The sequence below is a fragment of the Limnobacter sp. genome, from assembly GCF_964228395.1.
GTDB lineage: Bacteria > Pseudomonadota > Gammaproteobacteria > Burkholderiales > Burkholderiaceae_B > Limnobacter.
This window is the reverse complement of record NZ_CAXQZX010000150.1, coordinates 1-56460: the sequence shown is the minus strand read 5'-3', so window position 1 is coordinate 56460 and position 56460 is coordinate 1. Positions and strand designations below refer to the sequence as shown.

Here is a 56460-nt window from a genome sequence, read left to right as displayed (position 1 = left end):
TCTTCTTTTGCCGCCAGCGCCGCTTGAAGAGGCTTTATGTTTTGAATGTAAGCCGCTTGGCTGGCTGCCCTCGCTTGCTCAATCATGGCCTCACCATAAGCATTTGCAACATCGCTAAGTTTGGCGGTGCGTTCACTCGCAAGGTGTGCTTTCAGAAGATTGGTTCCTGGCACAGCCTCCAATATCACGCTTTTGCTTAAGACCTTGGTTGCGTGGTCAAATGGTTCCTGCGGTAAAATCCATGATTCAGCCTGCTTGTCCAGAAGCGCATTAAACGCAACAGTCTCTTGCTCAAGGTGTTTCCTGAGCATTTTAAGTTGCTTGTCAAAAAGCAACTCATCGAGCTCAGGGGCCTCCACCTCGAAGATCATGGTCACTACATGCGGCTGAATTTGGGTCTGTTTAGAAAACCATAACCCCAACAAATAGAGACTAAGCCCCAAGGCAAGCAATAAAGGCAGAAAAAACCGCGGCTTGCCGTGTTGCTCTAAATCATTACTCATGATTTAGTGAACGAATCCGGCTTTGGTCTGCACTTGGACCGATGAAATTGTCTTTTCTCCGAGCGTCTCACCTAAACTATTCAGGCGGGTCATTCGGATGTTTTCACCTTTAAATTGAATACGAATTTTGTCGCCTTGGTGCCCAACCACTGTCATAACGCCCTCGCTCGGGGTGAATGCGTTGGGCGCAAAGGCAAGGTCTTTTCCAACAATTTCGTACATCGATTGCCGCGGTTTATTGTTTTCATCCACGCCATTGGCCAGTGACAAAGCAATGAATGAGGTGCCTGGGAAGCGGGCTACGCCATCGCCTTGCAGGACTTTTTTCACTCGCAATCCGTCCATAACCACACCTGTTTTTAAACATTGTTGATCCCAGGCCATCGTGGTTGAAACGCCAGTGCCGATGCAATAGCCCAATGCACCATCAAGGTAGTCTATTACAGCGGTGTTACCTTTCAAATTTAGGTTTTGTTTTAGGTTTGCTACGGATCCTGCATATCGCATTTTGCCGATCATGCGTGCCACCTGTCCCTGGCTGCTCAGTTCAAATTGGCGATCCTCGGCCTTTTGAATGGCTGTGAATACGCTGGATAACACGCTGGGATCTGTTCGGAAATTCATTTCTTCACAAGCAGATTCTGAAATCGTGAAGCTGTCAGCTACCCCTACTTGGTTGATGGGGTTGCTATCCACAACGCTTGCACGCAATCGGCCGCCAAGCGAGCAAATCCGCAAGTCATACGATATGGTTTGAGTGGCATCTTTTGTATTGAACTCCTTCTGAACGTTGCCGTAGCCTTTTGGGGTAAGACCTGCACGCAACACTTCCGGGAAAAATTGTGTGGTGTTCAAATTAACTGGTGCCTTTCCGGATTGGCTTGAGAACTCGGTTTGGCCGAAACCCAGTGTGAACGAAAGCACAGCCTTTTGACCCAACTCAAGCCATTGAGCCTCGTCCATTGGGACTCCTGTTAGCCTGGGAAAGTTTGCGCATAGGTTGGGGTCGGCCGCACTTGCATCTTGACAAATATTTCCACCCTTAAACTGCAAAACATCTTTGGCGGCAAAATTACCACCCCGCTTTACCGGTGCCGGTAGCGCAGATGCGCTAGGGGTTTCAACAGCCAAAGGCACTGCAGGGGCTTCGGATTGCTGTGCATCAGTTTGAGTAAGGTGCTGGTGAGTAAGCGCTGCACTAACAAACAAAGCAAAGGCGGAAAATGGGGTCATTCGGCAAATTCTCCTGTCTGGCAATAAAGAAATATTGAATTCGAAAGAGTATGCCAGAAAGCCAACAATGCACTTGTTACTGTGCTCTTGTTGGCATGGCCTAGTAGCCGTGGTTTTAGGTGAGGTTGGTCACTGTCTGTAGCAGGGTGTCCTGCGCCTGAATGCTCTTGGAGTTGGCTTGGTAGATGCGTTGTGTGGCAATCATTTGCACCAGTTCGGCTGTAAGGTCTACGTTGGCTTCTTCCACTGCACCCGCCTGAATCAAACCAAAACCGGCGTCCCCAGCATTGGATGCAAACTCGGGACCTGCTTGCAGAGTGGCGACCCAATTGTTGTTGCCAACAGGCTGCAGTCCCTCTGGGTTGCGGAAGCGGAACAGGCCAATTTTGGCGATGTCTCGGGTCTGACCATTCGCATAGTTCAAGGACATCACGCCGCCTTGATCAATTGTGAAATTGACGTAATCGGCTGCATCGTATCCATCTTGGGCCAGGTTCTGTAGCTGAAATTCTGTGCCGAACTGTGTACTGCTTCGCATGTCAATTCGCACAGTGTTATTGGGGCTGTTGAAATCCGGGGTTAGTGCGGTTCCATTCTGGAAGGTACCCAGGTCTATTTCGAATACAGCAGCGTCTGGGTTGTTTAGTTGGCCGTTGGGGTTAAAGCCCAAGGCAGCGCCAGCGTAGGGAGCAGGGTAGGCTGCCGCCCCTTCAGTGCGGATATTCACCAGTTCGCCGTTCACGGTGGCGTGAACCCTCCATTGATTGGGAGCGGGGTCCGCGACAGGCGCGGTGGTCGGCCCAACCTTTTGCCAGAATACCTGCAACGTTAAAGGTTCGCCGAGTTGGTTGTTGATCACAATGGCAGAGCTTTGAGTGTAAGAGTTTGGGTCGTTGGGGTTGAATGTTGCGGCTACAGCGGAAGGCTGTGTGCGAGAATCGAGGTTAAAGCGGAACTCCGTGTTTTGGGTGGCTCTAGGTTGAATGGGCTCGGTAGAAATGGTGATTGGAGAGGCGACATCCAGTACGTTACCTGTTTCGGGGTCTAGAGGAAATGCCAGCAAGTCTTTGCCATCGGCGGTAACAACGGTGTTGTCTCGATCTAGCTGGAATTGACCGTTACGAGTTAGAAATTCTCGGCCGTCTTGACCTTTAACCTTAAAAAAGCCGTTGCCGGAGATAGCAAGGTCCAAAGGGTTTTGTGTGGCTACCACGTTGCCTTGTCTGAATTCCTGCTTGATCGCTAACAGGTTTACACCACCGCCCACCTGCAGACCCGCATCAGCACGTGACAGGGCGCTTGCGTAAACATCGCCAAATTGTGCTTTGCTGGTTTTGAACCCCACTGTGTTGGCATTGGCAACGTTGTTGGCTGTCACCTCCAGGCTTTTTTGCGACGTATTCAGACCGCTCAGGCCCTGTTGAAATACACCCATGATCCTTACCTCACCTTTTGATGTTTCAAAGATGGCGCTGTGACCGCGCCGACATGCCCTATTTAAAAGCACCCGCCAAATAAGAACTTTGAACAACATGGGCGGAAAATCACCCCATTATTCGAAAGATGACGGCGGCAAGGATTGCTAAGGTGTGAGCATTCAGGTTGATCTCAGGTGTTTGAATTGAGCCCCATTGAGTGTATCGCCCACACAGACGAGCTGTACATCCGAAGCTATCCTTTGCGTTCGGCTGGGGGCCACTACGGACTGAAGCTGATTGATTTTCCAGTCACTGTTGCTTTGGGTGACTTTCGTTTTTACATGCGCTACCGCCGAGGATGGGATTTAAGCTGGAAGCTTTTTTGCAGCGACGATCAGTCTTTGGCCTTGCGGAGGGCTCTTGTGGCGGAATACAAGATGAGTGCTGAGGTCAACGCGCTTGAGCGTGTGGTGGCGGACATTTTTGATCAAGTTGATCGGGTGTGCACTTTGGCTGTTGAGCGCTTGCCTGTTCAGCCCACCCGCAGAGAGGTGTTGCAAAGCCTAATTCAAAATGCAGGGCTCACTCCACTTTTATGCACCACACCCGATGATCAGGCTGCCTCCGTTTGCTTCTACTATCTTGGAGGCGAAACGCTGCTGGCAGTGTTGGGTACGCGAGGCCCACAAGCAGAGGTTTTTGCTGTTGCCGAGCTTCAAGCGAATCAATGGAAGTCCCTGTGTGAGGCCATTCGAGCCTGTGCGGTGCATGGTGTAGCAGCAGTCGATGCTTTGGTATTGGAGCAAGTGGCATTCTGGATGCACGAGCAAGAATCGTTACCTGACCTGGAGGAGATGGCATGACTCCGCTGGCCATGTTTGATACGCTTGGCGCAGAGTTGCCCGCTCCTGTTGGGGGGGCTGACGTTCCACCGAGCACGGCTGAACAAGAGCGTGTTGATCAGGTGTTGGTCTTGGCGGGTGTGTCCATCGACGAATTGAAAGACATGACCTGGCCTGAACGTTCTGCGCGAGCGTTTGAATTGTTGCTTGGTCAGCGGGTTGAGGGTGCGAGTCGAGTTGATTCAGACTCATTCGCAGCTCCGTTTGTGCCACCACTCCCAGTCAGGCAGGTGCTCTTTCATGCGGCGCCGACTGCTGTGGATTTGTCTAACGTTTCAGGTCAAGCCAGCGTTGAGCGTTTGCCATTTCCTGCAGCAGAAGATTTGTACGTGGCTGGGGGTAAGCTACTTAAGACGGTTGATTCGCCATTACCCAATTCATTAGAAATTTTGGTCACAGAGCAACCTTCTGCCCTCGCTGAGCAATTGATGGCGGGCGCGGACGCGCAATTGGGGCTTGGCTTGCCAACCTCAGAGTTTTCGCCTGCGGATTGGCAAACGCTCCAGATCGAGGATCCTCCCACGATTGTAGAGTACGAAGTAGGGGCCTCCTCTGTAAGCGTTGAGACGATAACAACCCCAGTTGCTTTGCTGAGATCCGTCGAGTTGAGCATGCGCGAGAAGGTCCTACTTCAACCCAGTGCGCTTGAAATCGACAATGTGACCGCACCACGTACCCGTGATCGGGGTGCTTTGGTAACACCGGCGCTGCCCGAGCCGATATCCTCGATGGCCAAGCCGACAATTGTAGTGCCGCGGGCGATTGCTGAGTTGCCCAGCGTGGAGCCTGTTGTTGAACCAGCGGCCACGGATGACTTTACTGAAAGCAAAGCCGTAACGCCGATGCTTCCGCGGCATCAAGGGCTCTTGGCAAATGGACCTTTGCCAACACCAGTCAACTTGCCGTCTGGCGAATCCAACAACACCAAAATAAAGCCCCCGCATACTCTTGTAGACCATGGCGGCATCAACACGATCCCGGTTTTATCAAAAGCGAAGCTTGAGCGCTTGGAGCCTGTTGTTGCGGTAGCCCAAAGCCACCAGACTGAAGATTTGGAAAAAACTGCCTCATACTCAATCTCGGCCCCCGAGCGCGAGAACCCAAATCCCAAGATTCCGCTGCAATCATCTCGTGGCGGTCTTTCGGTCGCAGAGTTGATGGAGCCTCCCTCGGAGCCTGTTGACCCAGGTGAACGTGCGTTGGATTGGCTGACTCAAAGCCGTCAATTTAACGACAGACTGCTTGACTCAGGCGCGTCCAAAGCGTTTGGCTCTGGTCAGGCTGAGCTGCCAGCCATGTCTTCAGTCACCCAGCCTACAACCATGCCTGTCGGCCTGTCTACAACGACCATGATTGAGCCAGTGATTCGGGGGGCTGTGGCGTCGGCGGCATTACCTGCTGTGTTACCTAATCGAGTCAATGACCTGCAACTAGCCGTGAACAGTGCCTTGAAAACCATGGTAATGCGTCTTCCGGGCCGGGTAGAAGTCAATTTGGTGCTGAAAGACGGTCAGAAGATTGAGCTGATGGTGCAAGCCCAACAGCAGCGACTGGACATTGAACTGCGTGGGGCGTTGCCGCAAGGTAGTACACAGGCAGCCTGGCTTGATGGCCTGGACGGGTTGATTAAAACTGTCGACGGATTGGGGTATCAGCTGCAAAGCCTTAAGCTCAACGGTGAGGCCATTCACTCCGTTTCCTCGAGTCAGTCGAGTGGCTTGGACTTGGCTGGTCAGCAGCAGCGTGACCGAGGTCAGGATCCCGCCAGTCATCAAGCAGAACTATCCAGTGTTGCCAGAGAAGCAGCTACAAAAGAGCCAATAGCTGACCCCATTGCCCATGCGCTTGCTTTGCAAAGTGGAAATGAGGGACCGATCCCAAACAAAGGCGGGGTTAGTCTCTATGTTTGATCACCGCAAGATCATATTGTGAATGAGCCATTTGCTGGTTTGTGGCTGATATTGCATTTCCAAAATCACATTTTCGGTGCTGATGCGGCCATCAATCACCTGTGAAAAAACAGCCTTTGCATTATTGGGACCATCGTTGGAATCAGACACATACACATATCTGAATTCCTTTATTGATTCAGTTTGAATTTTAAGGGCAATTGCGTCGGCCATGAGTTTCACGGCCATTGCGTGCTCGGGTGTCGGCATGGCCAGTGAGATTGCATCTTGTACGCGATTCTCCGCCATTGCATTCATAAAGTTTTGCGCAATTTGTTGCCGCTCGGAGTACTCCAGTTCTTTGCTGCAGGCGCCTAGAAAAAATGAACTGAGCAACAGGGTAAAAAAAAGAACTTGCGATTTGAAATTCAAACAGGTCATGGCAGGCCCTCTGCTTAATTTAAATTTGGGATCGTGTAAATAGCCGTACGAAAATTGGACGCTTTAATTCAAAGTTCTCTGCGCGTGCCTAGGCGATACTTTGCCTAATTCACAGTGTGTTTGTACAGGGAAAATTAAGATGATTGAAACTTCCCGATTGCCCGGCGTTGAGAGTCTTGCCCTAAGCGCAAGTCGCCAGAGCCCTTTGGATGTTCAGGGGGGAAAGTCGATTCCGAGTTTTACCGAGGTGTTAGGTCAAGCGCTTGACTCCGTGAACAAGGCCCAGGAACAGTCCCGCAGCCTGGCCGTGGGACTTCAAATGAACAACCCCAAAGTGTCGGTGGAAGATGTCGCGATTGCCTCCAACGAGGCTTCTTTGAAGTTTCAGACGGTGTTGCAAACCCGCAATAAATTGTTGCAGGCCTATAGCGAAATTATGAGCATGCCAGTGTGATTGGGAGGGTTTCATGCTCGCTGAGTTCTTAACGCAAGACGAAGTTGACTCGCTGTTACGAGCGATCACGGGCGAGGACTCGTACTTTAGCGCAGAAGACAATGAAGACCTTCAGGTTAAGCCGTACAACTTGGCCAAGCAAGAGCGGATCGTACGTGGGCGCATGCCCACACTGGAGATCATCAATGAACGATTTGCGCGGCTCTTGCGGATTGGCTTGTTTGACTTCATGCGCCGAATGCCCGAAGTTACAGTCGGCTCAGTGAAGGTGATCAAGTACAACGAGTTCATTCGTAACTTGGCCGTACCCACCAACCTGAATCTTATTTCTATCAAGCCCCTGCGTGGAAATGGTCTCGTGATTCTTGACCCCACCATGATCTTTGCCATGGTCGATACAATGTTCGGTGGGGATGGTCGATTGCAAACCGAGATTGAGGGCCGAGAGTTTTCTGCCACTGAACAAAGGATCATTGCACGGGTGCTCGAGGTGGTGTTCGCGGAATACGCAAAAGCTTGGGCTCCTGTTTACCCATTGGTACCAGAATATGTGCGTTCGGAAATGCACACGCAGTTTGCCAATATTGCCAATCCTGCTGAAATCGTGGTGTCCAGCAAGTTTGAGATTGAACTTGGGGACGCCTCAGGCTCGATTCATATTTGTTTGCCTTATTCCTCACTCGAGCCCATTCGTGACGCCATGAGCTCGGCTGTGCAAAGCAATCAAGGTGAGACAGATCGTCGCTGGTCCAAGTTGCTCAAACAGCAGATGCAACTGGCAGAAGTGGAGCTGCAGGTTACATTGGCCAATGCACACCTCACTGTGGCGGATGTCTTAACGCTTCAAAAGGGCGATTTCATTCCTCTCCAAATGGCTCCAACCGTGCAGGCCAACGTAGACAATGTTCCAGTATTTGATTGCAGCTATGGAATCAGCGGCGGGCAATATGCGGTGAAGGTTGAGCGTTTGATTAAGCCCGGCGACAGTTTGCTTGGGGCCAACAAGCATCAGGGAAAAAATTTTAAGTCCCTCAGTGAGGTGTACTCATTGGTGAGTGAGCACGGTGCAGAAACTCTGGAGGGGCTTGGCAAGCTGGATACGCAACATAAACGATCGAAAGGGTTTAGCGAAGCATGAACACTGAAATAAAGAAAGGCGGACAGCAAGCTCCCGGGGCGGATGTGGTGCATGAAGATGCCCTGGGCGAAGTGGAGGCTCACCACTTCGAACAGTTGTCAGGTGACGATGAAGACGGTACGGGCAACGATATTGATATTATCTTGGATATCCCGGTGACCTTAAGTGTTGAACTTGGCCGTACGAAGATTCCTATCAAGCACATCTTACAATTGGCGCAAGGCTCGGTGGTCGAACTCGATGGCTTGGCTGGCGAGCCCATGAATGTATTGGTCAATGGGTGCTTGATTGCGCAAGGGGAGGTGGTGGTTGTCAATGACCGCTTCGGTATCCGGTTGACCGACATCGTTACCCCGTCCGAACGATTGCGAAAACTCAACGGCTAAGCTCAATATGCAATTAGCGGCTTGGCGTCTATTCACTGCAGTGTGCGTGGCTTCAGCGGCTGGACCGTTGTTTGCGATCGAACTCAAAGAGTTGGAGGTGCGCTCCGAGGTGGGCATGCCCTTTATTGCGCATGTTCAGTTCGAATTGCAAGCCGCGGAAATGACCTCGCCGGAGTTGGCACATGTCACTGTGCGTTCAACTTCGCCTGCTGACTTTAAGGGTATCCTGCGTACTCGGCTTTTCTTACAACCCAACAGCACAAGTGGGTTTATTCGGATTACCGCAATCGAGCCTGCCTCGCGGGGAATGACCATTGTTTTAGAAGCACGTGATCCGAGGCAAAACCACATCCGCGAGTACGTGATCGATAACAATCAAGTCCGCGTTCGAGACCTGCAACGCCCAGAATTGCCCCCACCCAAGCCTCAGCAGGCTTTTCAAGCCCCGGTACCTGAGCCACGCGAGGAGGCAAGGACGCTTGAGCCTGCACCTCCTGATGGCATTGAACTTCGACTTTTGGATCAAACCCAAAGCGCTGAAGTGGTCTCGCCTCGGGCCTTGGCCAGTGATCTTGAGCTATTGAGTCGCACGCAAGCTGAGTTGTCGGACGACCCAGACGCCAAGGTGTTGGCTGGCGAGGCATTGCTCACCCTAGGGCAATTGTTACAAAACGCCCGAGGCTTGTGGGATTACAAGGCAAGCCGTGAGGTGGTAACGGCCGCCATGGAAAATGAGTTCAAAGAAAATGTAGATAGCTATGTATTAACCATTCGAGCAGATCAGAATACAGATATCAAAACGCCCCAGGCTGAGATTGCGACCCTAGGTAAGCCAGGCGACAAAGCGAAGCCAACGACGCTGCCCCTCGAAGCCACCCTCTCTCAAAACGAGGCGCTTAGCCCGTTAGCTTCTCAGGCAGACACCTCTGGGCCAGTGGAGCATGGGGTTCCCATAGCGCAGCCTCCTGTTAGGGAGGAGCCCGGGGTTGGAATCTTTGCTTGGTTTGTTTTGCTGAGCATTTCATTGGCTTGTGGGTGTTTGGCCTGGTACCTGACTTGGGTGCGAGGACGGAGCCAGCAGGCCGAAGTACCATCATCCTCTGCACCGCAAATGCCCTTGGCCCTCGAGCCTCTAGAAGTGCGGATGGAGACCGCTGCTGCGCAACCTTTTGGTTTAAGTGAGTTGCAAGAGGAAGGGAGTCCCTCCGAATCGCATACCCAACAGCCTGAGCCGGAGGAGAGATTTCCACAAGACGATCAACAAGCACCGGCTCAAGAGCCGGCTTCCGATTGGGTACAGACCTTGGATGAACCAGATTTTGAGGCTGAAGTTGCTGCAGCCCAGGCCATGCTGGCAAGTCCAGGGCCAGAAGACGATATCCAGCTGGAGGAACCGCAGTTACCTGTCGAGCCCCCTTTTAAAAACGAGAACGATGCGCGCATTGAGTTGGCCAACGCGTATTTAGAAATTGAAGACTATGATGCTGCGCTAAAAGTACTCGCAAGCATCGAAGGGGATTTGACCGATGGGCAACGTGAACAACTTGCCCAGATAAGGGAGTTGATTGTGCAAGGAGAGGCGAGTCAATGAGGGTCTTTAGTATTGCAGCTTTGATGTTTTGCTTGCTGCTTCCGCTTGACTTTGCTTGGGCGCAGGCTATGCCCAGTGTGATTGCTAGTCCGGGTCGTAACGGATCGACGGTGTATTCATTGCCAATCCAAACCATGTTGGTGATGACCTTTCTTACCGTGCTGCCCGGGGTGTTGTTGATGATGACGGGCTTCACTCGGATTGTCATCGTGCTGTCATTATTGCGCATGGCTTTAGGCACGCAAAACTCACCCCCCAACCAAGTGGTCATTGGCCTAAGTCTATTTTTAACGTTTTTTGTGATGACACCTGTCTTTAAGCAAGTGTACGAAACCGCATACCTACCTTACGAGGAGTCGCGTTTGGAGTTTCGTGATGCTGTGGAGGTTGCCTCACAGCCCGTACGTAATTTTATGCTTCGGCAAACCCGGGCCGAAGACCTGGCTTTGTTTGCGAGTTATTCTGACACCAAATTCGAAAAACCCGTCGATGCCCCTATGTCAGTTTTGATTCCTGCGTTTGTCACAAGCGAACTCAAAACGGCATTCCAGATAGGCTTTATGGTATTCCTGCCTTTCCTGATCATTGATTTGATTGTATCCAGTGTATTGATGTCGATGGGGATGATGATGTTATCCCCAATGCTGATTTCGCTCCCATTTAAATTGATGCTGTTTGTTTTAATTGATGGCTGGAATTTGTTGATGGGTTCGTTACTGCAAAGTTTCGCCTAACCAATCATGTCAGAAGAAAATGATCTAGAAAGGGAACTACCTGCCACCCAGCGGAAAATCGAGAAGGCGCGCGAAGAGGGCAATATTCCGCGATCGAAGGACCTCTCAGGTGCCGTGGTGGTGCTAGTGGGGCTGGGCTGTTTGTTTGTATTTTCCGATTTCTTCGTTGAGCAAAACAAGGATCTCATGAAGCAGGCGCTCACCCTGAGCACTCAGGACGCCAAAGATCCCGCTCGAATGGGTGCTGCGTTTGTGGATCTTTTGCTGAAGTCCCTTTTGGTGCTTTCCCCATTATTGATTGCTGTGTTGGTGGCAGCGGTTTTGGGGACAATCGCGGTGGGTGGGGCCATTTTTGTGGGCAAAAACCTGCAGCCAAAATTCTCCAAACTCAATCCCGTCAAGGGTCTGAAAAACATGTTCAGTGGCAATGCCATGTTTGAGTTTGCCAAGGCCATGTTGAAGGTACTTGTGATCGGAGCCTTGGCCACGGTACTAATATGGGGGCATGTGGATGATTTTCCTCGAATGATGACCATCCCCTTGCCCAACGCAATTGAGTTGGCTGCTGCTTTTGCACTGCGCGATGCGTTAATTCTTACCCTTGTTTTTGCTGTGGCGGTATCGGTGGATGCGCCCTACCAAGTGTTTCGCTATTTGAAGCAGTTGCGAATGAATATCGAGGAAATTCGGCGCGAGCAAAAAGAAACCGACGGCGATCCGCATGTAAAGGCTCGTGTGCGCCAAATTCAACGGGAAATGTCTCGTAAGCGAATGATGGCTGCTGTGCCCATGGCCGATGTGATCGTGACTAACCCTACGCACTATGCGGTGGCGCTTGCATACAGAGACGGGGGTGGCGCGCCGAGGGTGCTTGCCAAAGGCGTAGATTTGATCGCCCTCCAAATACGAGAATTGGCGGCGCAACATGGCATTGCGCAAATTGAAGTACCAGCGCTTGCCCGGGCGCTATACAAACATGTGGACATTGAGCGAGAGATACCCCCTTCCCTGTACGGCGCAGTAGCTAAATTGTTGGCCTACTTGTTCACCATGGAGAAGGGGCAAATTGATGAGTCGGTGTTCCCCTCTGAGCAGGATATTCCCCCGGGTATGGACCCAGGTCCATCTTAAGCAGCTAGGGATTTGGAACTTTTGGTGGCGTTGCACTGTTGTCCCAGATTGGAATCGTAAACAGGTCATAAAAAGCCTGTTCGAAAAAAGCCACAAAAAAGGGAAGCGACAACCAAATAAGCGTAATCGCAGCCAGGATGGTGATAGAGAAGCCCACGGAAATGATGTTGAATTGTGGTGCTGCACGCGAGAGTAGGCCCAAAGCAATATTCACTGACAAGATACAAGCCATTACAGGCAGACTAAGTTGCATGGCAATTTGAAATAGCAACAAACCGGATTGGGCAATTTTCAGAGGGCTCAAAAAAGTGAAGTCGGTCGAAATGGGTACAACCCTGAAGCTGTGCAAAATCCCGTCAATGGCCATGAGGTGACCATTCATACTCAAAAATACAAGCGTTGCCATGATGTTGAAAAATGCTCCAATCATGGGGGAAGCTGTGTTTTTTTGCGGGTCGATGAACATCGCAAAGGCCAGTCCCATTTGTAGGCCAATAAAATCGCCCGCCACTTCCATCGCGGCAAACACTATGCGCATAAAGAATCCGAGCGACGCTCCCACCAGCACCTGTTGAGCAACCAAGGCGAGTAGTGGGTCGTTGGGATTGAACTGCGTCACCGGCGACCCCGCTACCAAATAGGCTAACACCACGGCCAAGCCAATGCGAATGCGACGGCTCACGGAACGGGCGTCAAACAAAGGGGCAGTAGCCAGCAAGGCGCCAATCCGAATGAAGGGTAGCATCCACTGCAACATCCATTGGTTAAGCCAGGCCGAATCGATTTCGAACATAGGTGCGCGACGATTTTAGCCAATCATGCCAGGGATGGACTGAATCAGTCGTCGCGAGTAGTCCACCAGGGTGCTAAGCATCCATGGCCCCAAAGCCAACAAACAGAAAAAGATTGCTAGTACTTTGGGAATAAACGACAACGTCATCTCGTTGATTTGAGTGGCCGCCTGAACAATTGAAACCAATAAGCCAATCACGAGCGCAATTATTAATAAGGGGCCAGCCACGAGTAGCATTGTCCAAAGGGCATCTTGACCTAAATTTAGAACCACTTGTGCATTCATTGAATTGCCCGCTTGATTTGCCATCGTCTTGGAGTATTTTCTCAGCCAGGGCTTTTGCGTTGTGTAAACGAAATGCACTGATTTGATGACATATTTTTCTGTCCGCACGATGATACGTTTGCTAAATTGAAAGGAAGCAAACTCGGCGGATTCTTTATGTACGGAGCCAAAGCATACAAGTCGGTAGACCTTAATACCGCAGTCATATCGGCTTCTCCGCACGCACTAATCACGATGTTGATGGATGAGGCGATCAAGCGCATGCGTTTGGCGAGAATTCACATGGAGGAGCGCCAGTTTGCCGAGAAGGGCAAATGCATCGGTAAAGCGATTCAGATCATACAAGATGGGTTGTTGGCCGCTTTAAACATGGAGCTAGGCGGGGAAATCGCCCTCCGTTTGAAGGGAATCTATGAGTACATCACCCAGCAATTGGTGTTGGCGTCGGCTCGCAACGATGATGCCTTAATTCAATTGTGTATCGAGCTACTCTCAGAAGTAAGGGCTGGTTGGGTGGACATTGCGCAGGAGGGGTGATGGCTCAGTTCAGAACCGAACCCCAAAGTAGCCTCTGCGTTGGATTGTATGCCTCAATTGCCGAGCAATCTGCACGCGTGTTGAAGTGCGCTCAGCAAAGCCAATGGGAGCAGTTTGTTGTCGAGGAATCAGAATTGGCCCGGCTGATCGGTGCTCTGGATGGCATTGACGAAGCCCTGGATGCGCTATCTGAAGGCGACGTGCTATTGCGCACGGTGTACCTTCGACAGATCATGGATGACAACGCCAAAACACATTTGTTGGTGTTGGAGCGCACCCAGGAGCTTGAAAGGTCCTTGACGCTGCAGAGCAACAGCCAAAAGCTGGAGCGCGGCTACGGTGGTGGGGCCTTTGAAGACTGAGGGCCTGCCGAGCCCATTGATCCAGCAGCGCACCCAAACCTTGTTTTCGAATTCGATCGGACAGGTTCAGGGAGCCGTGTCGGCTCGCATGACTGATGAATTTCAGCAACAGCGTCTGCAGGGACGAGCTCTGACTGGTCAGTTCATGGGTTTTGACCCGAATGGTTTGGCCAAATTGAAAGTTGGCAATGTGGTTGTGCGGCTTTTGCTTGAGGTGGGAACCAAGCCTCCGGCAATCGGTGCCAGCATGGTGGTAAATATTACGGGCCGGCAGCCTACCCTTAAGTATGAATCGTCCTCACCGGCGAATCACCCGCACCTTGAAGTGTTTGATGAAGTCTTGTCGCGTCGAATCGCGCAGGGCGATATCGAAAGCGCGGAGGATGCGCCACATTGGCCACTAAGCAAGCATTTCCTTCATGACCGTGAGGTGGATGTACTATCGCAAGTTAGCAAAGATGGAGTCTTGCTTGGTAAGGTCAGCCAAACGTTTAATCCAAGGGAAGGAGTAAAGCTGGAGTTGATGGCCACGCAATTGGGATTGCTTAGTCGTGTGGGTACAGGTGGGGCGAACCAAGCGGCGTTGGATGTTGATCCGCGCAAGTTGCACCCGTTGTTGGATGCTTTGGGCATGCAAGCCCCCGATGTCCAGTCCTTTCAATCCAAGATCCAAACGCTTGCCGATTTGTTACGCCAGGCCATTGAGCGCAGCGGCTTGTTTTACGAATCACATATCAAACGTTGGCGCGCTGGGCAGTACCCGATGGAACTCCTTCAAGAGGAGCCCCAAAGTGATTGGGAGCCCGCTGCGGTGCTGCGTGCCCAATTTGACGGTCTGGTGCCAGAGCAGACCAAGTCTGCATTGATGGCGAACTTACAACTGAACCTGCTGCACAACCATAAATTTGCGGTGGTATTCCCTGGCTTGTATGGCGAGATGGTGCACCTTGACATCGAGCTTGGTCGGTCCAAGCGAGAATCCTCGGAGCAGCAATCGGAGGGGCGACCTCATCATGATGAAATCATACAAGGCATCCATTTCAATTTGAAAGTTACCTTGCCCAACTTGGGGCGCGTACATGCACATTACCGGATGTGGGCAGAATCTGGTTTGCTAGAGCTAACGGTGGAGGCGCATGCAGTTACTTGGGTTAAAGAAGAGCTCTCCAAGTTAACCGGGGTTTTGAGGGCTGCCCGCATTTCTGTAAAAACCTTTTGTGGCGAAAACCCATAAAAACCCCTCGTTTCTTTGCCCAAAAGTAAAGCGGAAGTCAACACAATGAATCCAATTTGTGGATTTTGTGCACCCTATGTCAGAACTTCAAACCGTGAATGCGCAAGGCGCAGCCCTGGCCAATGCTCCTGGTCTTACCGCATCGGCGGTACCAGGCGCTGCTGCTGCGCCGTGGTCGGCTGATGAGCTTTTCAAGGGGTTGAAGGGGCTAGACCCAAAAAAACGCTTGATCTTGCTAATTGCATTGCCTTTGCTATTGGGGCTACTGGTGGCCGCTGCCTTGTGGAGTGCCCGACCTGATTACAAGGTCTTGTTCTCTAGTGTGAATGAAACCGATGGAGGCGCCATCATCAATTCACTGAAGCAAATGGGCGTGCCCTACCAGTACAGTGAAGGTGGTGGTGCCATTCTGGTTCCATCTGACAAAGTGTACGAAACCCGTTTGCAATTGGCCAGCCAGGGGCTTCCCAAGGGAAGTGTGGTTGGGTTCGAGTTGTTTGAGAATCAGAAAATGGGTGTGACGCAGTTTCAGGAACAAGTGAACTTTCAGCGGGGCTTGGAGGGTGAGCTGGTCCGATCCATTCAATCTCTCGATGCTGTACAGTCTGCTCGAGTGCATTTGGCGCTTCCAAAAAACAGCGTATTTCTGCGAGAGCAGCAAACCCCCACGGCTTCGATTGTAGTTAACCTGTTGAGAGGTCGCTATTTAAGTCGTGAGCAGGTTGATGGGATTGTCCATTTAGTGGCATCAAGCGTGCCACAACTTAATCCTAGGAGTGTCAGCATCGTCGATCAAACGGGAGCCTTGTTGACTCAAAATGCCAAACCCAACGATCCAGCCACTTTGACAGCCGATCAAATGCTCAAAGTTCAAAAAATTGAAGACACTTTAAACAAGCGTGTGATGGATCTATTACTGCCGATTGTGGGTGAGGGCAACGTTAGAGCCAGTGTGACTGCAAAGGTGAACTTTCAGGAGGTAGAGCGTTCTGCCGAAACTTACAAGCCCAACAACGAAAGTGGTAATGCGAGTATCCGAAGTCAGCAGCAGGCCGAGAACAAAGAGGGTGCAAATGCCAATCCAAGCGGTGTGCCTGGGATGATTTCCAACACTCCCGGTGAAACGGAGGCTCGAATTGGCGCGCCACCGAATGCTGGTAATCCGGCGAACCCTGCTCAGGTTGGTGGTCTGCAAAGCCGCGAGTCGTTGATCAACTACGAGGTTGACCGAGAGGTGATAAGAACAAAATCCAATCAGGTCGATATTGCGCAACTAAATGCAGCTGTTCTGTTGAATCATAAAACCATCACCAACAGTCGGGGGGAGGCGCGTGAAGTGCCTTTTACGCCAGCTGAGATGGCCTCGATCGAGAAAATGGTCAGTGATGCCTTGGGCATCGACACAGCGAGGGGTGACACTCTTTCTGTTGTAAATCAGAACTTTGTGAGCCCCCCGGTGGAAGAAGAGTTGACCGCAGATCCTTTAGTGTGGCAGGAGCTTTTAAGGTCTTCCATGGTGCCAGTGTTATTGGCTGTGGTTGCCTTGGCTTTGATATTTGGTTTGCTCCGACCCATGCTGAGGCCAGCGCAAACTATGCCTGCCGAAACTTTGCAAGTTGCGGCTGATCCTTTGATGCAGAAGGAGGACGACACTTGGCCCGAGCCAGTGGTATTACAGCGCAGGCCTGAAATGCCACCCTTGGTGATTCAAAGCAGCGACAACCGCCAGGTCGAGGAAGTGCAAAGGGTAGTGCGCCAGAATCCGGAATTGGCAGCGAATATAGTGAAGCAATGGATAGGCGACTGATGTGAGCGGAGCGGTTCAATATGGCTGAAAATGCAGCTCCACAGGCTGAGCAAATGACCACCGGTGCGCAACAGGGTGGTGCCACCGTGGTTCACTCGCGTCCTGAGGATGGCCTAGATAAGGCGGCAATTTTTATGTTGACCCTTGGCGCCGATGACGCGGCCGAAGTGCTGAAGTTTTTCGGCCCACGTGACGTTAACCGATTGCTGACCCGGATGACTGCCTTAAAGGATGTGAAACAAGATCGGGTAGACTCGGTGACCCGCGAGTTTCTTGAAGTCACACTGGATCAGAGTGCTATTGGCACTTCGTCGGATCAATATATTCGGACCATGCTGACCAAGGCATTGGGCGAGGAGCGCGCAGGCTTTTTGGCGGATCGGATCCTACAGTCCGGTGATACTTCGGGCATCGAAAGCTTAAAGTGGGTTGATGCATCTAGCGTCGCCGAATTGATCAAAAATGAACACCCGCAGATCATCGCCACGATACTGGTCCATTTAGAGCGCGACCATGCGGCAGCAATCTTAAATGAGTTCCCAGATAAGGTTCGCAAAGACGTTACCATCCGAATTTCTACCCTTCATGGGGTGCAGCCCAATGCATTACGTGAGCTCAACGAGGTGCTGTCCAAGGCCTTAGCGGGTGGAGAAAAGGTAAAGAAGTCTACTTTGGGCGGCACCAAAACTGCGGCGGAAATTCTGAATTATGTGGGTACGGCCAATGAACAGGCCGTGTTGGAATCCATCCGAGAATACGATGATCAACTGGCCCAAAAAATTCAGGATGAGATGTTCGTATTCGACAATTTGATGGAGCTGGACAATCGTAGCCTGCAATTGGCCTTGCGCGAGGTTGACAATGCAGTGTTGGTCATTGCATTGAAGGGTGCACCCGAAGCCTTTAAGGAGCGCATCTTCCAGAATATGAGCACACGTGCTTCGGAGGCTGTACGCGATGAACTGTTGAATAAGGGACCGGTTCGAATCTCGGATGTGGATGCTGCCCAAAAGGAGATCTTGAGAATTGTTCGCCGAATGGCCGACGACGGATTGATTGCACTTGGTGGCTCTGGGGAGGATGCGTTTGTCTAATTCACGTGTGATGCGTGGCCTGGATGAGGCCCTGCCATGGAAAAATCTTGCCCCCGATAGTCAAAGCCCGATGGGTGATTTGCTAGCCCACCGCGATATGATTCGGCGCCGGGAAGAGGAGATCTTAAAGAAGGCACAAGCGCTTCGCCAGAGAGAGGCTGAGGTAGACCAACAGGTCAAGGCCAGCCGAGAGTCTGCTTGGGAAGAAGGACACCGCGAAGGTTACAACGCTGGGTTGATGCAGGCCAATGAAGAAGCTCAACGTTTGGCCGAAGTGTGCGTGCGCTTGCAAGAGGAGCTGAATCTGGTGCAGCATCAGTTGGCTGACAAGGTGATGCGACTGGTGGTCACGGCCTGCAGGCAAGTTGTACAGGATCATACGCTTCAATGCCCTCAATCTGTGACGCAATTGTTAAAGCAGGCGATTGCATCCATTAGTGCAGATGTGGTTTACATCACCGTGGCCGCATCGCCCGCCACAGTGGCCGTGTTTAATAAGCATCTTTCTGCCCTGGGGCCTCTTTCGACGCAGGTTCAGCAATCCGTTGCTGTCACATTCAAATCAGATGATCGCCTAGCCGATGGGGGATTCATGGTGTTCCACACCGCTGGACAAATGGACTACTCCATTGAAATGCGGTGGAAGCAGGTCATGTCCACTTTCACGGATGGCAGCGAAGATCTTCACTACAATGCCAGCCGCACTTCAAGTTAGGTCAGTGCTTGGGCAGTGGCTTGACGACTGCACAAAGCAGGTTTGCCATGCCGACAAAGTAGTGGTGTCTGGCCGATTGGTTAGAGTCTCTGGTCTGGTTGTTCAGGCCTCTGGCCTGGAATTGGCGTTAGGCGTGCTTTGCCATATTCACCACGGTGAACGTATCACTGAAGCTGAGGTCGTTGGATTTGCCGATGGTTACACTTACCTCATGCCATTGGGGGATACGGCAGGCTTGAGACCTGGCTTGCGGATTGTGCCTCAAGCAGCCCAGTGGCAGGTTCCGCGGCTTGGGGTGCCCCTTCCGGTGTACGAGCTTGACCAGCAGCACAGCAAACACTTGCCCGTTGGCGACGGTTTGCTTGGTCGAGTTCTGGATGCCAACGCTCGCCCACTAGATGGGCTAGGTCCTTTGACATATACCCGACGTAACCCGCTCACGGTACCGCCCACCAACCCCATTGAGCGTGTCCCCGTGCGCACGCAGATTGATGTCGGAGTTCGGGCCATCAATGCCTTACTCACTGTGGGCAAGGGGCAGCGTCTGGGTTTGTTCGCGGGTTCGGGGGTGGGCAAGTCGGTGCTGTTGGGTATGATGGCCCGATTCACCTCAGCCAGTCGAATTGTTGTCGGTTTGATTGGTGAGCGAGGGCGGGAGGTGAAAGAATTTATTGAGGATATCCTGGGAGAAGAGGGCATGGCGCGGGCGGTGGTGGTCGCGGCCCCTGCGGACAGTTCCGCTTTGTCGCGCCTGCAGGGTGCGGCGTATGCAAGCACCTTGGCGGAATATTTTCGTGACCAGGGGCACGACGTGATGCTTATCATGGACTCCCTGACACGGTATGCCCAAGCTCAACGCGAACTTGCCCTAGCCATCGGTGAGGCGCCGGCCACCAAGGGATATCCACCGAGTGTATTTGCAAAATTACCTGCATTGGTTGAGCGTGCGGGCAACTCTGCAAGCTCTGGCGGCTCAATCACGGCGTTTTACACCGTGTTGTCTGAAGGAGATGATCAGCAGGACCCCATTGCCGATGCTGCGCGCGCCATCTTGGATGGGCACTTCGTCCTGTCACGCAAGCTCGCAGATCAGGGTCATTACCCCGCAATCGATATTGAGCAGTCCATTTCCAGGGTTATGCACAATGTGTCCTCGGCAAGCCACATGGAATCAGCACGCTTGTTCAAAGGGCTTTACAGCAGATATCAGTCCAATCAGGACTTGATTTCGATCGGCGCTTACTCCCGCGGCGCAGACCCCGTTGCCGACCGGGCGATTGATCTTCACCCAGCCATGATGGCCTTTTTGCAGCAGGACATGAATATCCCTTGCGACATGCAACAAAGCCTCAATGCCTTGGCAGAAGTGTTTGGGCATGGCGAAGCTGGGCAGCTCGACTAAAAATACCGTATTTTCGGCGTGTTTCTTTCTACGCAGCGTTGGTATCAGGTTTCACACTGCCAACAGGAGTATGGAGGACGCATGTCGAACGCATTGGTGTTGTTGAAAGACCGGATTGGAATTCAGGTGAGCGAACTTGAAACGCATATGGCCTTGATTCAGGGCAATATTGTGAAAGGTCAGCGTAGCATCGATATGCTCACCGACTATATCCGCCAATACAGCGAAAAACTTGTCACGATGCGACCAGAGGTCCCCATTCATGATGAGTTACTGCCCTTGATCAATGGAATAGAGCTTCGTGCTCACAACACTTTTGCTGCTCGTTTGATGACCGCCTTAACGGCACAGGTTCAGCAAAATGAGCAAAACCAGAGGTACTTGGCGCGTGCGATGGAAAATTTGCAAGTGCTAAAAACCCGCCACAAGGCTCTAGAACATGTGCTGGAAAAACGCATGCAGATGCGCCGCTTGCAGGAGACGCGTAGGGAGCAAAAGGAAACCGATGAAATGGCCAATTCACGGCATGTTCGGCTGGTTCGGGGCAAGACCATGGTAGGGGGTGTGCGATGAGTGTCCCTCAGGCCACCTTGAACGACACCCTAAAGGGTTGGCTGGACACGAGCCGTATCAAAGCCCTGGGCGCTCCCTTGTTCATCTTGCTGGTGTTGGCCATGATGGTATTGCCTCTACCCGCAGCAGCTTTGGATGTGCTTTTTACATTCAATATTGCCTTGTCGATGGTGGTGTTGGTCGCTGCGTTGTATACCAAAAAGCCGCTGGACTTTAGCGCGTTTCCCACAGTGCTGCTGGTTACTACACTATTGCGGCTTAGTTTGAACGTGGCCTCAACTCGCGTGGTGTTGCTCAACGGTCACGAGGGAAGCGATGCCGCCGGTAAGGTGATTGAAGCGTTCGGTCACTTTTTGATTGGGGGCAATTTGGCGGTCGGGATTATTGTTTTTGTGATCTTGATGGTGATTAATTTTGTGGTCATCACCAAGGGTGCTGGTCGCATCGCAGAGGTGTCTGCCCGATTTACTTTGGATGCCATGCCAGGCAAACAAATGGCCATTGATGCCGATTTGAATGCAGGGTTGATTAGTGAGTCTGAAGCCAAAAAGCGGCGACAAGAAATCGGGCAGGAAGCCGAGTTCTACGGGTCAATGGATGGTGCGTCTAAATTTGTGCGTGGCGATGCGGTTGCTGGTGTGCTGATTCTGATTATCAACATCGTGGGTGGTCTCGCTGTAGGTATGATGCAGTACGACCTTAGCTTTTCCAGCGCTGGTCAAAAATATGTGTTACTCGCCATTGGCGATGGTTTGGTGGCCCAGGTGCCCGCGTTGTTGATCTCCGTGGCGGCGGGGTTGGTGGTCGCTCGGGTTGGCAATGGGCAAGACATCGGCAGCCAAATGGCTTCGCAACTGGCCCAGTCGCCCCAAGTATTCGCCATGTGTGCTGGCGTATTGCTGATGTTAGGGATGATCCCCGGCATGCCCAATCTGCCTTTTTTGCTTATTGGTGCGGGCATGGCTGCCATGGCCTTTCAGATGCACAAGAAAGCGACCCAACCGACGCCTAATGAGCCATCCAGTTCTGCCCTTGATCAAGCCACTCGCGAGGTGGCAGAGGCCAGCTGGGATGATATCAAGCCGATTGAAACCTTGGCATTGGAGATTGGCTATCGCCTAATTCCGTTGGTCGATCGGGGGCCAGACAGCGATCTGTTAAAGCGCATAAAGGCAGTACGTAAAAAATTCACTCAGGAAATGGGGTTTCTTCCGCCGCCTATTCATGTGCGTGACAACCTCGATTTGCCCCCCAATTCTTATCGGTTGCTCATAAAAGGGGTCGTCGTGGCGCAAGCAGAGGTCGAGCCAGGCGAATTTTTGGCCATTGACCCCGGTGAGGTTGTTCTAAAGCTGCCTGGGCCTCAAACCACAGATCCCACATTTGGAATGCCTGCTTACTGGATTGAGGCCGGTCATCATGAACGCGCTTTGGCTGGTGGATACACCGTTGTGGATTGCGCGACGGTGATGGCCACCCACGTATCGCATGTTCTGGGTAACCATGCAGCAAAACTGATTGGACGATTGGAATGCCAACAATTGTTGGAACATTTTGGAAAAATGTATCCCAAGATGGCCGAGGAACTGATTCCAAAAATGATTTCAATGTCGGTCTTCCAGCGTGTGTTACATAACCTGTTGGATGATCGTGTCAGCATTCGCGACCTTCGTACTGTGATTGAGTCTTTGCTGGACTATGCACCGCGCACCCAAGATCCTTCCGAGTTAACCAGTGTGGTTCGCATTGCTTTATCTAGTGCGATTGTGCAGGGTTTGGGCCAGGGCGACCGGGAATTGCAAGTGTTGGTGTTCGATCCAAAACTCGAGAATATGATCATCACTTCCAACCAGGGGCAAGCGCCTGCTGACGTGGCCATCGAGCCGAATTTGGCCAATTCGATGGTGAACAAGGTGACTCAGGAAGCCCAAAAACTACTAGGCCTCGGGCAAACGCCAGTGCTACTTGTGCAGGATTTTTTGAGGCCTGCACTGGCGGCATTGCTGCGCAGAGCGGTTCCCGGCCTGATTGTGATTTGCCACAGTGAAGTGCCCGAAAGTAAAAAAATTGCCGTGTTGTCGGTGATTAAGTAAGAGAGGTTGACCGTGTTGCTTAAACGAACTGCTCCAACCTCGGCTGAGGCCATGAAAATGATTGCCGAAGAATTTGGCAACGAGGTTGTGATTGTATCCACCAAACAAGTGGCCCATGGCATCGAAATCGTGTTTGCGTGCGCTCAAAACACGCTGGAAAAAGCGCGTGAGGCGCAGCCACCCCGCCCAGAGCAGGCCCAGGCCAGCCGCGCCCCATTGGGTCAAGCGGTCGCAGCACCCAACACCGAGGCCTTGGCACGTGAAATTGAACAACTCAAGGCCTTGGTTCAGCAGCAATTTAGCCAAATGAGCTGGCAAAGTTGGGCAAGTGGCGACCCCATGCGTGGCCAGTTGTGGCAAGACCTTCAGGATTTGGGTTTTTCGCCCATGGTGGGTAGGACCTTGGTCGATTCAATCCCGCAGGGCCTAAATCACAGCCAGGCGAGTGCGTGGGTCATCGAGGCCATCACTTCCAAACTGACTGCTCTTCAGCCTGAAGTGGAAATGGTTCAAAAAGGCGGCGTGTATGCGGTTGTTGGTCCCACAGGAAGCGGCAAAACCACCACGATCGCAAAAATTGCTGCGCGCTGCATGGCCTTAAAAGGACGCAACTCAGTTGCACTGATTACCACTGACACGTATCGGATATGCGCAATTGACCAACTTAGAACCTATGGAAAAGTCATTGGCGTGCCCGTGCATGTTGCCCTACATTCTGGTGAGCTGGAGGCGCATCTGCAGGCGGTGAAGGGCAAGCACTTGGTACTAATCGACACCATGGGCTTGTCACCCCGGGATGTGCAGGTTACCGAGCAAATTGGGCTTCTGGATCACAATGAAATTCACAAGCTGTTGGTGATGAATGTGGCTTCACAGCCACGCGCTTTGGCCGAAATGGCAGATCGTTTTAGAGGCAATGGTTTTTACGGCGCCTGTCTCACCAAACTGGATGAGTGCTCTACGATTGCAGGCACTATTGACCTGGCACTGCGTGAGAATCTCAATCTGATGTACATGTCGACCGGGCAAAAGGTGCCTGAAGATTTGTTCTTGGCCGACCCTCAGTTTTTGGTCCAACGCGCCATGCGTCGCCAATATGATGCGGCGTATGCCCGAACGGAAGAGGAATTAAATTGGCTGCGCTACGGTGTGGCCAACGATGTGGTACGCAGCGATGTTCGACGCACTTGAAAAGGCCGCGCTGCTAGAGCGGCATGTGCCATTGGTCCAGCAAATCGCGCGTCAAATTCAACACAAGCTCACTGCCAATGTGGAGCTCGATGACCTCATTCAGGTGGGAATGATTGGTCTAATGGACGCTTTGCAGCGTTACACACACGGTGAGGCCTCTTTTGAGGCCTACGCGCATTACCGCATTCGTGGCGCCATTATGGACGACTTACGTGAGAAAGACGATTTGCCGCGCGCCATGCGGCAGATGAAAAAAAGAGTTGAACAGTGTGTGAATAAGTTGACCCATGCCCTTGGAAGGAATCCCAGTGATGGCGAATGTGCTGCTGCTTTGGGAGTTGATTTGACCACTTTTCAGGGCTTTTGTGCTGAATATGAAAATTTACAGGTATTTTCAATCGAGGATCTTGGTGAGTCGGATTCTCCAAGCAATGATATTTTAGACCGCATGCTTCACAACCCTCATGGTCTTGACGAACAAGAGCACAAGGCGCAGCAGCAGGAAGAGATGTTAAAACTGCTCGAGCAACTGTCTGATCGCGAGCAGATGGTACTTCGTTTATATTTTGAGCAAGAGATGACTTTCAAAGAAATTGGTAGTCTGATGGGGGTTAATGAAAGCCGCGCCTATCAGATGCATGCCAACGCCATCGCTAGCCTAAAGGATCGGGCTGCCCAGCTACCGTCTCGTTGAAACCTCCTCCAAATAGCCGCGCGAAACCCCCGCTTTTCCAGCCTTTGAAACAAGACGGTCTGGGTAATATGAGATGGTCAACCCTTGACCTGATCAATTGTTACCATGAACACAATCCAAACGGAAGTCAATGCCGAGTTTTTCAGACGACTGGAAGAAGCCGCCCGTCAAACATTGATATCGGGTAACTACGAGAAGAACTCATTGATCAACCCTGCCACGGTGCTGATGTTACTCAATGAGCTCCAGCGCAGCAGAGATGCCTATGTAAGGTCAGCCACTGAAGGCGAATACCCTCAAGGCTACCGGGATGGCTGGATTGACGCTAGGCTAAGCCCCCCCAGAGACTGCAAACCAGTGGCCTGGGCAATTGTTCAATCTGGGGAACATTTGGTGAAGGTGTACAGTGAGCCTCCACGGAATGTACCTACTGGAGCGCAGTGTCGACCCCTGTACATGCAACCTCAAACCTCGCAGTCATCAACCTCGGCAAAATAGCGCTGGTAGTGTTTACTGTCCAAGTTTACCTTTGGTCCTGGGCGACTTTGAATGTCACATAGGCTGCACACAAAACGACCTGCTATATCGTAGGGGTCCACTACAAAACTGCCATCGCAAACAGTGCACTGAACCGTGCGAAGCACGCCGCTTGCCACATGACGGTGCAGGCTCCAGGCGCGGGTGATACTCAGTAAAGGGGGGTTATCGATGGCTTGCACGGTATTTAGGTAAAGCGTGTACGCTGCGATCAGATGATCGACTCGGTTGAGGGTCGGATTATTCTGCTCAACGTGCCGGTGAATGCTCACAAAAAGGCTGGCATGTGCATTCGACGCACGAAATAAAAACCAATCCGTCGAGAACGGGAGTGGCCCTTTTTGAGGCGCTTCACCCTTGACTTCGCGGTATATAGAAAGACAGCGATCGCGAGATAGGCCCGGAAACTCGCTTTGTATGACTTGCAAGCGAGCGCCTAGTTCCACCAGACGTTTGGCCTTGTGGACGCAGCATGCATCGTCAATTACGCTTTTTTTTTGGTTCATCGCTGCCCGGCCAAAGCTGTCCGGCGCGATGGTCTAAAACTTAATATGCTGGCATGCAAACCAGCCAGGCGAGGGTCGGCATGCGCCTGTGTGGCTGTGTTAAGCAGAAGGAGGTCGTCATAGCGCAGCGTACAAAGCGATACCGAGGTACTCGCTAGTTGAAGAAGTTCTGTGGTGCCCATTTGTAGTAACCGCTCGGCAATGTCTTCGCTCAGGCCCAATTGGGTCTTCGCAGTGGTTCGATCGGCATGCAACATTTTTTGTGCAAGCAAAAGAAAATTCAAATTCAAGTCTCGCAAGTCGCTCAACATGCGTTCCCCAGCTTGTTTACCCATGGCAATTGAAGTCATGGCATCTCCCGTGTCAATACACACACCTTGTAGTGCGTGAGCTTTCGTCTTAGAATTGGCGCATTGGGTTGTGGAAAATCCATTGGCTTTTTCTTCAAACGTTCCAGACCAGTGTAAAAATTGAGGAACGTTCTGATGGGAAAGAAAACCGCAATATTTGGAGCATTTCTCCTGCTAGCCATTGCTTTGGCTGGCACTGCCTTTGGTTGGCAGTATTACCGAGCTCTCCAGTTTCAAAAGTCATTTCAGCATTGGGCTGAACGCTCACATATTGAATTGGGCCATTGGCGTTTCGGCATGGGAGATCTTCAGCAGTTGGTGAGGTTCCCCAATGCGCAAGGGCAATTTCGTTTAAATATTCAGAACCGCTGCACAGGTTTATTGATCGACTTGGGTGTGGTGAAGTACAACATGCCGCACCTGCCTTTTTCGGTCAATACCGGCGTGTTTGAATGGTTTCCTGCCGCTTGGGAGGACCCTAAACCGATGTTGCAGCTTACTGCGGTTTTTGAGAACCAGGGGCTCGTGCTTTCTCTGCGCAGTAATGATTGGTTGCAAACGATTTCACTGAGGCCCGAGTTTACGCTTCAGGTGCAGCCAAATCGATGGGATATCTTGTTCAAATCTGATCTCATAAGATTTGCAGATGTTACAGCCACCCCAGATGACCTCCTGATTCGCGAGCTAGAGTTAAAGCTCAAGATAGACCACCTCGATCCCATTGAATCAAGTTTAAACATTAAAACAGCACAGTTCAGCATTGGTGAATACAGCGTTGGCCAGTCCAGCCTGCAGGTGTTAGCCGACTCCGAGGAGACGGGCCAAATACTGTGGACTGCTGAAGGGCAAAGTGATGCAGTGACCTTCGGGGATTGGCGCTTGGGTAACGCTATCTTGCGCGGCGAGCTCTATGTTGGCGACACCACCGCAGCCCTTGATATTCTGGACTCTGCGGTACAAAGCTGCGGTGGCTTTGCAACAGCCAAAAGTCACGAGTTTAAAATTCAATCCGCATACAACAGTCTCATCAATACAGGTCTAAACGCCAGCTTAAGTCTGCAAGGCGATTTGCATGGCAGCAAGCCTTTGGCGCAGTGGAATAGCAAAACCAAGGTTCAAATGAATCCACAAATCGATTTCAACACTGGGCAAATTCATTTGGCGCGTTCCATCGAGATTCAGCATGAAAGTGACATCCCCTTTAACCGTGTTGGAAAAAAGCAGCGTGACCAGGCAATGGCCAGTGGGTTTTTTTCAGAGTTGGAGTTGATGGGGAGATATCAGGCCAAGTGGACCAAGAATGCCTTGATGTTGCACAACCATTGGAGCCAATTGGCTCGCCAACATTCACGTGGCGACGACAGCACTGCCGCTGTCTGGGCCCAAGGTTTAAAAACCGCCCTCACCGATTGGGAGCAGGCCTTGTATCTGCGTGAGTTTGCATTGAGTCAGGCCGTCGAGCCGACTCCCAGGGTGAATTTTGAAGGTTTGCAGGGGGTTCGCATCGATGCGCAGGGAGGGGTGCGCAAGCTGTTGGTGGTGCCTTAAGGGTTTTTAAATAGAAAACAGTGGAATTGCCCCTGTTTCAGTTTGCGCAAATACACAAGGCCAGCCGGATAATCAATAAAAACATTTGGGAAGCAAGCCCATGAAAGTGATCATCAGTTTTGTAGTGGCCAGCCTAAGCATTTTTGGGGGGTATGCATTGGCCGGCGGTCAAATGTATTTGCTCATGCAACCTGCCGAATACCTCATCATTGTGGGCGGTGCTGCTGCGGCGTTTTACCTGGGGACGGGGAGTAAAACCATGAGCCTAATTCGTCGGACGCTAAAAAACAGCTTTCGGCGCGAGTCCCAGACCGATGATTACTTACAGGTGATGGGTTTGTTGCATGATCTTCTGACCAAGCTCAGTCGTGAGGGCATGATCGCGGTAGAGGCTGACATTGAGCGGCCAGAGAGCAGCCCCCTGTTTGACCGTTATCCCAGTGTGATGCAGGACCGAGCCACCTTGGAGTTCATTACCGACTACCTTCGCATGATGGTTACCTCCAAGTTGACTGGTTCACAAATTCAGAATGCGATGGATGATGAAATCAACACCCGCCGCAAAGAGAACGACAAAGCCAGTGGTGCGCTTTATCGTACGGCCGATGCCTTACCTGCGTTTGGAATCATGGCAGCGGTGATGGGGGTGGTGCATGTGATGGGCTCGGTAGGGCAGGTGAGCAATGCCGAGCTGGGTGTCATGATTGGCAGCGCCCTGGTGGGTACTTTTGTGGGTGTTCTATTTGCCTATGCCTATGTAGGACCTCTGGCTCAGTTTGTCGAAAACCGACTCAGCGAAAACATAAAAAAACTTGAATGTATCCAAGCGATTTTGGTGGCACATATTGGTCACGGGTTTTCGCCAGCGCTGGCCGTTGAGTTTGGTCGTAAAACCCTCTATAGCGGTGTGCGTCCGAGTTTTGACGAGATGGAGGCGCACCTGCGTGGTTTGCGCGGCGCTGGTGTAGGTTCGCAGAGCAACAGTTCTCCTCCCATGGGGCAGAGCAATGTGTTTCAGGCCCGCTAATGTTCTTAAGTAAGTTCCATCCATGAACCGGCCCCACTGCGATGCTCGATAACAACTCCAGCAAACAAGCTCCGGTCGAGATCGTTCGTCGATCTCAGTCCCAAGAAGAGCCCAAGCCCTTCGGTGCATGGAAACTGGCTTACGCCGATTTTGTGACGGCCATGATGGCATTTTTTTTGCTGATGTGGTTATTGTCATCCCCAAAACCTTCAGACCTTGCTGGGCTGGCAGATTACTTTACCCTGAGCAAGCCCGAGGCCGCCAGGGAGAAGGGCCAGTCTTCCTCTCAAAGCGAATCCAAGGTGGAGTTTTCTGGCGGTAAGGTCAAAGAGCAAGATAGCAAGGCTGCTAGCGAGCAAAAGCCCACCAACAATATGCTGGAAATGGCAAGGCAAGAACTGGAAATCCAACGCGAGCGGCAAGAGGCCAAACGCCTAGAGGAGCTGAAAAAGCAAATTCAGGACATGATTAACAAAGACCCGAACACGCGACCGTTTAAAGACCAAATTGTGTTGGATAACAGCGTGGAAGGTTTGTTGATCCAATTGATTGATGGTGGCAAGCGACCCATGTTCGACTCGGGCAGTGCCAACCTGAAGCCCTATGCAGCAGATATCCTGGGCAGATTGACCCAGGTACTCAACCAGGTAGATAACCGTCTCACTGTGACAGGGCACACCGACAGCGTGGCTTTCACTTCCAGAGGCGGCGCTTACACCAATTGGGAGTTGTCCTCGGACCGGGCCAACTCTTCCCGTCGTGAAATGATGAACCAAGGTTTGCCCGAAGAAAAAGTGATTCGCGTGGTTGGCATGGCGTCGTCCAACCCTTTGGTGGAAGACAGCGCTGAGGCTGTAAACCGCCGGATCGAAATTCTGGTCCTGACCCGCAAGGCCGAGGTGGCCTTGTTGAAACGTCGAATACTGGAAGGGCTATGACCACCGAACCACATGAAGATATGAGCTTTTTGGAGTCGATCCCCAGGATCAATAAAATCACAGGTGTGCGCGAGGTTGAGCACCCAGGTCGCAACAGCACCTTTAAGGATTCATTGCCGCTGCAGGGCAGCACTGTCTTGATGTTAGATCGCAGTGCGCCATCCACCAAGCATTTGAAAGATGAGCTTGCTCTGATGGGGGCTACTCAATTTGATGTGGTGCACAACCCCAACGATTTTTTTCGTTATGTATATGACCGCAATTACGACTTTGTGTTCGTAGACTTCAACATTGACGAGCGCCGTAATGGCGTGTTGGTGCTAGAGGAGCTGCGTGCATGCCAGCCAGCGCATTTCAATAGCAGCTTGATTGTGGTCTCTGGGGACAGGTCCTCTAGCGCTCTGGTTGGCATGATGGAATTTGAGCCTGATGCCTTTTTAATCAAACCCTTTTCCGCAGAGGAGTTGTCAAAAAGGGTGATTCGAATTCACGCGCGCCGCATGGTCATGAAGCCGGTAATCAAGGCGCGTGTTTACAAGCAATACGAGGCCGCCCTGGCCTTGTGTGATGAAGTGCTACTGGAATTCCCACACTATGACAGAGAGATATTTCGCCTGAAGGTGGACCTGCTGATGCTGGCCAAGCGCAACAAAGCCGCAGAGGTTTTGTTGAAGGGCTATACGGGCTTGCAGACGCCAGCTTGGATTGACCTTACCCTTGCACGCATCAGCCGGGAGCGGGGCGATCGTGCCGAGGCTGAAAGTTGGCTAAGAAAATCGATCAGCGGCACACCGCATTTTGTACAGGCTCACAACATGCTCGCCGAGTTGCTTGTAGAAAGCGGGCGATGTGAAGAAGCCTTAAGTGTGCTGGAGGGCCTGAACTCTGTGGTGACGCCATCCATACACCGTCTGCGCTTGATGGCTGAGTTGACAGAGCTCCAGGGCTATGAAGATCGCCAGCGCAATTACCTTGCCAAGTTGATTGAACGCACTGTGGGTACTAGCTTGTTATCGCCCAATGATTTTTACCAATTGGCCAAGGCCCACATTGATAACCAGCGTCCTGATGAAGCCTACAAGGTGCTTGGTCGCATGCGCAGCATGGTCGATGCTGTTGAGGCCGAAATGGCCGAGAACCTTCTACTGGTTTATGGTTACTACCTGAACAACGACATTGAGCGCGCGCGCAACGACCTTGAAACCGTGGTGAAGCGACAAATCAGCAAAGGCATACACCTATGCCTGGAGGGGCAGTTGATTTTGATGGGTCTGTGTGCACGATTGGGTTTGGCTAAAAAAGCAGACTCGCTACGTTTGCAGCTGACCAAAAGCACCAACAGCCCTGCCACTCTGTTAAGGGTACAGCGCGCTGTGCAGGCGCCTGCTCAGCCCAGCCCGAAAGGGGAGACAAATTCACGTGGGCGCGCCTTACGCTAGTTGGATGGCTCAGTTGTTTTGTTGCTGGGCCTGAAGGGCACCTAGTCTTTGACTGAGCAGGTTTTGGCTTGCTTGCAGGCTGGCTAGGCTTGCGTCTAAAGCGGTGAATTGCTTGAAAAGACTTTTCTCCAAACGTCCCATCCGCTGATCAAAACGCAAGCGGTCGTCGTCGATGCGACGGATCGCCGCGTTCAGGGAGTCGTTGCGTAAGGCCAAAGGACCACCAGCTTTAATCGTGTCAGCCAAGTAGGAGTCCAGTTTTTTCAACAACCCTTTGGGCTGGCTCGCGCTGCCTGCAAAAAACTCGATGGCTGAATTTGGATCAGCTTGCACTTTGGCATCAAATTTGGCGCTCTGGTCAAACACCATCACGCCTTCTTTGTCGATCTTGAGGCCATAGTCGGCCATGGTCTGTTCAAGCGCCCCTTCAGCCAGTACGCGACGAATACCTTGCTCGACTTGGCCTGGCAGCGCTTCTCTGCCCAGTTTGGCGTCTTTGCCTTGGCTCAACTTTAAGAAGGTGATGGTTTTGTTGTAAGCGCTTACAAAATCGGTAAGGCGGGTTTTAAGTGCTGTGTTGTCAATGCCAAAACTGCCAGTCACCGTGCTGCTGCCCACTTTTTGCGCAGTAAACGTGATGCCACTGATGGTGCTATTGAACTGGTTGCTGGCGCTGCTGAAGGGTTCTCCGTTGATGGTCACAGCAGCATTCTTGGCCTCTTGTGTGCGGAGCATGTCTGGGTTTGATGCTGGAGCGGCAGCATCGAAGGCCAGTACATCCAGCTCGGCAATGCTGGAGGTGATGCTAAACGATTGGGCGGCCCCGGTGTTTTTGCTTTCAATCACCAAGCGACGCTCACTAGTTCCTGCCAGGGTTTCTACACGGGCCTGCACAGACTCTTTCAAGCCTGCTTTGGCGTTGATGGCATCGGCAATCGCAGTGAGGCTGTATTGTCCGCCTGTGCTGGCCACATCCACTGTGAAGTCCGCGCCCGCGTTGTTTAAGGGGTCAAGGTCAAACGTTAGCACCGCATTGGCATTTCCACCATCGACAATGTTGCCATTGGTAAAAGTGGTGCTTTGCACAGCCTGGCGACCGGCCAGTGTGCTGATGTTGAATTCATACGTGCCGATGGTGTTGTTTTGCAGGGTGACATCAAGCACCGTGGGGTCAGAGTTGGTGGTTTTTTGGCTACCCTTGGACAGCTCAGTGAGCTTTTTGCCCGCGTCTTGTAAGTTGGTGAGGTTACTTTTCAATGCACCGAACTGACTAATACGTTCGCGGAATTCTGCTTGCTTTGCTGCTTTTGGGGTAAATTTAGCGCGTTCTAACCGAACCAGTTGGCCCACGATGCCATTGATGTCCAGCCCAGAGCCAAGTCCGCTTGCAGAAATTCCCATGCCTTAAATGTCCTCGCCCAACATGCGGGCCACCACTGCTGAATTAATGTTGGCTTGTGCCTTGATTGCGTTCTCGCGAGACCCTTGCATGGCTTGCCCAAGGGCGGCCATCATTTTCTCCATGCCTTTTCGGTTGTTTAGGTCTTCTGTGGCCTTATTGCTAGCAGTGCTTACCGTGTTAGTGAGATTCTCGAGACGAGTTTGCGCTTTGCTCAGTGCCTCGTTGACCACGCTGATAGCCTCAGCCAATTCTTGCAGGGTGCCGGTGTCGGCTTTGTCTAATCCGCCCTTGGCCACGCGAGCTAACACGGCCACGGCCTCAACCACGTCAGCGAAGCTGGCATTGTCGCTACTGGCCAGTTTGCTTTTGATGTCTTTCAATTCCTGCTGTGCGCGCACGTTGGCGATGTTTTGCAACAAGTCCAACGCCTTGTCGCCGGCCTTTCTAAGCTGCTCGTCCTCTGCACCTTCTAGCACACGCTGTTCAATTTCTTGAAATGCACTATTGGCTGCCTGGAAGATGCTCTGCGCCCCTTGCAGTTCTTTTAAAAACGAACTGGCCGTATTGACCTGTTGTTGCTTTACGCCACTGAGCTGAAGCTGCTCGCTCTGCGCATCGGCACGCGTTGCAGGTGCGACGCCTCCGCCGCGGCCCAATGTGCTGCCCTCGGATGTTTTTGGGGTGATCAGGTTCAAGCTATTTTGGTTCACGGCATATGACCCCGGTGCATTGGTGCTAAAGGGCATTGTTCTTCTCCAAGAGGTAATACGACCAGCCCATCACTGAACTTTACTTTTCTACACCATACCCCCGTAACGCAGTTTTGCCACAAACGAAATCGGGTCAAAACCGAGGTTTTGACCCGAAAAAGCGCGTCTCAATTGAGGGTTACGCCAACAGGATGGCACCCCTGTTTATGTATTTATTAGCCCAGCAGAGACAACACGCTCGATGGCAACTGGTTGGCCTGTGCCAACACAGACGTGCCAGCCTGCTGCAGAATCTGCGCACGGGTGAGGTTTGCAGTTTCTTTGGCAAAGTCAGCGTCAATGATGCGGCCGCGGGCTGCGGACAGGGAAGTGATGCTGGTGTCGAGGTTGCTGATTACCGATTCCAGCCGGTTGATGCCAGCGCCGAGTACTGAACGCTGTGAGCTTACAGACTCGATGAAGGTGTCGAGCTTACCGATGGCGGCGCGGGCGTTGGTACCATCCGCACCGTCAATATCTGCGCCAGACAGGTAAGTCGCTTGGTCAAAGTTACCCCCGCTTACGGCAAGCTGAATTGAAAGGGCACCAAGGGTAATCGATGTGGCCCCGTTGGCTGCCGATACAGTAGGGACATCCAAACCATTGGCCCCGCCCAAGGTGATTGCGTCGATGTCGTTACCAGTGACGGCTACTCCAGTGATCGCGTCTCCAACCACATCGCCATTTCTGTCTAAAAACTCAACTGTGCCCACTTGGTCAGCGGTGCGGGTAACTCGCAAATCAGCGTTTCCGTCACCGTCTAAGTCGTATGTGGCTTTGTCACCGTTGGCTGCCAATACGCCGTTAGCTGGTCCATCCACAACGCCAGCGCCTGCCGCTTTGATTTGAGTCAGAGTGATGGTGTCTGAGGTCGCTTGTCCGATGCCAGCAGCGGATTGGGTCGTGGTACTGAAGGTATTGAATGCGCCTTCGATGTCACCCAGCGCAACGATTAAACTATCCAGACCACCGCTGTTGTCGTTTGCTCCAACCTGTACATCCAGGTCGATTGCGTTGCTTGTTAGAAGTTCAATGCCGTTGAAGTTGGTCGATGCAATGATCGACTGAACGTTCGACTTAAGAGCGTCGTATTCTTCGGTCAGCTGCTCGCGATCGCCCGCAGTCAAGGTACCTGTAGAGGCTTGCACTGCCAGTTCACGCATGCGCTGCAGGCTGTCTGTGACGGAGCCCAATGCACCTTCAGCCACTTCCAGGGCAGAAATGCCGTCGTTGGCGTTGCGCTTTGCCACTTCCATGCCGCCCACTTGTGCGCGGAATTTTTCAGAAATTGCCAAACCAGCGGCGTCATCTTTGGCGCTGTTCACGCGCAGGCCTGAGGACAGTCGCTGAATGGCCGTACTCAGGGATTTTCCTGTTTTGGCGAGGTTGTTCTGTGCGAACAAACTAGCAACGTTTGTATTGATACCTGACATGTTTCTCTCCCAGTAAAGGCTGTCTAACCTTTGAATCCGAGGGTTGATTCCCTCTTATTGAGCGTTTACGAGAAAGAAAAAACTGAACTTTACTTTTTTGTTTTACTTAAGCGCAGCTCATCCTTAGTCCTTAAAAATCAACAAGCGGCTTAATTCTTCAATTGTCTGTTTGCCTTCCAAGGTGAGACTCACCACAACTTCCTCCGGCCCCTTGCCTTGTAGACGGAATAAGCCATTCTCGGTTTCCACCATCTGATGGTGAGTGCCATCAGAACCTGGCTTGCTGGCTTTTGAGTAGCCCACAGTAGGAAACCCCAATTCTTTAAATACTGTTTGTATGTCGTCGCCTTTGAGACCCAACATTTTTTGCCACTGGCTGTGGGTGGTGGTTTTGCCTTCCGATTGGCGTTGGGCCACCAGTAGAAGTACACAAGCCGACTCAAATCCCATGCGTGGTAGGCTTTTGCGTCTAAAAAAACCCAACAACCCCATCACTTGAAATAGTTTGGTTTGATCTTTTTCGTTGAACTCGTCAAACATGCGGTAGCGCGAGCGCAGACCGGAGGTCCGCAATTCATCATCTGTGGGTGTGTCCATTTTTAGCTGGGTGCGTTTCAACATTTCAAATGCCCGTTTTTGGGTGGATTTCAATTCTCACGCGAAGACAAACGCACTTTACCCTTTTGGTTGGAGCTGCATGAAAACGAAATCTAGCTCCAAGAGCGTATTTCAAGGCGCAGCTTGGTACACACGGGGCATGGGCATGGCAAGTCGGGATTTGTTGCAAAAGCGTTTGGGGAAAATGTTGGCCGCGCGGCAGAACAAATCCGTGCAGGGCCATGCACCTGCTGCCTTGCTGCCACAAAGCGACTTGACTGAGCCCTTGTCAACGCTGAGTGCCCCAGCCGATGCAGCGTCGGACCAAGCCGCTACCGTGCATATTGGTACTCAGGCCCGCCACCTGCTCGACCGCACGGCCTTTATTCGCCAAATTGAAGCCAAGTTGGCCAGCCATGCTACCAAACCTCTGGCACTGCGACCTTATGGATTGGATCGCAAACCTGGCGAATTGCCAAACACTTGGGAAGATTTGGACCAAGAGGTAGAAGTGCGCCGCAAGGTTAAGCCAATATCCGAATTAAAGTTGGGCGTCAGCAAGCCGCAGCAGTCCGAAGTTGCTTGTCAATCGCCAGCTTCCATCTCAAAGCCAGTTGCACGAGGTCTCCAAGCTGACTTGGACACTCTGCGGCGCCTGCGTCAGTTGAATAAGCGACAGGCTGCTTTATTGGAAGCTGCTGGCATACCCAAGCCCGCGCAAACCATTAAAACCGAAGCCTCCCCCGCCCCTCCCAAGAGCTCAGTTGCGCCCACGCCAGACAAACCATCGACACTTACGCCGGCCGCTACCTGCGCCGTTGAGGCATTCATGGCGACGCCCGCTCACCTTGAATGGCAAAGCAAGTCGCAGCTGGATATTGCGCGCTTTTTTATGGACGAGTTACAGGTTAAGAACTTTAGAGGCCGGATTGAGAGCGAGCGCACTAGCCAAAGACCTCTGGCGTACACGGTATACTCGCCCGCGCTGCAGGCCATAGACTTTACGGCCAATCCCAGAGCAGCTGAGGCCAAACAGTCCAATTCGGCTTTGTTCAACGATCTGGAATTTGACGCCTGGATTGCTGAACTTGAGCAACAGTTTCCTCCCTTGTATAGACAAGAGCAGCGGGTTGAACGTGTGCAGGTTTCGCAGCGAACCCGCGCTGCGTTAAAGCTCTTACCGATGATGGGCCGCAACGTCACCTTGGGGTCATTGCTTAACAGTTGGTCAATGATGGGCCAAATGGGGCGTGTGCGATCCTTGGTTGTTCAGCCCGATTTTGTTCGGCTAGACAACCAAGAAACCCTGGAGCATGAGCTCTTTTTGGGTTTGTCTGGATTGCCTGCTCAACGCAACCACACGCTGTTTAAGGCTTCTGAAGACGACGGCTATCTCTCTGGGTCGGCGATCCACTTGTTTAGGCCTCGCCAACTGGTGGCGCCTCATGAAGACGCTGAGGGCTTTCTAACTCGTGTTCACCCCCTGCTAAAACGCCACTTTGCACAGCAGGCTTTTACACAATGGTTCGATAAAATTTTCACGACCAGCCTTAGCCACACCACCCTTATTGAAAGCTTTGTTGGCGATGCAGTGCAGCGTTACGCCAGCATCCAAAAAAAACTCCTAAAGCAAGCAAGCGTGGTGAGCCATGCCCTGCATGCAGAGTTCGGGCAGGGGCAAGCCACCTTGGGCGGCAATCCTGTGTTCAACATGCAGTTTTATCAGCAGCATGGATTTTTGCCAGCACCTTCGTTCTATGAGTTTTTGCAGTGCCCTGTAGCCGATGCCCTCGAAGGCGGGAACAGGCCTCTGTGGCAGGTATTGGGCGCCGGAGGGCACGTGCACTGGCGGCAAATTGGTATTGAAGAGCACCCCATGGATCTAGTGCTGCTCCATGTTTTGGCTATCTACGCATTGGCACCTGTCCAAAACGCGAGTTTGGTTAAGTTAATGGGTTTGCTGGATTTGTTGATTCGCTGTGGTGATTACTTTGGTCTGCCTATCACTTCAAACAACACCGATGAGCAGCGCGCGATCAACAAATCGTTGGGCTTGTTGCAAGCTTACGAGAAGGTCTTGGCTGAGGATCTGCCTCCACAGGGTTCAGAGGCCCAAAACAGCCTGGGGTCCTACCGCTTTCCTTGGGACCGTCATACGAAGCAGACGCCGGTGGACGATGCCTTCTTGCCCGGCCACCAAGAAAGCCTGTTGGTTGAAGCTTTTCATGGCCTCTGTAAGCAAATGCAAGCGGCAGGCGTTTGGCGCAATGACATAGCCCGCCTTTTGCAACTAAGCCAACTTGCGTTGGCCACAGTGTAAGGAGAAACCGATGGTCGATAAGATCAAAGAGTCGATGAGTATGTATGCCAACGCTCTTAGGCTTCGCGCTACCCGACAGGACGTGATTGCAGGCAACCTAGCCAACGCAGATACACCCAATTACAAGGCCGTAGATTTTGATTTTGCGAAAGCCTTAAGCAATGCGCAGTCCGGAAGCACGATTGGGCAAAGCATACAAACTGCAGTCACCCACCCTAGCCACCTGGTACTGAAAGGGAAAGGGCTCCATGGTGGAGATTTGATGTTGAAATACAGGGAAGTGGAAAAGCGTTCAATTGATAACAACACCGTAGACATTGACATAGAGCGTGCCAGTTTTTCTGAGAATACCGTTAAATATGAAGCTGCCAACCAGTCGCTGTCAGGGTTGATAAAAACCATGCGCAGCGCCATCACAGGGAACTGATCGCGATGAGCCTGTTCGATACTTTTAAAGTGGCTGCGTCAGCCATGCGTGCGCAAAGCCACCGTTTAAACGCCACAGCAAGCAACATGGCCAATGCGGGTACGGTGGCCGCCAGTGACGAGGAAAGCTACAAAGCCAAGCGTGTAGTGTTTGAGGCCATGCTAGAAAAAACTAATCGCATGGGCAAAGCCAATGCAGCCACGCTGGTTCGAGCAAAGGAAGTCATCAACGACAAAGTAGATGCGAAAAAAATTTATAACCCACAACACCAGTTGGCGGACGATGCTGGCTATGTGTACATGCCAGATATCAATCCTGCGCAAGAAATGGTGGACATGTTAGAGGCTTCACGAAGCTATCAAACCAATGCCGAGGTCATGAATACCACTAAAAACCTCATGCTCAAAACCTTAAACATGGGCAACAACTGAAATCGCCTCAATCCGGGGTATTTCGATGGGCATGTGGCTGTTTGCATTTGTCATCATGGGCTAAATACTCAAAGGATGGACGATCATGTTAGACACCGTTCAAAGCAATGGCGCAGCAGGTACTGCAGCACGAAACTCGTTTGCCAAAGCCGAAGACATTGACGATATTCAAACCCGTTTTCTTGAGTTATTGGTGGCGCAGTTGCGCAACCAAGATCCGCTTGCCCCCATGGACAACGCGCAGGTGACCAGCCAAATGGCGCAGCTCAACACGGTCTCGGGAATTCAAAATCTGAACAAAACCATGGAAGGCCTAGGTCAGGTAATTGCTGCCGGGCAATTCTCGCAGGCAGTAGCGCTGGTTGATAAGCTGGTATTGATCAAAGGCGATGGCATGGTCTTGGCCGATGGTCAGGCTGGGGCGCAATTCAAAGCCGATCAGTCCTACGACAGCGCGGTGGCGACTATTAAAAACGCCGGTGGCGTTGTGGTCCGTGAGGTTACCCTGGGCCGCGTGGGCAAAGGTATGAACGAGCTGGTTTGGGACGGCCTTAGCAATGACGGCGCGGCCATGCCCCCTGGGCACTACAAGGTGGAGGTGGTAGGTGTTCGTGGGGGTGAAACCACTTCGTTGGAGACTTTCCGCTACGACATTATCCAAAGTCTTGATAACAGCGCAACTGGCCAATTTACATTGACCACCTCCCTGGGTGACTCCATATCCATCAACGATATTGTGAAGGTATTTTAAATGGACAAAGTCGGCTTTTTGGCGGCCAACGCCGCCCAAGCTGCCATGCAGCGCCAAGAAAACATTGCCAACAATCTTGCCAATATCAACACCAGCGGTTTTAGGGCACAGGTGGTGGCTTTGCGGTCTACCCCTCTGGTGGCTTTGAATGAGCGTGGCCAAGCACGGTTGGACACTCGAACTTTCAGCACAGAGACCGTGACTGGTTTTGACGCACGGCCTGGCGTAATGCAGCAGACCGGTCGCGAACTGGACCTGGCTGTTAAAACTCCCGGTTGGTTCGCTGTGCAGCGGGCTGATGGCAGCGAAGGATATACCCGCGCTGGCGCGTTTGTGCTCAATGAGGATGGCATTTTAAGCACTCCGGAAGGTTTTCCCGTGTTGGGTGAGGGAGGGGTGATTGAAATTCCACAGGGCTCGCGCATGCTGGTGAGCGAAACTGGCTTGGTGTCGGCAGTGTCCACGGACCCCGCCAACAGGGCTGTCCAAGAGGTGGGGCAGTTGCGTTTGGTTAACCCCAACCCCACCAACTTGGAAAGAGGCACTGACGGCTTTTTTCAGCTCAAGCAAGGTGAGGCTCCACAGGCGGCCGAGGTTCGTGTCTTGAGCGGCTACCTGGAGGGAAGCAACGTTAGCCCTGCAGAAAGCATGGTTGAAATGATTGCAGCGCAACGCATGTTCGACATGAGCATGAAGGCTGTAATGATGACCAAAGAAAGCGATCAAAAAGCCGACAACGTCCTCCAAGCTGGTTAAAACTTCATACGCTAAGGAATAAAACGATGTTACGTTCATTACACATTGCTAAAACTGGACTTGAAGCTCAGCAAACTCAGCTGGATGTGATCTCCAATAACCTTGCCAACACCGCGACCACGGGTTTTAAACGCTCCCGTGCCGCGTTTGAGGATTTGTTGTACCAAAATCTGCGCGAGCCAGGTGCACCCACCACCGATCAAACACGTGCGCCAACAGGTCTACAGGTGGGCACTGGGGTGCGTACAGTGGCGGCGGTGCGTAATTTCGCGCAAGGCAATATGCAACAAAGCGGTAACCCGCTGGACGTGGCCATTTCTGGCGGTGGTTTTTTTCAGGTGGAGCAACCCGACGGCACCTTGGCTTATACCCGAGATGGTAGTTTTCAGGTTAACGCCGAGGGCGTGTTGGTCACCACAGCAGGCTTTCCTGTGGTTGGCCCCATTAATGTGCCAGATGACACTGAGCAAATCACCATATCTGCCGATGGGCAAGTAAGCGCGAGATTGGCTGGTCAAGTGCAGTTACAGGAGCTTGGTCGCCTCAATTTGGCCACATTCATCAACCCCGCTGGCTTGAACTCAATCGGCGGAAACTTGTATCTTGAAACGGAAGCCTCCGGGCAGTCGCAAGAATTGGAGCCCGGTTTGGGTGGCGCTGGCAAACTGGTCCAGTTTTATCTTGAAACTTCAAACGTGAATGTGGTGGAAGAGTTGGTGGGCTTGATTTCAACCCAACGAGCCTACGAAATCAACTCCAAGGCAGTGACTGCATCGGATCAGATGCTGCAGCGTTTGGCCCAAATCTAATCTCAAAGGTCTAGGCATGCGCGCAATTCTCGCTCTGGTGTGCTCCCTCGCCGTAACAGGCTGCGCCTCCATTCTTGATCCCAAGGTGGACTTTCCTGCTGAGGCAGGGGTGACTGAGATTAATTCGATGGGGCGAGTGGGTAGCAAAGATTGGGAACAGGAAAAAGTCCGTCAACAGACGTTGTTTCAGAGTATGGTCAGCACACGAGTAGCCCCTAAAACAGGATCGATATACAGCCAAACGGGGTTTAGGTCCATTTATGAAGACAACAAGGCCAAATATGTGGGTGATGTGGTCGTGATTGATGTGCTCGAGAGCACCAGCGCATTGCAGGCCAAGAGCACGGCGGCTAGCCGGGACGATGCTCTGAGTATCAGCGTGCCAAGCATTGGTGGAATGAACGGAGTCAACGGCACTGCATCCAGTTCAAAAGAGTTTTCTGGCGATGGGCGGACCAGTGCCACCAATGTATTGTCGAGCACGATTACTACGCGTGTGATTGAGGTGTTACCCAATGGTTATTTGCGTGTGGCGGGTGAGAAACAAATCGGCGTAAATCGTCAAGTTGAAACCATTCGTTTTTACGGAGTTGTTGATCCTTTCTTAATTCGACCCGGTAGCCGTGTGGCATCTACAAATGTGGCAGACGCAAGGGTTGAAGTCATCGGACAGGGCACTATTGATGAAGTGCAAATGATGGGCTGGTTATCCAGGGTTTTTTTAAGTGTGCTGCCGTTTTAAATACAAGTGGGTGAACTGATGCAATTGTCTGTGTGGAAAAGACTGTGGGTGCTCGTGGCCCTGTTGGCCACGGCTCTACCCCTGGCGCATGCCCAGCAGCAGAAGGTGCGCATCAAAGATCTCACCTCGATTGCCGGGGCCAGGCCAAACCAGATTTTTGGATATGGGTTGGTGGTGGGGCTGGATGGTACTGGCGATCGAACCACTCAGACACCGTTCACCTCGCAAAGCACTGCCACCATGTTGGCGCGCCAGGGCATTGTGTTGCCGGAAGGGGTGAGGCTAGAGACCCGCAACGTGGCCTCCGTCATGGTGACTGCCATCCTCCCACCATTCATTGCGCCAGGGCAGACCATCGACGTGACGGTTTCCAGCATTGGAAATGCGCGTTCCATCCGTGGGGGCACTCTGCTTATTACTCCATTAAAGGGGGTGGACGGGCAGGTGTATGCCTTGGCCCAAGGGCAAGTGGTAGTGGGGGGGGCTGGTGCACAGTCAGGTGGCACGCTCACCAAAATCAATCAGTTGGGCAATGGCCGAATTCCCAATGGAGCCATCGTTGAAGAGGCAGTGGATTCGGGCGTTGGCGACAGCAACGAAATTCGCCTGGAGCTGTTACGCAGTGACTTTGGTGATGCCTACAGCGTGTCCGAGTCCATAAACGCCAGGTTTGGCGAATACACTGCGCAGCCGCTAGATGCGCGCACAATTGTGATCAAATCGCCAGTTCGGGCCAACGAGCGTGTGGCTTTTATCGCTTCTATCCAGAGCATGCCCATTGAACCAATTGGACCGACCGCCAAGGTGGTTATTGATAGCAAAACTGGCGCTGTGGCCATGAATCAGCAGGTAAAGCTTTCACCTGTGGTGGTGGCTCATGGCAGCCTTACTGTGCAGGTCACACAGACCCCGTTGATTAGCCAGCCCGGCCCCTTCAGCAACGGGCAAACCATTGTGGCAAACCGCACCGACATTAATATCGCAAGAACGGGTGGAGAGGCAATCCGCCTAGAAGGCGCGGATAACCTGAATGATCTCGTGGCCAATCTGAACAAAATGAACGCAACAGTTGATGATTTGATTTCAATTCTTCAGGCCATTGAGCGCTCCGGCAGCATGAGAGCGGAGATAGAGGTGATTTGAAATGCAAGCTTATTGGGATACATCGGGCTTATCGCAGCTCAAAACGCTCAGCATGGGGACTGAGGGCCAGCAGGTCGAGGCCGCGAAGTCTGCCGCCCAGCAGTTTGAGTCAATTTTGATTGCCGAAGTACTTAAGGCGGCACGTAGTAACCCTTTTGGTCAGGACAATCCTCTTAACTCAAGTGCCATGGAAAGCATGCACAGCATGTTCGATCAGCAAGTGGCCCATGCCTTGGCGGGCCGTGGTCTTGGGCTTTCCCAGCACATTGAGCAGTCAATTTTAAACAGCCTGAAATGGGTAAAAAATAACTCGCCCGAGTTGGGGGAATAACTGCAGTTCAGTGCGGCCATGGTCGTAAAGACTCATAAGTTTGATATATGTACAGGTGACTTTTTCATGACCATGTTATCGGTTGGCTTATCGGGGTTGCTGACTTCGCGAGATGCCTTGTCAGTGAGTTCAAACAACGTGGCCAATTCAAGCAACCCTACCTACAAGCGTCAGTTGTTGAAGCAGGCATCTGGTCTGAGTCAGTTTTCCCAAGGTGGGTATGTGGGTCAAGGTGTAAAGACTTTGGATGTGAGCCGAGTCACTAACCAGTACCTTTACAACCAAATTCTTAAAACAAGTTCAGAGGCCTCATACTCAGAAACACTCCAAACCCAGTTGTCTCGGGTGGATAATATTTTCGCTGAAGGTAACAACGCTTTATCGCAATCCTTCGCGAACTTCAATGCGGCTGCACAGGATTTAAGCCTACGGCCTGCCGACAACCCTGCCCGTCAGCAATTTTTGGCCGCAACATCGTTTCTGGTTGATCAATTCAACTCGGTCAGCAAGCGTTTTGATTCCATTCGAGCAGATCAAAATGCGCAAATTGAGTTCAAAGTACGCGAAATCAATGACCTCACCGCTAGTTTAGGCCGTTTAAATAACGCTATTACGCGGGAGTTCTTGAATACTGATGGCAAAGGGGTGCCGCTAAATCTCTTAGATGAGCGCGACGAATTGGTGCTTCAACTTGCAGAGAAAATCGACATTCAGGTAGTGGAAGGACAGCGAGGTGAGACCAATATTTTGATGCGTCAGGGGCAGCCGCTGGTGCTGGGCGGGACCACTTTCAATTTGTTGGCTACGACCGACATCACCGACCCGGAGACGGTGGTCATTGGGCGATTGGCATCCGATGGCTCTGGCGAATTGATTCGCTTTGCCAACAAAAACTTGGGGCGTGGCGAATTGGCAGCCTTGTTGGAATTTCGTGACACGGCCTTGAATCAGTATCAGAACACCTTGGGGTTGATGGCGCTTGGTTTTGCGGATCAGGTGAATTCGATACAGACCGAGGGATTTGAATTGTTAGATGATCCTGGCCCGCCGCCAACGCCTATCGCTGGTTCGCCACTCTTGCAGTTTGCGAGCGTTCCAGCCGATCCGCTTGATAATGGCATTAGCCGTGTGGTGGCCAGCCCGTTTAATGCCGACCCAGCTCTGCGTTTGGCTGTAGCGGGTATCAATACCGCTACTTTGCCAGGCAATGAGTACGAGGTCTTTGCGGTCGCTTCGGGCGCGGGTGTTGAGGTGCGTTATCGCCCGGTGGGCAGTAAGACTGCTGGGCAGCCCGTTAGCATTTTGGGTGCGGGGCAGTTTGAAGTACCCGGGGCATTTCAATTTTCGATCAATGGTGGTGGCCTGGTGGCAGGTGACAGTTTTAATGTTCGCCTCACCGCTCGTGCTGGTTTAAATCTGCGTATGCAGCCGCTTGATCTCAATCAAATCGTCAACCGGGCCCCAGGGGGCGGTTTAGGCGACAACACCCAAATACTTAAATTCACGCAGGTATTAGATAAACCTTCTCTGTTGCAGCGTGGAAGCTACGCGGGGATCTCAATTCAAGACATGTTCTCTCGCCTAGTGTCGGTTGTTGGAAATGATGTGGTGTCCGCCAGCAATAACGCACTGGCCAGTAACGGTGTGTTGGAGAGTCTTTCGGCTGAGCAATCGGCTGTCTCCGGTGTGAATCTCGATGAAGAGGCTGCCAAGTTAATTCAGTTCCAGCAGGCCTACGCCGCCAACTCGAAGGTGATCAGCCTATCCAAAGACCTGTTTGATGAATTGCTCAATGCGATCCGCTAGCGGATGCATGGGCTGATGGAGTGACCATGATGCGAGTGTCCACCCTGCAGTACTTCCAAGGCAACATCGGTAAACTGACCGATATGCAGGCCCGCTTAAGCAATTTGCAAAATCAAATTTCTTCTGGGGTTGAAGTTCAAAAGCCATCCGACGATCCATCCCGCCTGTTTCAGGGCATCCAGGCGCAGCGAGGCATCAATCGTGGCGAGCAGTTGAACCGCAATATTAGCTTTGCACGCAATCAATTAGAACAGGCCGATGGTGCGCTTGGGCAGGCCACAAACAACATGCTGGAAATCAAGTTTCGCATGGTTCAGGCTGCCAATGGCACTTTGAGTGCCAGTGATCGCTCTTCGATAGCGATTACCCTACAGGCCATGCGCGAGGAGCTGCTGCAGTTATTCAATCAGAAAGATGTATCAGGGCGGTATTTATTCTCTGGCACCGAGGAGGAACAAGCCACTTTTGAAAGTGATCCGGCTTCCGGTGTGGCCTATCCAGTGTACCAAGGTCAAACTGCTGCCGCAGGTGCTGGTGGACTTAGTGTCGAGGTAGGGGCAGGTGTCTTTGTTCGCCTTGGAGTTTTGGGCTCAGATTCCATGGTGCTACAAGTGGCAGATCCACTAGCCGGCACACCTGAGGTGAATGTTTTTTCCTTGCTGGATGATGCGGTCAGCCTGCTTAACGGCAATGCCCCCATTGACGATATCCGAGCCGTCGCTGGTCAATTAGACGAGGTGTTTGAGAAACTACAAAACTCAAGAGCTGCTTTGGGCATACGAATGGCTGCACTGGACGCAAATGAGGCCATCAACGATGCGGAGCTGACCAGTCTTTCGCAACTCAAACGAGACTCTCTCGATGTGGATGCCGCACAAGCGATTTCTGAGCTGGTTCAAGGACAAGCACAAATGCAAGCTTTTCAACTAAGCTATTCAAATATTGCCAAGCTCTCGTTGTTCAACTTCATCACCTAAATTCGAGAAAACTCTTTCACCTGTGCCATGCGCTGCATGGCCTTGCGCTCCTGCTTTGCACTACAAACTTGGCATGGTGTTTGAATACCGTCAATCTTGCTGCTCACGCTGTTGCAAAAATGGCAAGTTGCAAGTTGCCAGTCGTCTTGAAGGTAATACGACATCACCGCAATCAAATCGATTAGCCGAATCTTTTTCTTTGCAACACATTCAAGGTGCTTATAGTTTTCCCAGGTGCTTAACGTTGCAATTAATGTGATGCGATGATGTTGGGCCAAAGGGCTACCCGGGTCGACCTGTTCGCGATAGCACTTCTCGAGATTTACCACTTGTCTGCACAACACTGTGTAAATCATGGCTAGTTCGCGGTTGTTGCGCATTGGGTTTTGGCAATAGGTGCCGCCGGAGCCCTTGCGGTTTGGGTTTTTGAACTTATTGATGTACTGCTGAACTTCTTTGCAGTCCCTCATGTTCATAAATACATGCGCAGCCTGACGTACCTCAACCTGACGAAGATCGTATGCGAACAAGCGGTCGATCAACCATTGGTCTGTAACGCGCTGTGAGAAAAAATGATTGGCGAGGTTTGCAAACTCTTTCACCGTATGCTTCCTTCAAAAATTAATCAAACAAAAGGCCAGCGGGAACCAAGCCTGTTTTGCCCAGAGCGTTAAGTTGTGCCAGATTAAACTTGGGTCGCAGTGTGCTCCTGGGGGATTGCGCCAGCTGCACCAAAGATTCCGTGTCCAATTCGGCAATATGTTGAATTTGCCACTGCGCCATAGAGAATCTGTAACTTGTGTTGGTCGAAAAGGCGCCCCAATGTTGAAGCTCGATAAACAGATTTTTTAAGAAGCTGCGCGCGGGATTCTCTGCCAAAGCCAACAGTGCGGAGTGGTACTTGATAACACCATGAAGCGAAGAGGTCTTGCTCGCCTGCTGGCGACACATCAGGGTTTGCAGCTCGGTTTCGCACACCTCAACAGCAAAAAGAGTGGTTGCTCTGGAGCTTAAAAGCTCTTCGATAGCCATAGGGCTTAAGGCAGCTAAGGCTTTGCTCTCTTCGGCTGGTAGATTCAGTACCTCATTTAAATCTATCGTTTGGCCTTGCCAGAGTAGGTGTTTAACAAGTTGTATAAATTGATTGTTAAGTCCATGAATCTTCTTTGATTCCTTGCAATATGTTGCGTCAAACATCATTCCCAGTCGCTCCGTCATTGTTTTTATAATCAATTGAGGTGATTTGCTGCACTGTGAATTTAGAGTATTGCTTCCTGAAAATCTTGCATATCCGCAGATTTCGGAGCCGGACTTCCTGCTGTGATCAGTAAAAACCCTAGGGCCTGGTTTTGGCCTGTTTGGAGCTTGTCGTTAAGATTTACGCCGGAAAGAGCATTCGGGATTGAAGTAGCGACAGTACTTAGTTAAAAAAATGGGTTTTATTGTGATTTCATTGAGCATCGGACACAAAATGTCACAAATGGCGAATGAGTGTTAGTAAAAAACGATAGTCACTACAGTGTAACAATGCTAAGAATTAACTTCGAAAAATATTAGAAAAGTTTTTAAATTTTACTGTCTTACCCTAAAAAAATTTTTTTTACAGCCTGTGAATTTTTTAAATGTGAATAACACGTGAAGAATTTTGTTGAAATCGTTTGCTAAAAGCTCTCCTAAAAAAACAAGACAATATTTACAGTATGTACAAAAAATCTGATGACAAATTACCTTGTCAGTAATATCCTCCAATGTTGAAAAAGCGCGCACGTAAATACCCCTATACGTTATACAACATCACGCAGGGCCCTTAAATTCATAGCGGGCCGAGGAGGCAGACGGATGGCTGACATTAAAAACAATAAAAACAATCACCTAAGAGTTAACTGTGCACCTGCGGGTTGCCGTTCTCTAAACCGTATTTATCAATGCATCTTTGGTAGTCGGCGTAAGTGTTGTTTGGTGTTTTTATTGACCACATCCATTCAAGCGCAGACATGGGCAGCAGGCAACTTTGAGGGCCCCGCAGGCATTGAAGGCCGTTGGGCCATGGAAGTCACAGTGGGTGCCTCCATGCGGACCAAAGACGCCGACAAATCCCTCATTTTTATTGGCAACGGTGGAGAGGCCTCAAGCGGCACGGTGGACGACGGCAACCTGAACTACAACAAGGGTGACGTGTTCAGTTCAGCGGTTAAAACCGTGGGTGAGCTTGAGCTTCGTAAAGACAATGCAGGCGTGTTTGTGCGGGCCAAGGCGTATTCAGATTTTCATAACCGCAGCAACCGTGTATCCCATGGGTCGGGCAATAACGCCTACCGCAGCAACGAGCCGTTAAACGATGCGGGCTTTGACAAAAGCACCGGCTTTGAAGACGCGCAGTTTTTGGATGCCTACCTGTTTGCAGACTTTCAGCCATTGGGCAAACCCCTCACCGTGAAGGCTGGCAACCAGGTTGTGACCTGGGGTGAGGCGCTGTTTTTATTGGGTGGTGTTAACCAGTACTCCAATTTTGACTCGGCCGCTTTGCGCAGGCCCGGTGCACAGCTTAAAGAGGTGTTTTTACCCATTCCACAGTTGTATGCCAACCTGCAGGCCACCGATGCGCTTTCCATTGAAACCTTTGTGCAGACCAACCATGAAAAAGTGGTGGTTGATGGTTGCGGCACCTATTTTTCACAAGCGGATTTGTTGAATTGCAATCGCCAGGGCGCCACGGTGAATCCCGGCGTTTTGAGCACGCCAGCAGGTGACATTGATTTCACGGGTTACAACGATCGCCAAAGCTTTGGTGGCGGGGGCGTTGTGACCTTGGGCGGTGCGCCCATCAACACCTCGGTGTTGGGTGCACTTGGGCCCATTACTGGCATTGTAAGCGGGCTCACGGGCCTGCCTGCCGACCTGAGTAACCTGAATTTTCGCATGGCGCAGTTGGCCGATAGCCGACCCAAAGACACCGGCCAAATGGGCCTGGCTGCGCGCTATTACGCCAGTGAAATTGGTGCAGAGTTTGGCGCCTATGTGGTGAACTATCACCAGCGCCTGCCTGCACTTAGTTTGCAAAAAACACCCTCGGGCTACGATGGGTCAATTTTCAATGGCTTGGCCGTGGGGCCTGCCAGCATTGTGAACCCGCTGTCGTATTTCTTTGACTACAGCAAAGAGAACATTCAGGTCGCTGGCTTTTCCGCTGCCACCGAGTTGTTTGGATATTCTTTTTTTGGCGAGGTCAGTTACACCAAAGATTACCCGGTTAGCTACAACACGGTGGACCTCATCAAGGGCTCGGCCACCGGCGATGGCCCATTGGCCCGCTATGGCGACAACACCTTGTTCCCGGTGGGCTCGGTGCTGCAGGGGTACAAGCCCATGGATAAAATCCAGGCCCAAATGTCGACCATCATGTTGTTCCCAAGGCGCTTGGGGGCGAGCCAAATCGGAGTGGTGGCGGAGGTGGGGGCCCAAATGTGGCGTGGCATTGGTGACCCGTTCACCAGTGAACGTTTTGGCCGTTCACCTGCTTTTGGCGCAGGCGCGCACGCCAGCTACAACGGCGGCAACTGCAACGCGGGCGTCAACCCCAACCCACGCAATTGCGTGGTGGATGGTTACGCCACCGAGACTGCTTTCGGTTACCGCGTGCTGGCTGCGTTCACTTACCCGGATGTGGCCTTTGGAATCAACCTGTTGCCTCGGGTGTTTTTCTCGCACGACATCAAAGGCTACTCTGCCGATGGCCTGTTTCTTGAAGATCGCATGAACCTGGGCTTGGGTGTGCGTGCAGAAATTCAATCCGCCAAATACTTTGCCGAGGTGAACTACAGCATGTTCAACGACAAGGCCTACTTCGACCCCTTCAAAGACCGTGACTTTGTGTCTTTGGTGCTGGGGGCGAATTTGTAATCAGGGTAGCCTTTTATGTCCAGCGCTTTAAAACTGCAGAGTGGCCTGAGCTTTGCTTAGCTTTGCCCTTTTTTGACCTTTGGGGTCAGCCACTTGCACTTCCACTTTTTTGGTGTGCTTGAAATGATCAAAGAACCCGGTTTTCAAGTGGGTGAGTTGCTCTGGCTTGGCGCATTCAAATTGATAGTCTGCTTCAAGGTCGGCATGCCCATCTTTGGGCTTGCTTTGGCCCTCCAGCACAGGCGCGCTTACATTGGCCAGCTTGAGTGAGCATTGTGCCTCGGCATTGGGGCTGAGCACTGGCACGCCCTCGCGTAGCAAACGCAAGGCTTCACTGGCGCGTTTTTTTTCTGCGTCGGTGCGTGGTGCTCGCTCAAAACCCACAAAGCTATCCAGGGGCGATTGCAGCATGACGCTTAGTTGTGGCCCGTCTACTGCCACATCCAAACGAATCACGCCGTGGTCATGGTGATGTGGCCCGGCCAGGGCAACACCAGATCCCATGGCCATCAGGGCGCAAACAAAAATTTTGTGAACAGGTCGTTTCATCGGCTTCTCCAAAACAAGGTCACAGGTTTAAACGCTCAACGTGGCCAACAAGGTAGACGCGTTGTGCCGGCACATTTGTAAATAGGTGGGTGCTGGCCCCTGCGGATCAGACAAGGCATCGGAATAAAGCGTTCCCCCCACCCTGGCCCCGGATTCTTTGGCAATGCGCTCAACAAGCCGTGGGTCGCTCATGTTTTCAAGAAAAATACCCTTGACCTGCTTTTGCTTGGCCAATGTGATCAGCTTTGCAACCGCTGCGGCTGAAGGCTGGCTGTGAGTGCTCCATCCCTGGGGTGCAAAAAATTCAACTCCGTATGCTTCACCAAAGTAGGCAAAAGCATTGTGGGCAGTGATGACCTTGCGCTGTGTTGCGGGAAGCGTAGCAAAAGCCTTCACAATTTGATCGTGCTCACCCAGCAGCAAGGTGGTGTAGCGGTTTGCACGTGAGCGAATTTCTTCCTGATATGACGGAAAATGCTGAACAAGTGCTTCAGCCACTGCATTGGCATAGGCGGCTCCGTGTGTAAGGCTTTGCCATGCGTGCGGGTCTGCATTGCCTTTGCGGGTTCTTCTGGGCTCGATGGCTTGGCCCACTTGAACCACGGGGCCTTTGTAGCCCGCCGCCTGCACAAATCGCTGGAACCAGCCCTCAAACCCAAGGCCATTGAAAAACAACACTTTGGCTTGTGAAAGCAGTTGGGCATCCCTCGGCTTAGGTGAAAACACATGTGCATCAGCATTGGCCGGTACCAGGCCATGGACAACGAAATGCGCAGGGGCGACCTGCCGCACAATGTCCTGAAGAATCGAAAAGCTTGCCACCAGTTGAGGTGGGTTGGCCTTGGCCATCGCCATTGCAGCCCAGCTTGTGCTGAAGCCCACGCATGAGGCTGCTTGTAAAAATAATCGTCTTTGCATACAGTTTTTTAGCCTGTGGTGTGAAATTTTGGTTTGCCAAATGCGATACGCACACTGCCGTTGGGGCCCATGGCCATGGACATGCCATACAGGGCACCGGCAAACAGCACAATGCTGGGGCCTGAGGGCACGGCGTAGTGGTAGGAAAGGCTAAGCCCTGCAAACCCGCTGAGCATCGCAAAGGCAATCGCCAGTCCCATGGTGGCGGGTAGGCTTTTACACCAAAATCTTGCTGCAGCTGGCGGCAACATCATCAGGCCGATGGCCATTAAGGTGCCCAGGGCATGAAAGGCACTCACCAAATTGGCCACCATCAGAACAATAATCAACCCATGAGTAAACACGCCTGTGCGGCCCATACGCCGGGTAAAGCCCGGGTCCAGGCTGTCCATTAAAATGGGGCGGTAAAACATGGCCAACAAAATGCAGGTCGCACCAGACACCCCCGCGATTTGGATTAAAGCGGCGTTGTCTACCGCCAGCACACTGCCAAACAACAAGTGCATCAGATCGATTTGTGTGCCTCCGCCAGACACCATCACCACGCCGGCTGCCAGGGCGATCAGGTACAAGGCAGCAAAGCTCGTGTCTTCGCGTTGCTCGGTGTTGCGGGTGACAAAGCCAGCACCCAGGGCCACTAGCAGGGCGGCTGCAAAGCCACCCAGACTCATGGCAGGCAAGGACAGCCCCGCCACCAAAAAGCCCAGGGCTGCGCCGGGTAACATGGCATGGGACATGGCATCCCCGACCAGGCTCATTCGCCGCACAATCAGCAGGCAGCCCAGTGGGGCAGCAGCCATGGCAAGGGCGAACACCGCAACCAGCGCACGGCGCATGAATGAGTACTCCATGAAAGGCTCTAACATCAAGCCACCTTTTCCAAGGGTTGATTTGCGTGTTCCTTACAACGGGGCGCGTGCATATCCCAGGCCTGTGCCATTTGCCGTGCAAGGAACAGGTGTTCGGCGCGCAGCACTGCGGCTGTACTTCCCCACGCAACGGCCTTCCGGGCCAGCAGCAGGGTTTGCTCAAAATGCTTGCTCACCAGTGCGTGGTCGTGTAACACGGCGATCACTGTTCTTTGCTCATGACGCCATTGGTCGAGTAATTCGATGAGGTCTTGCTGGGTGTGGCTGTCCATGGCATTGAACGGTTCATCGAGCAATATGACCTCGGCGTTTTGTACGATGAGCCGGGCAAAAAGCGCCCTCTGCAATTGCCCGGAAGACAACTCATTGAGCCAGCGCCTTTCAAAACCAGTCAGGCCAACGCGGGCCAATGCGGCGGCGATCGCCTTCAAATGGTGGCTTTTAAATCGACCAAACCAAGACACTTCAGGCCAAAATCCCATGGCGACCAGTTCTTGCACAGTGCAGGGCACGTCCAACTGAAGGCCAGCCACCTGCGGCAGATAGGCGGTTCTGGGTGTGCGGGGCGAGTGCAGGTGACCTTCAAATTGCCGGTTCACCCCCGCCAGCGCCTTTAACAAGGTGCTTTTTCCCCCGCCATTGGGCCCAACAATGGCGGTAAAACACCCAGCTTTAAACTCGCCGTGAAGGTGATGCACTGCGGGATGCCCTTGGTGCGAAATGGTCAGATTGTCTAATTTGAATAAGGTGTGATTCATGCCAGAGCCCAAATGCTAGCCAGTACAATGGCGGCAAGCGCCAAACTGGCCAGCGCCAAGCGATGTAACAAACTGCTGGTCCACATGATTGCTGCTTGCTAGAATTCAAGATGCAATAATATAACATTACATGGTTCGTCAAATGCCCAAATCAACGCCCACACCCAAGCAACTTCAAAAGGCCATCGACTTGGCAGAGGCTGCTTGCTTGAGCGCCGGGGCGGTGCTTACACCCACGCGGAGGCTGGTTCTGGAGCTTCTTTACCGGGCGCCTCAGGGGCTGAAGGCCTATGACCTGCTTGACCAGGTGAAAACCGTCAAGGCGGGGGCCACACCGCCCACGGTGTACCGCGCGCTTGATTTTTTGACTGCCCAAGGTTTGGTGCACAAAATCAGCAAAGCCAATGTGTTTAGAGCCTGCGCCCAGGGCTGCCATGCCCACGCACACCCCGGTTTGTTTTTGGTGTGCCCAAAATGCAGCGGGGTAGAAGAACTCGATGACGACGTAGCCACCCACGCCTTGCTGCAATCCTTAGGTCAGCGGGGCTACACCATTGCTGCCGAAGAAATTGAGGTGTCAGCCCTCTGCCCAGCCTGCCGCGCTTAGCCCCAAGCCAAACCCATCAACTTAGTTGTTGATAATAGTTTCAAGAATAATTATCATTACGATTTTTGCAGGGTTTCATCCATGTCTCTCTTCATTCCTCACCGCGCCGCATGGCCAGGCGTCCTTTCGCGTGTGGCTGCCGCCGTTTTAGGGGGGTATGCCTTCACCTGGGGCTTCGCGGCGCTTGGCATGGCCGCACTCAGCGCACTGGGTGTTGATTTTCATGACGCTGAAACTGGCGTGTTGATGCTGTCGTTTCTGGTTTTTCTGGGCGTGTTTTTATGGGCCTTTGCGCACGGCAGCGTGGCGCGCGTTTGGTTGGTGCTTGCAGGAGGGGGTGGTGCGATGGTGCTAAGCGCCCTGGGTCTTCAGCGGGTTTTGTTGGCGTAAAGGAGTTTTGGCGTGTTCAACAGTTTTAAGTTGTCCATGGCGTGGGTGCACACCTGGTTTGGCTTGGTGCTCGGCTTTGTGCTCATGGTGTGTTTTTTCTTTGGATCTTTGGCGGTGTTTGATCGTGAAATCGATCGCTGGGCCATTCCAGAAACCCGGTTTGAACCCCAGCCTATGCCGTCTTTTGACCGTGTGTTGTTGCCCACTTTGCAGGCGCTTGAGCCTGACCCCGTGGACTACGCCACCAACATGCCTCGATTGCACGACCCCTCCAAGGGTCCGATGACGCCGCGCACCGAATTGCCGGTGGACGAGTATTGGGCCTATGTGACTCACCGGGACCCCGTGTTGTCTGCCGGCGTGGGTTATGGGGTGCCCTTGGCCAAAAACCCGGAGGATCACAACCACATCCACAAAAATGTGACCATCGACCCACGCACCGGTGCGGTGCTGCCTGATGACAAATTGAAGATTGGCAGCCGTTGGTTTTACCCCATGCACTACAGCCTGCAATTGAAGTGGAAAAACCTCGGGATTTTTATGGTGGGTTTGGCGGCTTTGGTGATGCTTGCTGCGCTGGTGACGGGTCTCATCATGCATCGCAAGGTGTTTCGTGAATTTTTTACCTTTCGGCCCTGGAAGCGCACACAGCGCGCCAGCCTCGATTTGCACAATTTGACCGGCGTGGTGGGTTTGCCATTCCATTTCTTTTTTGCGTTCACAGGCTTGGTGATTTTTGCGGGTCACTTTTACTTGCCGGTGGCAAGCACCCTGCTGGACCCTTTGCACAAACAGCATGAAGCGACGGAGGCAGTGGCCACTGGCTTGCCGCATGAACGCGCTGGCGTGCCTGCGGGCATGGCCAGCGTGGATGCCATGGTGGAGGAGGCCAAGCGCCGGTGGGCCGAACGGGACATGGCTGGCGAGGTTGGCTTTTTGGTGATGCACCACGTGGGCGACGCCAACAGCTACGTGAGCATTTACCGCGCAGGCAGCGACCGTGTGGCGCTGGTGGGCGAGGGCATCCACTTTAAAACCAGCACGGGAGAATTGCTCTCTGAAGACTCGCCGCGCAGCGTGGTTTCAGAAACCAATGAGTTTTTGACTGGCCTGCACCTTCAGCATTTCGAACATTGGTTTCTGCGTTGGTTGTATGTGTTGGGAGGATTGTTGGGTGCAGTGTGCATTGCCACAGGTTTTGTCTTTTTTGTAGAAAAGCGCAAAGCCCAGCATGCAAAAACCGGCAGTGCCGGAGCACGGGTGGTGGACGCCATGGCGGTGACCACCACGGTGGGCATGGTGTTGGCTGCGGTGGGCATGTTGCTTGCCAACCGCCTGCTGCCCGCCGATTTGCTGGGTAAGGGTGATGTTGAAAAGTACGCCTTTTGGGCAGTTTGGGTGGCGGCCTTATTGCATGCCGCCTTGCGCAGTGCGCCAGTGAGGATGGCGCGCATCAACCCCGCCTGGCGCGAGCAATGCTGGGCCTTGGCGGCGGTGTGCGTGTTGGCAGTCGGCTCGAACTGGTTGAGCACGGGCGACCACCTGATTAAAACCGTGTTTACTCAGCCCTATTGGCCAGTGGCTGGTGTGGATTTGAGCTTGCTGGCTTGTGCGGCTGTAAGCGCGTGGGCTGGGCTAAAACTGGCTGCGCGCGAACGCGGTGCTGAAAATCATCTGAATGGCCAGGTGACAGCTCAGCATGCCGGCGGCAGTGGGCAGCGCACAGGGTCGCACACAGAGGTGGCACATGGTTAATTCAGGTTTGACTGCCATGGCCCTGGCCGCGGCTGCAATGGCCAGTGTGGTGGGCATGGCCTGGCTGGCCCTGGCCATGCCTGTGCATTGGGCGCAGTGCCGTGGCTTGCCCTTGGCCAAGGCACATCCACCCCAACGTGTTTTGCGAGTGATGGGTGCACTGGCGCTACTGGCTGCTTTGGCTTTGTGCCTTTGGGCAGACCGCCCTTCGATTGCCGTGTTGGTGTGGGTTATGCTTCAAACAGGCAGCGCGTTTGCCGTGGCATTTGCACTTGGCAAGCGGCCAGCCTGGCTACGCGTGTGTTGGCCCCGGCTTTAAATTTTGCGAGCCAACCAAACCGCTGCCGCCGAGCCGTGGCCCACGGCGCTGCACCACAGGCGCTGAAACGCATTCGCCTGTTGGCCCAAGGCCAATGTTGCGGCTTCATCTCGGTGGGCACATTCGTCGGCTTGGTAGCTTTGTAACTGGGCCAGCAGGGTTGGATGGGTGCCCAAAGTGTGCAGCTTGTCAATTTGTTCGGCGTAATGCCGGTCTACAAAGCTTTCCACCGCCTCGATGGTGAGGTAAACACTGCGTGCACCAAACATGGCGGGCAACGCCCCTGTTAAAAACCCGGCCACGCGCCAAGCGGGCAGTAATTTGCTGCGCCTTAGCACTGGCAGCACATTGTTGATGCCTTGCAAGTGCTTTTGTTCGGTGTGCAAATGGTGCTGCGCAAACTCACGCAGGGCCGGGTTGCGGGTGACTGCCAATATGCCTTTGTAAATCCACACCGCGCCGGTTTCCCCGGCTTGGTCCGAGCGCAAATCGGCCACCATGCTGGCAGGCAAATCATCGGCGGCCCACCATCGCATGGCGTGTTGCATGCGAGGGCGTATTTTTAAAAACCCACGGTACGTCCATTCCATCAACAGAGCCAGGCCCGGTACCTTGGCCAAGTGGCCCAGCCAGCGCCAGCCTGGCAAGGCCAGCCACAACGTGGCGAATGCCGCTGCGCCACTTTGCATGCGGCCGCTGGGTGTTTGAACATGGAAGCGTTGCATCAAGACATCGCGGCTGCACTGGGCGGGCAGGGGAGTGCCCTCGCAAGACAC

The 56460-nt window shown here is 52.4% G+C and carries 58 protein-coding genes (1 of these 58 only partly in view); 39 read left to right on the top strand and 19 right to left on the bottom strand.

Annotated elements, in window-relative coordinates; translation table 11 throughout:
• The 3 genes from ACEQU8_RS12725 to ACEQU8_RS12715 all read right to left on the bottom strand — a co-directional run.
• Window positions 1-503 carry the beginning of a hypothetical protein gene (locus tag ACEQU8_RS12725; protein ID WP_370264097.1) on the bottom strand. Its footprint begins 601 nt before the window's first position, so only the first 503 of its 1104 coding nucleotides appear in the window; the start codon lies at window positions 501-503; its stop codon lies off the left edge, out of view.
• Window positions 504-506: 3 nt separating this feature from the next.
• A complete protein-coding gene (locus ACEQU8_RS12720; RefSeq protein ID WP_370264096.1) occupies window positions 507-1736 on the bottom strand; it encodes a hypothetical protein in 1230 nt (409 codons plus the stop codon).
• Window positions 1737-1851: 115 nt separating this feature from the next.
• Window positions 1852-3171 (bottom strand): flagellar hook protein FlgE, encoded by a 1320-nt coding sequence (locus ACEQU8_RS12715; protein WP_370264095.1) that lies wholly within the window; start codon window positions 3169-3171, stop codon window positions 1852-1854.
• 186 nt (window positions 3172-3357) lie between these two features.
• Here ACEQU8_RS12715 and ACEQU8_RS12710 point away from each other — a divergent pair, with 186 nt between their 5' ends.
• Together ACEQU8_RS12710 and ACEQU8_RS12705 are read left to right on the top strand one after the other, a co-directional pair.
• The gene (locus tag ACEQU8_RS12710; protein ID WP_370264093.1) at window positions 3358-4017 is read left to right on the top strand and encodes a hypothetical protein; all 660 of its coding nucleotides are present in this window, start codon (window positions 3358-3360) and stop codon (window positions 4015-4017) included.
• Complete coding sequence (locus tag ACEQU8_RS12705) at window positions 4014-5966, top strand: hypothetical protein (protein ID WP_370264091.1); 1953 nt, start codon at window positions 4014-4016, stop codon at window positions 5964-5966. Before ACEQU8_RS12710 ends, ACEQU8_RS12705 begins: the two co-directional genes overlap by 4 nt.
• Here the strand turns inward: ACEQU8_RS12705 and ACEQU8_RS12700 are convergent, their stop codons facing one another.
• Complete coding sequence (locus tag ACEQU8_RS12700) at window positions 5967-6377, bottom strand: hypothetical protein (RefSeq protein ID WP_370264090.1); 411 nt, start codon at window positions 6375-6377, stop codon at window positions 5967-5969.
• 148 nt (window positions 6378-6525) lie between these two features.
• On the opposite strand from ACEQU8_RS12700, the gene fliE reads away from it, so the two are divergent.
• Genes fliE through flhB form a run of 6 tightly spaced genes read left to right on the top strand, consistent with a single transcriptional unit; the run spans window position 6526 to window position 11820 of the window.
• Window positions 6526-6840: a flagellar hook-basal body complex protein FliE gene (gene fliE / locus ACEQU8_RS12695; protein WP_370264089.1), complete on the top strand. Its 315-nt coding sequence runs from the start codon at window positions 6526-6528 to the stop codon at window positions 6838-6840.
• Window positions 6841-6853: 13 nt separating this feature from the next.
• Window positions 6854-7978: a flagellar motor switch protein FliM gene (gene fliM / locus ACEQU8_RS12690; RefSeq protein ID WP_370264087.1), complete on the top strand. Its 1125-nt coding sequence runs from the start codon at window positions 6854-6856 to the stop codon at window positions 7976-7978.
• Entirely contained in the window at window positions 7975-8364 is a 390-nt protein-coding gene (gene fliN / locus ACEQU8_RS12685; protein WP_370264086.1) for a flagellar motor switch protein FliN, read from the top strand. Before fliM ends, fliN begins: the two co-directional genes overlap by 4 nt.
• Before the next feature lie 46 nt (window positions 8365-8410).
• The gene (locus tag ACEQU8_RS12680; protein ID WP_370264085.1) at window positions 8411-9955 is read left to right on the top strand and encodes a hypothetical protein; all 1545 of its coding nucleotides are present in this window, start codon (window positions 8411-8413) and stop codon (window positions 9953-9955) included.
• Complete coding sequence (gene fliP / locus ACEQU8_RS12675) at window positions 9952-10689, top strand: flagellar type III secretion system pore protein FliP (RefSeq protein ID WP_370264083.1); 738 nt, start codon at window positions 9952-9954, stop codon at window positions 10687-10689. The genes ACEQU8_RS12680 and fliP overlap by 4 nt, the downstream gene beginning before the upstream one ends.
• A 6-nt stretch (window positions 10690-10695) precedes the next feature.
• Window positions 10696-11820, top strand: a complete 1125-nt coding sequence (gene flhB / locus ACEQU8_RS12670) for a flagellar biosynthesis protein FlhB (RefSeq protein WP_370264082.1) — start codon at window positions 10696-10698, stop codon at window positions 11818-11820.
• A 4-nt stretch (window positions 11821-11824) separates the two neighbouring features.
• Here the strand turns inward: flhB and fliR are convergent, their stop codons facing one another.
• Together fliR and fliQ are read right to left on the bottom strand one after the other, a co-directional pair.
• A complete protein-coding gene (fliR, locus tag ACEQU8_RS12665; protein WP_370264081.1) occupies window positions 11825-12577 on the bottom strand; it encodes a flagellar biosynthetic protein FliR in 753 nt (250 codons plus the stop codon).
• A 51-nt stretch (window positions 12578-12628) separates the two neighbouring features.
• Window positions 12629-13006, bottom strand: coding sequence for a flagellar biosynthesis protein FliQ (gene fliQ / locus ACEQU8_RS12660; RefSeq protein WP_370264079.1), 378 nt, complete (start codon window positions 13004-13006; stop codon window positions 12629-12631).
• 48 nt (window positions 13007-13054) lie between these two features.
• Between fliQ and fliS the strand changes: the two genes are divergently transcribed.
• From fliS to ACEQU8_RS12605, 11 genes are all read left to right on the top strand, one after another.
• The gene (gene fliS / locus ACEQU8_RS12655; protein WP_370264078.1) at window positions 13055-13435 is read left to right on the top strand and encodes a flagellar export chaperone FliS; all 381 of its coding nucleotides are present in this window, start codon (window positions 13055-13057) and stop codon (window positions 13433-13435) included.
• On the top strand, window positions 13435-13797 hold the full coding sequence (locus ACEQU8_RS12650) for a hypothetical protein (RefSeq protein WP_370264077.1): 363 nt from the start codon (window positions 13435-13437) through the stop codon (window positions 13795-13797). The genes fliS and ACEQU8_RS12650 overlap by 1 nt, the downstream gene beginning before the upstream one ends.
• 88 nt (window positions 13798-13885) lie before the next feature.
• A complete protein-coding gene (locus ACEQU8_RS12645; protein ID WP_370264076.1) occupies window positions 13886-15031 on the top strand; it encodes a hypothetical protein in 1146 nt (381 codons plus the stop codon).
• A gap of 94 nt (window positions 15032-15125) precedes the next feature.
• A complete protein-coding gene (gene fliF, locus ACEQU8_RS12640; protein WP_370264074.1) occupies window positions 15126-16838 on the top strand; it encodes a flagellar basal-body MS-ring/collar protein FliF in 1713 nt (570 codons plus the stop codon).
• A 53-nt stretch (window positions 16839-16891) separates the two neighbouring features.
• Entirely contained in the window at window positions 16892-17932 is a 1041-nt protein-coding gene (gene fliG, locus ACEQU8_RS12635; RefSeq protein WP_370264123.1) for a flagellar motor switch protein FliG, read from the top strand.
• Entirely contained in the window at window positions 17925-18647 is a 723-nt protein-coding gene (locus ACEQU8_RS12630) for a FliH/SctL family protein (RefSeq protein WP_370264073.1), read from the top strand. Before fliG ends, ACEQU8_RS12630 begins: the two co-directional genes overlap by 8 nt.
• Window positions 18625-20049 (top strand): FliI/YscN family ATPase, encoded by a 1425-nt coding sequence (locus tag ACEQU8_RS12625; RefSeq protein WP_370264072.1) that lies wholly within the window; start codon window positions 18625-18627, stop codon window positions 20047-20049. Before ACEQU8_RS12630 ends, ACEQU8_RS12625 begins: the two co-directional genes overlap by 23 nt.
• Before the next feature lie 81 nt (window positions 20050-20130).
• Window positions 20131-20622 carry a flagellar export protein FliJ gene (locus tag ACEQU8_RS12620; RefSeq protein WP_370264071.1) on the top strand — a complete coding sequence of 164 codons (492 nt, stop codon included), beginning with the start codon at window positions 20131-20133 and terminating at the stop codon, window positions 20620-20622.
• Complete coding sequence (gene flhA / locus ACEQU8_RS12615; protein WP_370264068.1) at window positions 20619-22715, top strand: flagellar biosynthesis protein FlhA; 2097 nt, start codon at window positions 20619-20621, stop codon at window positions 22713-22715. Before ACEQU8_RS12620 ends, flhA begins: the two co-directional genes overlap by 4 nt.
• A gap of 12 nt (window positions 22716-22727) precedes the next feature.
• Window positions 22728-23906 (top strand): flagellar biosynthesis protein FlhF, encoded by a 1179-nt coding sequence (gene flhF / locus ACEQU8_RS12610; RefSeq protein WP_370264066.1) that lies wholly within the window; start codon window positions 22728-22730, stop codon window positions 23904-23906.
• Window positions 23890-24600 (top strand): sigma-70 family RNA polymerase sigma factor, encoded by a 711-nt coding sequence (locus ACEQU8_RS12605; RefSeq protein ID WP_370264065.1) that lies wholly within the window; start codon window positions 23890-23892, stop codon window positions 24598-24600. The genes flhF and ACEQU8_RS12605 overlap by 17 nt, the downstream gene beginning before the upstream one ends.
• Before the next feature lie 464 nt (window positions 24601-25064).
• Here ACEQU8_RS12605 and ACEQU8_RS12600 read toward each other — a convergent pair whose 3' ends face one another.
• Both ACEQU8_RS12600 and ACEQU8_RS12595 read right to left on the bottom strand, forming a co-directional pair.
• Window positions 25065-25643 carry a FlhC family transcriptional regulator gene (locus ACEQU8_RS12600; RefSeq protein WP_370264063.1) on the bottom strand — a complete coding sequence of 193 codons (579 nt, stop codon included), beginning with the start codon at window positions 25641-25643 and terminating at the stop codon, window positions 25065-25067.
• The gene (locus tag ACEQU8_RS12595) at window positions 25640-25993 is read right to left on the bottom strand and encodes a flagellar transcriptional regulator FlhD (protein WP_370264061.1); all 354 of its coding nucleotides are present in this window, start codon (window positions 25991-25993) and stop codon (window positions 25640-25642) included. Before ACEQU8_RS12595 ends, ACEQU8_RS12600 begins: the two co-directional genes overlap by 4 nt.
• 297 nt (window positions 25994-26290) lie before the next feature.
• Here ACEQU8_RS12595 and ACEQU8_RS12590 point away from each other — a divergent pair, with 297 nt between their 5' ends.
• The 4 genes from ACEQU8_RS12590 to ACEQU8_RS12575 all read left to right on the top strand — a co-directional run bounded on the left by ACEQU8_RS12590 (window position 26291) and on the right by ACEQU8_RS12575 (window position 30945).
• A complete protein-coding gene (locus ACEQU8_RS12590) occupies window positions 26291-27541 on the top strand; it encodes a hypothetical protein (protein ID WP_370264060.1) in 1251 nt (416 codons plus the stop codon).
• 100 nt (window positions 27542-27641) lie between these two features.
• On the top strand, window positions 27642-28568 hold the full coding sequence (motA, locus tag ACEQU8_RS12585) for a flagellar motor stator protein MotA (protein WP_370264058.1): 927 nt from the start codon (window positions 27642-27644) through the stop codon (window positions 28566-28568).
• A gap of 41 nt (window positions 28569-28609) precedes the next feature.
• Window positions 28610-29506, top strand: a complete 897-nt coding sequence (gene motB / locus ACEQU8_RS12580) for a flagellar motor protein MotB (protein ID WP_370264056.1) — start codon at window positions 28610-28612, stop codon at window positions 29504-29506.
• Window positions 29503-30945 (top strand): response regulator, encoded by a 1443-nt coding sequence (locus ACEQU8_RS12575; protein ID WP_370264055.1) that lies wholly within the window; start codon window positions 29503-29505, stop codon window positions 30943-30945. Before motB ends, ACEQU8_RS12575 begins: the two co-directional genes overlap by 4 nt.
• Before the next feature lie 9 nt (window positions 30946-30954).
• Here the strand turns inward: ACEQU8_RS12575 and fliD are convergent, their stop codons facing one another.
• The 4 genes from fliD to ACEQU8_RS12555 all read right to left on the bottom strand — a co-directional run bounded on the left by fliD (window position 30955) and on the right by ACEQU8_RS12555 (window position 35150).
• The gene (gene fliD / locus ACEQU8_RS12570) at window positions 30955-32346 is read right to left on the bottom strand and encodes a flagellar filament capping protein FliD (RefSeq protein WP_370264054.1); all 1392 of its coding nucleotides are present in this window, start codon (window positions 32344-32346) and stop codon (window positions 30955-30957) included.
• Between the two features lie 3 nt (window positions 32347-32349).
• Window positions 32350-33093, bottom strand: coding sequence for a hypothetical protein (locus ACEQU8_RS12565; RefSeq protein ID WP_370264052.1), 744 nt, complete (start codon window positions 33091-33093; stop codon window positions 32350-32352).
• A 179-nt stretch (window positions 33094-33272) separates the two neighbouring features.
• Window positions 33273-34529, bottom strand: coding sequence for a flagellin (locus ACEQU8_RS12560; protein WP_370264051.1), 1257 nt, complete (start codon window positions 34527-34529; stop codon window positions 33273-33275).
• A 123-nt stretch (window positions 34530-34652) separates the two neighbouring features.
• Entirely contained in the window at window positions 34653-35150 is a 498-nt protein-coding gene (locus ACEQU8_RS12555) for a hypothetical protein (RefSeq protein ID WP_370264050.1), read from the bottom strand.
• 76 nt (window positions 35151-35226) lie between these two features.
• Between ACEQU8_RS12555 and ACEQU8_RS12550 the strand changes: the two genes are divergently transcribed.
• The 11 genes from ACEQU8_RS12550 (at window position 35227) to flgL (ending at window position 45619) form a co-directional block, all read left to right on the top strand.
• Complete coding sequence (locus ACEQU8_RS12550; RefSeq protein ID WP_370264049.1) at window positions 35227-37446, top strand: hypothetical protein; 2220 nt, start codon at window positions 35227-35229, stop codon at window positions 37444-37446.
• A gap of 10 nt (window positions 37447-37456) precedes the next feature.
• The gene (flgB, locus tag ACEQU8_RS12545) at window positions 37457-37873 is read left to right on the top strand and encodes a flagellar basal body rod protein FlgB (RefSeq protein WP_370264047.1); all 417 of its coding nucleotides are present in this window, start codon (window positions 37457-37459) and stop codon (window positions 37871-37873) included.
• A gap of 5 nt (window positions 37874-37878) precedes the next feature.
• Window positions 37879-38304 carry a flagellar basal body rod protein FlgC gene (gene flgC / locus ACEQU8_RS12540; protein ID WP_370264046.1) on the top strand — a complete coding sequence of 142 codons (426 nt, stop codon included), beginning with the start codon at window positions 37879-37881 and terminating at the stop codon, window positions 38302-38304.
• A gap of 85 nt (window positions 38305-38389) precedes the next feature.
• Complete coding sequence (locus ACEQU8_RS12535) at window positions 38390-39055, top strand: flagellar hook assembly protein FlgD (RefSeq protein WP_370264045.1); 666 nt, start codon at window positions 38390-38392, stop codon at window positions 39053-39055.
• Window positions 39056-39811, top strand: coding sequence for a flagellar basal body rod protein FlgF (locus ACEQU8_RS12530; RefSeq protein ID WP_370264044.1), 756 nt, complete (start codon window positions 39056-39058; stop codon window positions 39809-39811). It begins immediately after the preceding gene.
• Window positions 39812-39837: 26 nt separating this feature from the next.
• Window positions 39838-40620: a flagellar basal-body rod protein FlgG gene (gene flgG / locus ACEQU8_RS12525; RefSeq protein WP_370264042.1), complete on the top strand. Its 783-nt coding sequence runs from the start codon at window positions 39838-39840 to the stop codon at window positions 40618-40620.
• 16 nt (window positions 40621-40636) lie between these two features.
• Window positions 40637-41362, top strand: coding sequence for a flagellar basal body L-ring protein FlgH (locus ACEQU8_RS12520; RefSeq protein WP_370264040.1), 726 nt, complete (start codon window positions 40637-40639; stop codon window positions 41360-41362).
• 18 nt (window positions 41363-41380) lie between these two features.
• Window positions 41381-42505: a flagellar basal body P-ring protein FlgI gene (locus ACEQU8_RS12515; protein WP_370264038.1), complete on the top strand. Its 1125-nt coding sequence runs from the start codon at window positions 41381-41383 to the stop codon at window positions 42503-42505.
• 1 nt (window position 42506) lies between these two features.
• On the top strand, window positions 42507-42836 hold the full coding sequence (locus ACEQU8_RS12510) for a rod-binding protein (RefSeq protein ID WP_370264037.1): 330 nt from the start codon (window positions 42507-42509) through the stop codon (window positions 42834-42836).
• A gap of 18 nt (window positions 42837-42854) precedes the next feature.
• The gene (flgK, locus tag ACEQU8_RS12505; RefSeq protein ID WP_370264036.1) at window positions 42855-44642 is read left to right on the top strand and encodes a flagellar hook-associated protein FlgK; all 1788 of its coding nucleotides are present in this window, start codon (window positions 42855-42857) and stop codon (window positions 44640-44642) included.
• A gap of 26 nt (window positions 44643-44668) precedes the next feature.
• A complete protein-coding gene (flgL, locus tag ACEQU8_RS12500) occupies window positions 44669-45619 on the top strand; it encodes a flagellar hook-associated protein FlgL (RefSeq protein WP_370264035.1) in 951 nt (316 codons plus the stop codon).
• Here the strand turns inward: flgL and ACEQU8_RS12495 are convergent.
• Window positions 45616-46221 carry a hypothetical protein gene (locus tag ACEQU8_RS12495; protein WP_370264033.1) on the bottom strand — a complete coding sequence of 202 codons (606 nt, stop codon included), beginning with the start codon at window positions 46219-46221 and terminating at the stop codon, window positions 45616-45618. The genes flgL and ACEQU8_RS12495 overlap by 4 nt on opposite strands.
• Window positions 46222-46240: 19 nt before the next feature.
• Window positions 46241-46819, bottom strand: a complete 579-nt coding sequence (locus ACEQU8_RS12490; protein ID WP_370264032.1) for a hypothetical protein — start codon at window positions 46817-46819, stop codon at window positions 46241-46243.
• Between the two features lie 639 nt (window positions 46820-47458).
• On the opposite strand from ACEQU8_RS12490, the gene ACEQU8_RS12485 reads away from it, so the two are divergent.
• Entirely contained in the window at window positions 47459-49519 is a 2061-nt protein-coding gene (locus ACEQU8_RS12485; RefSeq protein ID WP_370264031.1) for a DUF1302 domain-containing protein, read from the top strand.
• Window positions 49520-49546: 27 nt separating this feature from the next.
• On the opposite strand, the gene ACEQU8_RS12480 is transcribed toward ACEQU8_RS12485, so the two are convergent.
• From ACEQU8_RS12480 to ACEQU8_RS12465, 4 genes are all read right to left on the bottom strand, one after another.
• A complete protein-coding gene (locus tag ACEQU8_RS12480; protein WP_370264029.1) occupies window positions 49547-50068 on the bottom strand; it encodes a DUF2796 domain-containing protein in 522 nt (173 codons plus the stop codon).
• A 27-nt stretch (window positions 50069-50095) separates the two neighbouring features.
• Window positions 50096-50923: a metal ABC transporter solute-binding protein, Zn/Mn family gene (locus ACEQU8_RS12475; protein WP_370264028.1), complete on the bottom strand. Its 828-nt coding sequence runs from the start codon at window positions 50921-50923 to the stop codon at window positions 50096-50098.
• A gap of 71 nt (window positions 50924-50994) precedes the next feature.
• Window positions 50995-51837, bottom strand: a complete 843-nt coding sequence (locus ACEQU8_RS12470; RefSeq protein ID WP_370264027.1) for a metal ABC transporter permease — start codon at window positions 51835-51837, stop codon at window positions 50995-50997.
• A 14-nt stretch (window positions 51838-51851) separates the two neighbouring features.
• The gene (locus tag ACEQU8_RS12465) at window positions 51852-52613 is read right to left on the bottom strand and encodes a metal ABC transporter ATP-binding protein (protein WP_370264025.1); all 762 of its coding nucleotides are present in this window, start codon (window positions 52611-52613) and stop codon (window positions 51852-51854) included.
• A 142-nt stretch (window positions 52614-52755) separates the two neighbouring features.
• On the opposite strand from ACEQU8_RS12465, the gene ACEQU8_RS12460 reads away from it, so the two are divergent.
• The 4 genes from ACEQU8_RS12460 to ACEQU8_RS12445 all read left to right on the top strand — a co-directional run bounded on the left by ACEQU8_RS12460 (window position 52756) and on the right by ACEQU8_RS12445 (window position 55684).
• The gene (locus ACEQU8_RS12460; RefSeq protein WP_370264024.1) at window positions 52756-53220 is read left to right on the top strand and encodes a Fur family transcriptional regulator; all 465 of its coding nucleotides are present in this window, start codon (window positions 52756-52758) and stop codon (window positions 53218-53220) included.
• Window positions 53221-53301: 81 nt separating this feature from the next.
• The gene (locus ACEQU8_RS12455) at window positions 53302-53610 is read left to right on the top strand and encodes an iron uptake protein (protein ID WP_370264023.1); all 309 of its coding nucleotides are present in this window, start codon (window positions 53302-53304) and stop codon (window positions 53608-53610) included.
• 12 nt (window positions 53611-53622) lie between these two features.
• Window positions 53623-55365 (top strand): PepSY-associated TM helix domain-containing protein, encoded by a 1743-nt coding sequence (locus ACEQU8_RS12450; RefSeq protein ID WP_370264021.1) that lies wholly within the window; start codon window positions 53623-53625, stop codon window positions 55363-55365.
• Window positions 55358-55684 carry a DUF3325 family protein gene (locus ACEQU8_RS12445; RefSeq protein WP_370264019.1) on the top strand — a complete coding sequence of 109 codons (327 nt, stop codon included), beginning with the start codon at window positions 55358-55360 and terminating at the stop codon, window positions 55682-55684. The genes ACEQU8_RS12450 and ACEQU8_RS12445 overlap by 8 nt, the downstream gene beginning before the upstream one ends.
• Here the strand turns inward: ACEQU8_RS12445 and ACEQU8_RS12440 are convergent.
• A partial coding sequence (locus ACEQU8_RS12440) for a demethoxyubiquinone hydroxylase family protein (protein ID WP_370264018.1) occupies window positions 55681-56460 on the bottom strand: 780 nt, incomplete at its 5' end. The two genes, ACEQU8_RS12445 and ACEQU8_RS12440, sit on opposite strands and share 4 nt — an antisense overlap.

Excerpts from the sequence above, each read along its gene's own strand:
- ACEQU8_RS12720 (WP_370264096.1), bottom strand. The coding sequence starts at position 1,736 with ATGACCCCATTTTCCGCCTTTGCTTTGTTTGTTAGTGCAGCGCTTACT.
- ACEQU8_RS12715 (WP_370264095.1), bottom strand. The coding sequence starts at position 3,171 with ATGGGTGTATTTCAACAGGGCCTGAGCGGTCTGAATACGTCGCAAAAA.
- ACEQU8_RS12705 (WP_370264091.1), top strand. The coding sequence starts at position 4,014 with ATGACTCCGCTGGCCATGTTTGATACGCTTGGCGCAGAGTTGCCCGCT.
- fliE (WP_370264089.1), top strand. The coding sequence starts at position 6,526 with ATGATTGAAACTTCCCGATTGCCCGGCGTTGAGAGTCTTGCCCTAAGC.
- fliM (WP_370264087.1), top strand. The coding sequence starts at position 6,854 with ATGCTCGCTGAGTTCTTAACGCAAGACGAAGTTGACTCGCTGTTACGA.
- fliN (WP_370264086.1), top strand. The coding sequence starts at position 7,975 with ATGAACACTGAAATAAAGAAAGGCGGACAGCAAGCTCCCGGGGCGGAT.
- fliP (WP_370264083.1), top strand. The coding sequence starts at position 9,952 with ATGAGGGTCTTTAGTATTGCAGCTTTGATGTTTTGCTTGCTGCTTCCG.
- flhB (WP_370264082.1), top strand. The coding sequence starts at position 10,696 with ATGTCAGAAGAAAATGATCTAGAAAGGGAACTACCTGCCACCCAGCGG.
- fliR (WP_370264081.1), bottom strand. The coding sequence starts at position 12,577 with ATGTTGCAGTGGATGCTACCCTTCATTCGGATTGGCGCCTTGCTGGCT.
- fliS (WP_370264078.1), top strand. The coding sequence starts at position 13,055 with ATGTACGGAGCCAAAGCATACAAGTCGGTAGACCTTAATACCGCAGTC.
- ACEQU8_RS12650 (WP_370264077.1), top strand. The coding sequence starts at position 13,435 with ATGGCTCAGTTCAGAACCGAACCCCAAAGTAGCCTCTGCGTTGGATTG.
- ACEQU8_RS12645 (WP_370264076.1), top strand. The coding sequence starts at position 13,886 with ATGACTGATGAATTTCAGCAACAGCGTCTGCAGGGACGAGCTCTGACT.
- fliG (WP_370264123.1), top strand. The coding sequence starts at position 16,892 with ATGACCACCGGTGCGCAACAGGGTGGTGCCACCGTGGTTCACTCGCGT.
- ACEQU8_RS12625 (WP_370264072.1), top strand. The coding sequence starts at position 18,625 with ATGCCAGCCGCACTTCAAGTTAGGTCAGTGCTTGGGCAGTGGCTTGAC.
- ACEQU8_RS12620 (WP_370264071.1), top strand. The coding sequence starts at position 20,131 with ATGTCGAACGCATTGGTGTTGTTGAAAGACCGGATTGGAATTCAGGTG.
- flhA (WP_370264068.1), top strand. The coding sequence starts at position 20,619 with ATGAGTGTCCCTCAGGCCACCTTGAACGACACCCTAAAGGGTTGGCTG.
- ACEQU8_RS12605 (WP_370264065.1), top strand. The coding sequence starts at position 23,890 with ATGTTCGACGCACTTGAAAAGGCCGCGCTGCTAGAGCGGCATGTGCCA.
- ACEQU8_RS12600 (WP_370264063.1), bottom strand. The coding sequence starts at position 25,643 with ATGAACCAAAAAAAAAGCGTAATTGACGATGCATGCTGCGTCCACAAG.
- ACEQU8_RS12595 (WP_370264061.1), bottom strand. The coding sequence starts at position 25,993 with ATGACTTCAATTGCCATGGGTAAACAAGCTGGGGAACGCATGTTGAGC.
- ACEQU8_RS12590 (WP_370264060.1), top strand. The coding sequence starts at position 26,291 with ATGGGAGATCTTCAGCAGTTGGTGAGGTTCCCCAATGCGCAAGGGCAA.
- motA (WP_370264058.1), top strand. The coding sequence starts at position 27,642 with ATGAAAGTGATCATCAGTTTTGTAGTGGCCAGCCTAAGCATTTTTGGG.
- motB (WP_370264056.1), top strand. The coding sequence starts at position 28,610 with ATGCTCGATAACAACTCCAGCAAACAAGCTCCGGTCGAGATCGTTCGT.
- ACEQU8_RS12575 (WP_370264055.1), top strand. The coding sequence starts at position 29,503 with ATGACCACCGAACCACATGAAGATATGAGCTTTTTGGAGTCGATCCCC.
- fliD (WP_370264054.1), bottom strand. The coding sequence starts at position 32,346 with ATGGGAATTTCTGCAAGCGGACTTGGCTCTGGGCTGGACATCAATGGC.
- ACEQU8_RS12565 (WP_370264052.1), bottom strand. The coding sequence starts at position 33,093 with ATGCCCTTTAGCACCAATGCACCGGGGTCATATGCCGTGAACCAAAAT.
- ACEQU8_RS12560 (WP_370264051.1), bottom strand. The coding sequence starts at position 34,529 with ATGTCAGGTATCAATACAAACGTTGCTAGTTTGTTCGCACAGAACAAC.
- ACEQU8_RS12555 (WP_370264050.1), bottom strand. The coding sequence starts at position 35,150 with ATGTTGAAACGCACCCAGCTAAAAATGGACACACCCACAGATGATGAA.
- ACEQU8_RS12550 (WP_370264049.1), top strand. The coding sequence starts at position 35,227 with ATGAAAACGAAATCTAGCTCCAAGAGCGTATTTCAAGGCGCAGCTTGG.
- flgB (WP_370264047.1), top strand. The coding sequence starts at position 37,457 with ATGGTCGATAAGATCAAAGAGTCGATGAGTATGTATGCCAACGCTCTT.
- flgC (WP_370264046.1), top strand. The coding sequence starts at position 37,879 with ATGAGCCTGTTCGATACTTTTAAAGTGGCTGCGTCAGCCATGCGTGCG.
- ACEQU8_RS12535 (WP_370264045.1), top strand. The coding sequence starts at position 38,390 with ATGTTAGACACCGTTCAAAGCAATGGCGCAGCAGGTACTGCAGCACGA.
- ACEQU8_RS12530 (WP_370264044.1), top strand. The coding sequence starts at position 39,056 with ATGGACAAAGTCGGCTTTTTGGCGGCCAACGCCGCCCAAGCTGCCATG.
- flgG (WP_370264042.1), top strand. The coding sequence starts at position 39,838 with ATGTTACGTTCATTACACATTGCTAAAACTGGACTTGAAGCTCAGCAA.
- ACEQU8_RS12520 (WP_370264040.1), top strand. The coding sequence starts at position 40,637 with ATGCGCGCAATTCTCGCTCTGGTGTGCTCCCTCGCCGTAACAGGCTGC.
- ACEQU8_RS12515 (WP_370264038.1), top strand. The coding sequence starts at position 41,381 with ATGCAATTGTCTGTGTGGAAAAGACTGTGGGTGCTCGTGGCCCTGTTG.
- ACEQU8_RS12510 (WP_370264037.1), top strand. The coding sequence starts at position 42,507 with ATGCAAGCTTATTGGGATACATCGGGCTTATCGCAGCTCAAAACGCTC.
- flgK (WP_370264036.1), top strand. The coding sequence starts at position 42,855 with ATGGTCGTAAAGACTCATAAGTTTGATATATGTACAGGTGACTTTTTC.
- flgL (WP_370264035.1), top strand. The coding sequence starts at position 44,669 with ATGATGCGAGTGTCCACCCTGCAGTACTTCCAAGGCAACATCGGTAAA.
- ACEQU8_RS12490 (WP_370264032.1), bottom strand. The coding sequence starts at position 46,819 with ATGATGTTTGACGCAACATATTGCAAGGAATCAAAGAAGATTCATGGA.
- ACEQU8_RS12485 (WP_370264031.1), top strand. The coding sequence starts at position 47,459 with ATGGCTGACATTAAAAACAATAAAAACAATCACCTAAGAGTTAACTGT.
- ACEQU8_RS12480 (WP_370264029.1), bottom strand. The coding sequence starts at position 50,068 with ATGAAACGACCTGTTCACAAAATTTTTGTTTGCGCCCTGATGGCCATG.
- ACEQU8_RS12475 (WP_370264028.1), bottom strand. The coding sequence starts at position 50,923 with ATGGCGATGGCCAAGGCCAACCCACCTCAACTGGTGGCAAGCTTTTCG.
- ACEQU8_RS12470 (WP_370264027.1), bottom strand. The coding sequence starts at position 51,837 with ATGGAGTACTCATTCATGCGCCGTGCGCTGGTTGCGGTGTTCGCCCTT.
- ACEQU8_RS12465 (WP_370264025.1), bottom strand. The coding sequence starts at position 52,613 with ATGAATCACACCTTATTCAAATTAGACAATCTGACCATTTCGCACCAA.
- ACEQU8_RS12460 (WP_370264024.1), top strand. The coding sequence starts at position 52,756 with ATGCCCAAATCAACGCCCACACCCAAGCAACTTCAAAAGGCCATCGAC.
- ACEQU8_RS12455 (WP_370264023.1), top strand. The coding sequence starts at position 53,302 with ATGTCTCTCTTCATTCCTCACCGCGCCGCATGGCCAGGCGTCCTTTCG.
- ACEQU8_RS12445 (WP_370264019.1), top strand. The coding sequence starts at position 55,358 with ATGGTTAATTCAGGTTTGACTGCCATGGCCCTGGCCGCGGCTGCAATG.